General features: G+C 63.8%; 49 protein-coding genes, 1 tRNA gene and 1 riboswitch (2 of these 51 running past the window's edge). Of the genes, 31 read left to right on the top strand and 19 right to left on the bottom strand.

Annotated features, from left to right (window positions below):
* On the bottom strand, positions 1-789 hold the 5' portion of the coding sequence (gene gluQRS / locus ACYVKM_RS16475; protein ID WP_460878692.1) for a tRNA glutamyl-Q(34) synthetase GluQRS. 78 nt of this gene lie to the left of the window's left edge; 789 of the gene's 867 nt are visible here — the first part of the coding sequence; the start codon lies at positions 787-789; the stop codon falls past the left edge of the window.
* Positions 790-920: 131 nt separating this feature from the next.
* Between gluQRS and htpX the strand changes: the two genes are divergently transcribed.
* The 3 genes from htpX (at position 921) to ACYVKM_RS16490 (ending at position 5,528) form a co-directional block, all read left to right on the top strand.
* Positions 921-1,814 carry a protease HtpX gene (gene htpX, locus ACYVKM_RS16480; RefSeq protein ID WP_460878693.1) on the top strand — a complete coding sequence of 298 codons (894 nt, stop codon included), beginning with the start codon at positions 921-923 and terminating at the stop codon, positions 1,812-1,814.
* 229 nt (positions 1,815-2,043) lie between these two features.
* Positions 2,044-3,912 (top strand): molecular chaperone HtpG, encoded by a 1,869-nt coding sequence (gene htpG / locus ACYVKM_RS16485; protein ID WP_460878694.1) that lies wholly within the window; start codon positions 2,044-2,046, stop codon positions 3,910-3,912.
* A 305-nt stretch (positions 3,913-4,217) separates the two neighbouring features.
* Positions 4,218-5,528: a PQQ-dependent sugar dehydrogenase gene (locus tag ACYVKM_RS16490; protein WP_460878695.1), complete on the top strand. Its 1,311-nt coding sequence runs from the start codon at positions 4,218-4,220 to the stop codon at positions 5,526-5,528.
* A 41-nt stretch (positions 5,529-5,569) separates the two neighbouring features.
* Here the strand turns inward: ACYVKM_RS16490 and ACYVKM_RS16495 are convergent, their stop codons facing one another.
* Complete coding sequence (locus tag ACYVKM_RS16495; RefSeq protein WP_460878696.1) at positions 5,570-6,523, bottom strand: HNH endonuclease; 954 nt, start codon at positions 6,521-6,523, stop codon at positions 5,570-5,572.
* Positions 6,524-6,596: 73 nt separating this feature from the next.
* Complete coding sequence (locus ACYVKM_RS16500) at positions 6,597-7,493, bottom strand: LysR family transcriptional regulator (RefSeq protein WP_460878697.1); 897 nt, start codon at positions 7,491-7,493, stop codon at positions 6,597-6,599.
* A 107-nt stretch (positions 7,494-7,600) separates the two neighbouring features.
* On the opposite strand from ACYVKM_RS16500, the gene ACYVKM_RS16505 reads away from it, so the two are divergent.
* The 10 genes from ACYVKM_RS16505 to ACYVKM_RS16550 all read left to right on the top strand — a co-directional run bounded on the left by ACYVKM_RS16505 (position 7,601) and on the right by ACYVKM_RS16550 (position 23,217).
* The gene (locus ACYVKM_RS16505; protein ID WP_460878698.1) at positions 7,601-8,470 is read left to right on the top strand and encodes an aldo/keto reductase family oxidoreductase; all 870 of its coding nucleotides are present in this window, start codon (positions 7,601-7,603) and stop codon (positions 8,468-8,470) included.
* Positions 8,471-8,660: 190 nt separating this feature from the next.
* The gene (locus ACYVKM_RS16510; RefSeq protein ID WP_460878699.1) at positions 8,661-9,806 is read left to right on the top strand and encodes a M23 family metallopeptidase; all 1,146 of its coding nucleotides are present in this window, start codon (positions 8,661-8,663) and stop codon (positions 9,804-9,806) included.
* Positions 9,807-10,213: 407 nt separating this feature from the next.
* Positions 10,214-12,550 (top strand): TonB-dependent receptor, encoded by a 2,337-nt coding sequence (locus ACYVKM_RS16515; protein ID WP_460878700.1) that lies wholly within the window; start codon positions 10,214-10,216, stop codon positions 12,548-12,550.
* 36 nt (positions 12,551-12,586) lie between these two features.
* A complete protein-coding gene (locus ACYVKM_RS16520) occupies positions 12,587-14,611 on the top strand; it encodes a serine hydrolase domain-containing protein (protein ID WP_460878701.1) in 2,025 nt (674 codons plus the stop codon).
* Positions 14,612-14,657: 46 nt separating this feature from the next.
* A complete protein-coding gene (locus ACYVKM_RS16525; RefSeq protein WP_460878702.1) occupies positions 14,658-15,680 on the top strand; it encodes a dipeptide epimerase in 1,023 nt (340 codons plus the stop codon).
* A gap of 31 nt (positions 15,681-15,711) precedes the next feature.
* The gene (locus tag ACYVKM_RS16530) at positions 15,712-17,034 is read left to right on the top strand and encodes a peptide MFS transporter (RefSeq protein ID WP_460878703.1); all 1,323 of its coding nucleotides are present in this window, start codon (positions 15,712-15,714) and stop codon (positions 17,032-17,034) included.
* 10 nt (positions 17,035-17,044) lie between these two features.
* The gene (locus ACYVKM_RS16535; protein ID WP_460878704.1) at positions 17,045-17,986 is read left to right on the top strand and encodes a MurR/RpiR family transcriptional regulator; all 942 of its coding nucleotides are present in this window, start codon (positions 17,045-17,047) and stop codon (positions 17,984-17,986) included.
* 68 nt (positions 17,987-18,054) lie between these two features.
* Positions 18,055-19,710, top strand: coding sequence for a serine hydrolase (locus ACYVKM_RS16540; protein WP_460878705.1), 1,656 nt, complete (start codon positions 18,055-18,057; stop codon positions 19,708-19,710).
* Between the two features lie 186 nt (positions 19,711-19,896).
* Positions 19,897-21,249 (top strand): dipeptidase, encoded by a 1,353-nt coding sequence (locus ACYVKM_RS16545; RefSeq protein ID WP_460878706.1) that lies wholly within the window; start codon positions 19,897-19,899, stop codon positions 21,247-21,249.
* Positions 21,250-21,396: 147 nt separating this feature from the next.
* Positions 21,397-23,217: a DUF885 domain-containing protein gene (locus ACYVKM_RS16550; protein ID WP_460878707.1), complete on the top strand. Its 1,821-nt coding sequence runs from the start codon at positions 21,397-21,399 to the stop codon at positions 23,215-23,217.
* A 189-nt stretch (positions 23,218-23,406) separates the two neighbouring features.
* Here ACYVKM_RS16550 and ACYVKM_RS16555 read toward each other — a convergent pair whose 3' ends face one another.
* The gene (locus ACYVKM_RS16555) at positions 23,407-23,781 is read right to left on the bottom strand and encodes a GFA family protein (protein WP_460878708.1); all 375 of its coding nucleotides are present in this window, start codon (positions 23,779-23,781) and stop codon (positions 23,407-23,409) included.
* Between the two features lie 341 nt (positions 23,782-24,122).
* Between ACYVKM_RS16555 and ACYVKM_RS16560 the strand changes: the two genes are divergently transcribed.
* Positions 24,123-25,805: a hypothetical protein gene (locus ACYVKM_RS16560; RefSeq protein WP_460878709.1), complete on the top strand. Its 1,683-nt coding sequence runs from the start codon at positions 24,123-24,125 to the stop codon at positions 25,803-25,805.
* Between the two features lie 291 nt (positions 25,806-26,096).
* Complete coding sequence (locus tag ACYVKM_RS16565; protein WP_460878710.1) at positions 26,097-26,924, top strand: isocitrate lyase/PEP mutase family protein; 828 nt, start codon at positions 26,097-26,099, stop codon at positions 26,922-26,924.
* A gap of 88 nt (positions 26,925-27,012) precedes the next feature.
* Here ACYVKM_RS16565 and ACYVKM_RS16570 read toward each other — a convergent pair whose 3' ends face one another.
* Entirely contained in the window at positions 27,013-27,759 is a 747-nt protein-coding gene (locus tag ACYVKM_RS16570; protein WP_460878711.1) for a glucose 1-dehydrogenase, read from the bottom strand.
* Between the two features lie 110 nt (positions 27,760-27,869).
* On the opposite strand from ACYVKM_RS16570, the gene ACYVKM_RS16575 reads away from it, so the two are divergent.
* Complete coding sequence (locus ACYVKM_RS16575; protein WP_460878712.1) at positions 27,870-28,253, top strand: ArsR/SmtB family transcription factor; 384 nt, start codon at positions 27,870-27,872, stop codon at positions 28,251-28,253.
* A gap of 46 nt (positions 28,254-28,299) precedes the next feature.
* On the opposite strand, the gene ACYVKM_RS16580 is transcribed toward ACYVKM_RS16575, so the two are convergent.
* From ACYVKM_RS16580 to ACYVKM_RS16595, 4 genes are all read right to left on the bottom strand, one after another.
* Positions 28,300-29,568 (bottom strand): MFS transporter, encoded by a 1,269-nt coding sequence (locus tag ACYVKM_RS16580; protein WP_460878713.1) that lies wholly within the window; start codon positions 29,566-29,568, stop codon positions 28,300-28,302.
* Positions 29,565-29,906, bottom strand: coding sequence for a hypothetical protein (locus ACYVKM_RS16585; RefSeq protein ID WP_460878714.1), 342 nt, complete (start codon positions 29,904-29,906; stop codon positions 29,565-29,567). The genes ACYVKM_RS16580 and ACYVKM_RS16585 overlap by 4 nt, the downstream gene beginning before the upstream one ends.
* A gap of 87 nt (positions 29,907-29,993) precedes the next feature.
* Positions 29,994-30,557 carry an isochorismatase family protein gene (locus ACYVKM_RS16590; protein ID WP_460878715.1) on the bottom strand — a complete coding sequence of 188 codons (564 nt, stop codon included), beginning with the start codon at positions 30,555-30,557 and terminating at the stop codon, positions 29,994-29,996.
* 58 nt (positions 30,558-30,615) lie between these two features.
* The gene (locus ACYVKM_RS16595) at positions 30,616-31,068 is read right to left on the bottom strand and encodes a MarR family winged helix-turn-helix transcriptional regulator (protein ID WP_460878716.1); all 453 of its coding nucleotides are present in this window, start codon (positions 31,066-31,068) and stop codon (positions 30,616-30,618) included.
* Between the two features lie 475 nt (positions 31,069-31,543).
* Here ACYVKM_RS16595 and ACYVKM_RS16600 point away from each other — a divergent pair, with 475 nt between their 5' ends.
* Positions 31,544-32,479, top strand: coding sequence for a GGDEF domain-containing protein (locus ACYVKM_RS16600; RefSeq protein ID WP_460878717.1), 936 nt, complete (start codon positions 31,544-31,546; stop codon positions 32,477-32,479).
* A 123-nt stretch (positions 32,480-32,602) separates the two neighbouring features.
* Here the strand turns inward: ACYVKM_RS16600 and ACYVKM_RS16605 are convergent, their stop codons facing one another.
* The 4 genes from ACYVKM_RS16605 to ACYVKM_RS16620 all read right to left on the bottom strand — a co-directional run bounded on the left by ACYVKM_RS16605 (position 32,603) and on the right by ACYVKM_RS16620 (position 37,401).
* Positions 32,603-33,217, bottom strand: a complete 615-nt coding sequence (locus ACYVKM_RS16605; RefSeq protein WP_460878718.1) for a DUF4124 domain-containing protein — start codon at positions 33,215-33,217, stop codon at positions 32,603-32,605.
* Positions 33,218-33,303: 86 nt separating this feature from the next.
* Complete coding sequence (gene pnuC, locus ACYVKM_RS16610) at positions 33,304-33,876, bottom strand: nicotinamide riboside transporter PnuC (protein WP_460878719.1); 573 nt, start codon at positions 33,874-33,876, stop codon at positions 33,304-33,306.
* A 17-nt stretch (positions 33,877-33,893) separates the two neighbouring features.
* Positions 33,894-36,080: a TonB-dependent siderophore receptor gene (locus tag ACYVKM_RS16615; protein ID WP_460878720.1), complete on the bottom strand. Its 2,187-nt coding sequence runs from the start codon at positions 36,078-36,080 to the stop codon at positions 33,894-33,896.
* 57 nt (positions 36,081-36,137) lie between these two features.
* Positions 36,138-36,234, bottom strand: a riboswitch (TPP riboswitch).
* Between the two features lie 33 nt (positions 36,235-36,267).
* A complete protein-coding gene (locus tag ACYVKM_RS16620; protein ID WP_460878721.1) occupies positions 36,268-37,401 on the bottom strand; it encodes a phosphotransferase enzyme family protein in 1,134 nt (377 codons plus the stop codon).
* A gap of 139 nt (positions 37,402-37,540) precedes the next feature.
* Between ACYVKM_RS16620 and ACYVKM_RS16625 the strand changes: the two genes are divergently transcribed.
* Positions 37,541-38,431 carry an AEC family transporter gene (locus ACYVKM_RS16625; protein WP_460878931.1) on the top strand — a complete coding sequence of 297 codons (891 nt, stop codon included), beginning with the start codon at positions 37,541-37,543 and terminating at the stop codon, positions 38,429-38,431.
* Positions 38,432-38,508: 77 nt separating this feature from the next.
* Positions 38,509-39,099 carry a response regulator gene (locus ACYVKM_RS16630; protein WP_460878722.1) on the top strand — a complete coding sequence of 197 codons (591 nt, stop codon included), beginning with the start codon at positions 38,509-38,511 and terminating at the stop codon, positions 39,097-39,099.
* A 21-nt stretch (positions 39,100-39,120) separates the two neighbouring features.
* On the opposite strand, the gene ACYVKM_RS16635 is transcribed toward ACYVKM_RS16630, so the two are convergent.
* Positions 39,121-39,402, bottom strand: a complete 282-nt coding sequence (locus ACYVKM_RS16635) for a hypothetical protein (RefSeq protein ID WP_460878723.1) — start codon at positions 39,400-39,402, stop codon at positions 39,121-39,123.
* Positions 39,403-39,447: 45 nt separating this feature from the next.
* On the opposite strand from ACYVKM_RS16635, the gene ACYVKM_RS16640 reads away from it, so the two are divergent.
* Positions 39,448-39,840, top strand: a complete 393-nt coding sequence (locus ACYVKM_RS16640) for an RNA-binding S4 domain-containing protein (RefSeq protein ID WP_460878724.1) — start codon at positions 39,448-39,450, stop codon at positions 39,838-39,840.
* Positions 39,841-39,937: 97 nt separating this feature from the next.
* Positions 39,938-40,498: a response regulator gene (locus ACYVKM_RS16645; RefSeq protein ID WP_460878725.1), complete on the top strand. Its 561-nt coding sequence runs from the start codon at positions 39,938-39,940 to the stop codon at positions 40,496-40,498.
* A 63-nt stretch (positions 40,499-40,561) separates the two neighbouring features.
* Here ACYVKM_RS16645 and ACYVKM_RS16650 read toward each other — a convergent pair whose 3' ends face one another.
* The gene (locus ACYVKM_RS16650; protein WP_460878726.1) at positions 40,562-42,004 is read right to left on the bottom strand and encodes a catalase; all 1,443 of its coding nucleotides are present in this window, start codon (positions 42,002-42,004) and stop codon (positions 40,562-40,564) included.
* 406 nt (positions 42,005-42,410) lie between these two features.
* On the opposite strand from ACYVKM_RS16650, the gene ACYVKM_RS16655 reads away from it, so the two are divergent.
* On the top strand, positions 42,411-42,770 hold the full coding sequence (locus tag ACYVKM_RS16655) for a hypothetical protein (RefSeq protein ID WP_460878727.1): 360 nt from the start codon (positions 42,411-42,413) through the stop codon (positions 42,768-42,770).
* 278 nt (positions 42,771-43,048) lie between these two features.
* On the top strand, positions 43,049-43,918 hold the full coding sequence (locus ACYVKM_RS16660; protein WP_460878728.1) for an alpha/beta hydrolase: 870 nt from the start codon (positions 43,049-43,051) through the stop codon (positions 43,916-43,918).
* A 70-nt stretch (positions 43,919-43,988) separates the two neighbouring features.
* Here ACYVKM_RS16660 and mutS read toward each other — a convergent pair whose 3' ends face one another.
* Positions 43,989-46,565 carry a DNA mismatch repair protein MutS gene (mutS, locus tag ACYVKM_RS16665; RefSeq protein WP_460878729.1) on the bottom strand — a complete coding sequence of 859 codons (2,577 nt, stop codon included), beginning with the start codon at positions 46,563-46,565 and terminating at the stop codon, positions 43,989-43,991.
* 89 nt (positions 46,566-46,654) lie between these two features.
* On the opposite strand from mutS, the gene ACYVKM_RS16670 reads away from it, so the two are divergent.
* From ACYVKM_RS16670 to ACYVKM_RS16700, 7 genes are all read left to right on the top strand, one after another.
* Positions 46,655-47,164 carry a CinA family protein gene (locus ACYVKM_RS16670; protein WP_460878730.1) on the top strand — a complete coding sequence of 170 codons (510 nt, stop codon included), beginning with the start codon at positions 46,655-46,657 and terminating at the stop codon, positions 47,162-47,164.
* Between the two features lie 136 nt (positions 47,165-47,300).
* Positions 47,301-48,338: a recombinase RecA gene (recA, locus tag ACYVKM_RS16675; protein ID WP_460878731.1), complete on the top strand. Its 1,038-nt coding sequence runs from the start codon at positions 47,301-47,303 to the stop codon at positions 48,336-48,338.
* A 65-nt stretch (positions 48,339-48,403) separates the two neighbouring features.
* On the top strand, positions 48,404-48,910 hold the full coding sequence (locus tag ACYVKM_RS16680; RefSeq protein WP_460878732.1) for a regulatory protein RecX: 507 nt from the start codon (positions 48,404-48,406) through the stop codon (positions 48,908-48,910).
* A gap of 96 nt (positions 48,911-49,006) precedes the next feature.
* Positions 49,007-51,634, top strand: coding sequence for an alanine--tRNA ligase (gene alaS / locus ACYVKM_RS16685; RefSeq protein ID WP_460878733.1), 2,628 nt, complete (start codon positions 49,007-49,009; stop codon positions 51,632-51,634).
* 262 nt (positions 51,635-51,896) lie between these two features.
* Positions 51,897-52,100: a carbon storage regulator CsrA gene (gene csrA, locus ACYVKM_RS16690; protein WP_460878734.1), complete on the top strand. Its 204-nt coding sequence runs from the start codon at positions 51,897-51,899 to the stop codon at positions 52,098-52,100.
* Positions 52,101-52,176: 76 nt separating this feature from the next.
* Positions 52,177-52,269: transfer RNA gene (locus tag ACYVKM_RS16695), tRNA-Ser, on the top strand.
* Positions 52,270-52,355: 86 nt separating this feature from the next.
* Positions 52,356-53,912 (top strand): DUF6538 domain-containing protein, encoded by a 1,557-nt coding sequence (locus ACYVKM_RS16700; protein ID WP_460878735.1) that lies wholly within the window; start codon positions 52,356-52,358, stop codon positions 53,910-53,912.
* A 354-nt stretch (positions 53,913-54,266) separates the two neighbouring features.
* Here the strand turns inward: ACYVKM_RS16700 and ACYVKM_RS16705 are convergent, their stop codons facing one another.
* Positions 54,267-54,545, bottom strand: a complete 279-nt coding sequence (locus ACYVKM_RS16705) for a hypothetical protein (protein WP_460878736.1) — start codon at positions 54,543-54,545, stop codon at positions 54,267-54,269.
* A gap of 341 nt (positions 54,546-54,886) precedes the next feature.
* Between ACYVKM_RS16705 and ACYVKM_RS16710 the strand changes: the two genes are divergently transcribed.
* Positions 54,887-56,602 carry a MobA/MobL family protein gene (locus tag ACYVKM_RS16710; RefSeq protein ID WP_460878737.1) on the top strand — a complete coding sequence of 572 codons (1,716 nt, stop codon included), beginning with the start codon at positions 54,887-54,889 and terminating at the stop codon, positions 56,600-56,602.
* A gap of 27 nt (positions 56,603-56,629) precedes the next feature.
* Here ACYVKM_RS16710 and ACYVKM_RS16715 read toward each other — a convergent pair whose 3' ends face one another.
* Both ACYVKM_RS16715 and ACYVKM_RS16720 read right to left on the bottom strand, forming a co-directional pair.
* Positions 56,630-57,154, bottom strand: coding sequence for a DUF4411 family protein (locus ACYVKM_RS16715; RefSeq protein WP_460878738.1), 525 nt, complete (start codon positions 57,152-57,154; stop codon positions 56,630-56,632).
* On the bottom strand, positions 57,147-57,318 hold the 3' portion of the coding sequence (locus ACYVKM_RS16720) for an ImmA/IrrE family metallo-endopeptidase (RefSeq protein ID WP_460878739.1). Its footprint extends 950 nt past the window's final position; only the last 172 of its 1,122 coding nucleotides appear in the window; the start codon falls outside the window, past its right edge; its stop codon occupies positions 57,147-57,149. The genes ACYVKM_RS16715 and ACYVKM_RS16720 overlap by 8 nt, the downstream gene beginning before the upstream one ends.

Raw genomic sequence — 57,318 nt, forward strand, 5'->3', positions numbered from 1 at the left:
CACATTTGTCGTGCCCCCGGATGTCGGCACAGACAGGAAGGCCAAGGCCTGTCGCAAGGCTGGCAGCGGGTTGGCCGGGTCGACCGGGCACGCCTGGTCGGACTTGGACAGCTTGCGGCCCTCGGCGTCCAGCGCCAGCGGCAGGTGTCGGTATGTCGGTGTTGGCAGACCCAGGCAGCGTTGCAACCAGACCTGCCGCGCGGTGGAGTCGAGCAGGTCGCTGCCGCGTACCACGTCGGTGATGCGCTGGAACGCATCGTCCACCACGCAGGCCAGCTGATAGGCATAGAGGCCCTCGACCCGCTTGATCACGAAATCGCCGGCACTCTCGCGCAGGTTCTGTCGTTGCGGGCCTTGCAACGCATCGTCGAATGCCACCTCGATGTCCGGCACGCGCAGGCGCCATGCCGGTGGGCGATCCGGATCGGGTGCCGCGATACAAAGACCGTCACGATGCATGCCGTCCGCGCCGGCCAGCTCGCTGCGGCTGCACCAGCAGGGGAACACCTGATCCGTCGCGCGAAGCTGCTCGAATGCCGCATCGTAGGCAGCCACGCGCCGCGACTGGAATAGCGTCGGTGCATCAGCCACCAGCCCGAACGCGGGCAGCGCGGTGAGGATGCTGGCTGCCGAACCGGCGACTTCGCGCGGCGGGTCGATGTCCTCCATCCGCAGCAGCCATTGTCCGCCGGCATGCCGTGCGCACAGCCAGCTGCCCACGGCAGCCACCAGCGAGCCGAAATGCAGTTGTCCGGTGGGCGAGGGGGCGAAGCGGCCGCGGTAGGTCATGCGGTCATTTTAGGGTACGCACCGCTGTGAACAGGCGGCACGGACCCTTGAAACGGCATGTCCGCGCCCCGAATTTTCACCCACGCCCCAGGCGTGCATCCCCTTCATGACTGCCATTAAGAGAGACAGCCATGCGTCGCATCGCATTGTTCATCGGTACCAACCTCGCCGTCCTGCTCCTGCTGAGCATCGTCTGCCACCTGTTTGGCATCGACCAGATGGCTGCCGCCCGCGGCTACGGCGGCATGGGTGGCCTGCTGGCCTACGCCGCCGTGTTCGGCATGGGCGGCGCCTTCATCTCGCTGGCCATCTCCAAGTGGATGGCCAAGATGTCCACCGGCGCACGGGTGATCGAGCAGCCACAGAACGAGACCGAGCGCTGGCTGGTCGACACCGTGCGTCGCCATGCCCAGAACGCCGGCATCGGCATGCCCGAGGTAGCGATTTACGACGCGCCGGAAATGAACGCGTTCGCCACCGGCATGACGAAAAACAGCTCGCTGGTCGCGGTCAGCTCCGGCCTGCTGCAGCAGATGGATCGCGAGCAGATCACCGCCGTGCTCGGCCACGAGATCGGCCATGTGGCGAACGGCGACATGGTTACGCTGACCCTGATTCAGGGCGTACTCAACACGCTGGTGATCCTCGCTGCACGCATCGTCGGTCGTCTGGTCGACAGCTGGATGTCCGGCGGCCGCGATGACAACCGGAGCGGCAGTGGCATCGGCTATTTCGTGGTGGTGATGGTGCTGCAGGTGGTGTTCGGCCTGTTCGCCTCGATGATCGTGGCTGCATTCTCGCGCTGGCGTGAATTCCGCGCCGATGCCGCAGGCGCCAAGTTTGCCGGTCGCGGCGCGATGATCTCCGCGCTGCAACGGCTGCAGGCCAATCACGGCGAAAGCACCTTGCCCAACACCATCGCCGCGTTCGGTATTTCCGGCCCGCTGGCGGACGGCTTCAGGAAACTGTTCATGAGCCATCCGCCGCTGGAAGAGCGCATCGCCGCGTTGCAGAACGCCACCTAGGCACGGTTGCACCGTAAACTCCCCAATCCGTCATTCCGGCCCCACGTCGTCATTCCGGCGAAGGCCGGAATCGCACTTCCCATAATGAAGCCGGTCGTTGGGGACAGTGGCAAACAAAGCAAAAGCAATTCCGGCCTGCGCCGGAATGACGAAGAAAGAAGTGCGTCTCCAGCCTTCGCCGGAATGACGATCTAAAAAAACATCAACGCATCAAACGGAACATCCACCCATGACCGCACCCGCCGAAACCCGCAAATTCGAAGCCGAAGTCGCCCAGGTGCTGCACCTGGTCACGCATTCGCTGTACTCGCACAAGGAAATCTTCCTGCGCGAGCTGATCTCCAATGCCTCCGACGCCTGCGACAAGCTGCGCTTCGAGGCTATCGCCAAGCCCGAGCTGATGGCCGGCGACAGCGAGCTGCATATCGACGTGAGCTGGGATCCGGACGCGCGCACCGTCACCATCCGCGACAACGGTGTCGGCATGAACCGTGACGAGGTGGTGGCGAACATCGGCACCATCGCCAGCTCCGGCACCAAGCGCTTCCTCGAAGCGATGTCGGGCGAGCAGAAGGCCGATGCGCGGCTGATCGGCCAGTTCGGCGTGGGCTTCTATTCCGCCTTCGTGGTGGCCGACAAGGTCACCGTCATCACCCGCCGCGCCGATGCGCCGGCGAGCGATGGCGTGAAGTGGGAGAGCGACGGCAAGGGCGAGTATTCGCTGGAGCAGGTAGAACAGGCCGAGCGCGGCACGTCCGTCATCCTGCATCTGAAGGCCGACGAGGATGAGTTCCTCAAGCGCTGGCAGCTGCGCTCACTGATCACCAAGTACTCCGACCACGTCGCCTTCCCGATCCGCATGCCGGTCGAGAAGGACGGCAAGCCAACCGACGAGTTCGAAACCATCAACGCCGCTTCGGCGCTGTGGACCAAGCCGAAGTCGGAGATCAGCGACGCGGACTACCAGAGCTTCTACAAGTCGCTCGGCCACGACTTCAACGACGCGCTGGCGTGGACGCACAACCGCGTCGAGGGCAGCCAGAGCTTCACCACCTTGCTGTACATCCCCTCGCAGCCGCCGTTCGACCTGATGATGGGCGGCCGCGACGAGCGCAAGGGACTGAAGCTCTACATCAAGCGCGTCTTCATCATGGACGCTGCCGAGGAGCTGCTACCGAACTATCTGCGTTTCGTGCGTGGCGTGGTGGATGCGGACGACCTGCCGCTCAACGTCAGTCGCGAGATCCTGCAGCAGAACCGTCAGCTCGAGCGCATCAAATCCGCCTGCGTGAAGCGCGTGCTCGATCTGATCGAGAAACTGGCCAAGGACGAGCCGGAGAAATTCGCCACCTTCTACAAGGCCTTCGGCAACACGCTCAAGGAAGGCATCAGCGAAGACGCCAACAACCGCGAGCGCATCGCCAAACTGCTGCGCTTCGCTTCCACGAAAGGCGACGGCAGCGCGCAGACCGTCTCGTTCGACGACTACATCGGCCGCATGCCGGTGGGCCAGGACACCATCTGGTTCATCACCGCCGACAGCTACGCTGCCGCACTGGGCAGCCCGCAGCTGGAAGCGTTCAAGGCCAAGGGCATCGAAGTGCTGCTGATGTCCGACCGCATCGACGAGTGGATGCTCGGCTCCTTGAACGAATACGGTGGCAAGAAGCTGCAGAACGTCGCCAAGGGCGAACTGCCGCTGGACGAGGCCGACAGGAAGAAGCAGGAGGAGTCCGCGAAGGAAGCCGAACCGCTGGTCAAGAAACTCAAGGACCTGCTCGGGGACCGCGTCGGCGACGTGCGTGTCTCCGCCCGTCTCACCGATTCACCGTCCTGCCTCGCGCTGAGCGACTACGAAATGGCCCCGCACCTGGCCCGCCTGCTGCGCGAAGCCGGCCACGACATGCCGGACAACAAGCCGACGCTGGAAATCAATCCACAGCACGCGTTGTTGAAGCGCGTCGAGGCGGAAAGCGACGAGGCGAAGGCGAAGGATCTGGCCACGCTGCTGCTGGAACAGGCGGAGATTGCGGCAGGTGCGCAGTTGCCGGATCCGTCGGCGTTCGTGCAGCGGATGAATCGGGTGTTGCTGGGGTGATTGGCAACTCTCGTTGCCGAGATGAGAAGGCCGCCAGCTTGGCGGCCTTCTTTTTGGCGATACATTACCGCGCGTCATCCGGTGTTCCCCCTCTCCAATGGGGAGAGGGCTGGGGTGAGGGCGCGGGTGCTCGCGGGAATCTCTCCTATCTGTCACCCCAGCGAAGAGTCGGCAGCCGCATCTTGTCGATCAGTAGCGCCTCTGCCGATACGCAGTACTTGCCCTTCGGGTGATTACGGAAACCATCTGCGATAGGTTCGAGCGCAGCGAAGGAGTCCACATCGGTCTGGTCTTGCGAGGCATCCATGCGATCCGGATTGAAGGAACCATCACACCGGGACGGCATTCAGAGCACTAGGATGTTCCGTATCACTCGGACGCAAGGGAGCATACAAATGACGAAGCTGGTAACCGCGGGCCTCCTCGTGGCTCTGCTGACAAGCGCCGCCCATGCGCAGACCAATGCGGGCGAACAGAAATCCGATCCGAACCTTCCCTTCACCATCACGAAGGTGGCGAGCTTCGATCTGCCTTGGCGCATCGCATTCCTGCCCGATGGCCGCATGCTGGTGACCGAGAAGGTCGGCCGCGTCGATCTGGTCACCCCGCAGGGCGCCAAGACCGAACTCAAGGGTGTCCCGCCCAGCTATTTCGAAGGTCAGGACGGCATGCTGGGCGTCTTCCTCTCGCCTCATTACGCCATCGACCACAATGTGTATCTCACCTATGTCGCACCGGGTGACTATGGCGGCGGACTGGCGCTGGGCCGGGGCCGGCTCGTGCTGGACGGCAAGCAGCCCCGGCTGGACGGATTCCAGGTGTTGTGGCGCCAGATGCCCACGGGCAAGGGCGGTCAGGCAGGCGCTCAGATCGCCTTTTCACCGGATGGCAAGTACCTCTTTCTCACGGTGGGCGATCGCCAGCGCTTCACTCCCGCGCAGGATCCCAACCAACCGGTAGGCAAGATCCTGCGGCTGACGCTGGACGGCAAACCCGCGCCGGGCAATCCGTGGGCAGGAAAGGTCGGTTCGCGCACTATTCCGCTGATCGATCCGGCAGCCGACACCGAGAAAGCCAAGACTGCGCCGGTAGTCAGCACCTATACGTTCCCCGGACCCAACCTGACGCCGGCCGAAACCTGGACCACCGGCCACCGAACACCTTATGGCCTCGCTTTCGCTCCCGATGGTCGACTGTGGGAGCTCGAGCATGGCCCGCGCGGCGGCGACGAACTGAACCTGATCCAGCGTGGCAAGAATTACGGCTGGCCGCTGGTCTCCTATGGCGTTAACTATAACGGCGTGCCCATTCCCAGCCCCGATACGCGGCCCGATCTCGCCAAGCCAGTGATCTATTGGACGCCGGTGATCGCGCCGGGCAATCTCATGTTCTACAAAGGCAGCATGTTCCCGCAATGGAATGGCAGCGCCTTGCTCAGCGGCCTTGTCAGCGAGGCAATCGTTCGCGTCACCTTTGACGGCAAGGGCGGCGCCACCGCGGTCCAGCGCTGGAGCATCGGCAAACGCATCCGCGATATCGAAGAAGCACCGGACGGCTCGCTCTGGATGCTGGAAGACGCCGAACCCGGCGGCCTGTTCCACCTCACGCCGAAATAATTCTGGGAGTCGGGGTCAGAGTGCACTTTTTTTTCGAGCTGCTAAACGGATGTCGCTTTTCGGGCGAAGAGTTCTCGGTGGTGTGTGAGGAACGACGTCTGTTCTGGCCGAAATCGCTCAACCCGCTTCTCTGGATCAATCGACCACCGTTCAAGCACGTCGCGCGACAGCGACGGATGCACTCGCATCCGGCCGTCATCTTCAAAAGTAATGAATTGCTCGTCGAATAGCGCGTCAACATGTGGCGAGAGCAGCAGGCCGTTGTAACCACTGAGGCGCTCCGCGTTGGAGGCTTCTCGCCACGGTTTGATATGGCTGGCGATCAGTAGCCGGATATCGGTGACGCCAGTGACGCGACACACTGGATCGAGCAGGATCACCTGCTTGCGGAAGAAGCCTTGACCGACGCGGGCCTTGGTGAGCTGAAGGCGTTGGGTTTCCGGGATTGACGCGTCGGTCTCGATGCGGTGGATATCGTCCAGCATCCGGGCGTTGGGCTCGTGGTCGATCACATAGTGAAGCGGCTGATCGAGCTCACGCACTTGATGCATATCAAGCATTGCTATCAGCACATGGCCGAGGGCATCCGAGATTCCTGCCAGGTAGCAGCCCTGATTGCCGTTGCCGTTTTTCTGCAATGGCGAGTGGCGCTCGGGGAGCATTGGGCCGATGGAGGCGATGTGCTCCTTGGGGAGCAATGGGCGATGTGCCTCTTTGAAGTCCACCTCGACCAGCCAGCCCTCGTGCGCCCAGTAGTCGCCGACGTTACCGAATTCGATCGGCTTGGGACTCGGCGACGCGGCTTCGGTAACACGACCCACGGCGCCGATGCGACCGTGGGCATACGAGAACACGATATCCCCCGGACGAACGAGCTTCATGTTCTCGTAGGTCTGGTTGAAGGCGCCGTTGGTGTTCCGATAGGGCGACCACAGATAGCCACCACGAACTTCGTGGTCGCGCGTCTGTTTGTGGTTGACCCACCAATAAGCCATGCCGTGCCCCCTCGCACCAGGTTAGCCGAAAAAGAGTGGGTGAGCGGAGGGTGGCCCAGCGGGCCTGCGGAAATCAGCTTTCGCGAATAAAGTCGACAAACGCCCGCAACGGCGAGGGTAAATGCCGGCGTCCTGAGTAATACAGGAACGGCCCGCTGAAGCTTTGCCACCAGGGTTCGAGGACGGGTACCAGGCTGCCGTTGTCGAAATGCGGGCGTAGCCAATCCTCGAACAGATGGATGATGCCGAGTCCGTCGATGGCGGCCTGCACGACGAGGTCGAAGGCGGCGCCCGGGCGTAGTTGCAGGGGGCCTTGCGGATCGATGCGCACGATCTCGCCATCGCGTTCGAATTCCCATGCGGGTATCGCGCCACCGAAAAACTGGCCGCGCATGCAGGCGTGTTGCAGCAGGTCGCGTGGGTGTTCTGGGCGTCCGTGCGCTTCCAGATAGGCGGGTGCGGCGGCGGTCACCAGTCGTTGCGTGCGCGGACCGATCGGCACGGCGATCATGTCCTGTGCGAGGCGCTCGTCGTAGCGGATGCCGGCGTCGCAACCGGCGGCCAGCAGGTCGACGAAGCTGTCTTCGACGGTCACTTCCAGCCGGATCTCGGGGTAGCGCTTGAGGAACGGCGTGATGATCGGCGGCAGCACGGTGCGCGCGACGTTGGCCGGCACGTTGAGTCGCAGCGTGCCGGCGGGGCGGTCGCGGAAATGGTTGACCACGTCGAGTGATGCCTGCACTTCGGCCAGCGCCGGGGTCAGTCGTTCGGCCAGGCGTTCGCCCGCTTCGGTGAGCGACACGCTGCGAGTGGTGCGATGTAGCAGGCGCACGCCCAGTCGTGTCTCCAGGCGTTTCACCGCATCGCTCAGTTGGGAGGCCGAGCCGTTGCCGGCGCGGGCGGCTTCGCGAAAACCGCCCGCCTGCATCACCGCCAGAAAGGCGAGAAGGTCCTGCATGTCGGTTGCCATTGTCCGGATCTCCGTACAGACCGTGCGGAGTGTGCCGGATTATCGTGCAGAAAGGGCGAGCCTATAGTCGGTTCATCCCCATGATCGACCGTCCCCAGGAGAAACACATGAGCCATCTCAAGCAAGCCGGTACGTTTTCGCTCGGCGACCGCAGCGTCAACCGCATGGGCTACGGCGCCATGCAGCTCGCCGGCCCCGGCGTGTTCGGGCCGCCGAAGGATCACGCCGCCGCGCTGGCGGTGTTGCGCGCGGCGCTGGAAGCCGGCGTCAACCACATCGACACCAGCGACTTCTACGGCCCGCATGTCACCAACCGGATCATCCGCGAGGCGTTGCACCCGTATGCGGACGACCTGGTGATCGTCACCAAGGTCGGCGCGTTGCGCGGCGATGATGCCTCGTGGAACCCGGCACAGAGTCCGGCCGAACTGGAGCGGGCGGTTCACGACAACCTGCGCAACCTCGGACTCGATGTGCTGGACGTGGTCAACCTGCGCATCATGGGCGACGTGCACGCGCCATCCGAAGGGCCGATCGAGCCGCAGTTCAGCGCTCTGGCCACGCTGCAGCAGAGGGGCTTGATCCGCCATCTCGGACTGAGCAATGCCACCGCCACCCAGGTGGCCGAAGCCCGGCGCATCGCCCCCGTGGTCTGCGTGCAGAACCAGTTCAACCTGGCCCATCGCGAAGACGACGCCTTCGTCGATGCACTCGCCACGCAAGGCATCGCCTACGTGCCGTTCTTCCCGCTCGGTGGGTTCACCCCGCTGCAATCGCAGACGCTCTCCGACGTGGCTGCGCGTCTTAGTGTCACGCCGATGCAGGTTGCGCTCGCGTGGCTGCTTGCCCGTGCGCCCAACATCCTGCTGATTCCCGGCACGTCGTCGCTGGGTCATCTGCGCGAGAACCTGGCGGCAGCGGGATTGCAGCTGGGCGAGGACGTGATGGCCGAGTTGGACAGCATCGGCAAGGGCTGATGCTTGGGGTTCCATCGAACGGAGGGCTGACTGGTTGAAGCCTTCGGGGTGCACGGGTGCGCAACGAAGGCAGTGCGGGGTGAGGTGACTACTGGCAGGTATGTCCAGCGATGTTCCCGCGCGATAGTGGAGCACCCCATCGCCGCTGCCGGACACCGCATCGGCGCGTCTCCCCAAGAGAGTGGCAACGATGATCCGGTCTTTTCTGCTGATGCTGTTCGTGTGCTTGTCGGTGCCTGCCCGTGCATCGACATTGCATCAGTCGTTCGACCTGCAGGTGCCTCAGGCGCCGGCGGTGGTGACGGTCGATGGACAGCGGCAACTGGTCTACGAACTGCACGTGACGAACTATGCCGGCGTCGGCATGCTGCCGTCGAAGCTGGATGTGCTCGACGCGGATGCGAAGGGGAAGCCACTGGCGTCGTGGGCCGGCTCCGCGCTGCTGGCACGCATGGCGATCGCCGGTACCGACAAGTCGCCGGACGCCCAGGGCCTGGCGGCCGGCGTGCAGGCGGTGATCTATGTGGAGGTGGTGCTGCCTGCCGGTGCCCGCGTACCGCGCCAGCTGATGCACCGGCTGGCGTATGAGACCACCACGACAAACGCGAGCGAACCGGGCGAGGTGGCGGGCGGCGCGGTGACGGTCGATCGGCGTGCACCGGTGAGCCTTGCGCCGCCGCTGCGCGGCGGACCGTGGGTCGCGATCTATGACGCGTCCGTGCCACGCGGACATCGCCGGGTGATGTTCGCGCTGGATGGACGGGCACGGATTCCCGCGCGTTTCGCGATCGACTGGTTCAAGCTGGACGCGAGCGGGCATCACGCGCGTGGCGACACGCAAGAGGTGACTCACTGGCTTGGTTACGGCGAAGACGTGCTGGCGGTGGCCGATGGCACCGTGGTCGCCACACGGAACGATTATCCGGAGAGCCCCACGTTGAAAAACCCCAGGCATCCGTTGGGGGAGGGCAGCGGCAACTTCGTCTCGCTCGACCTGGGCGATGGCCGTTACGCGCATTACGAACATCTGCGTCCCGGCAGCATCCGGGCACATCCCGGTGAACATGTGCACCGCGGCCAGGTCATCGCTGCGCTCGGTTTCAGCGGCGACTCCACCGGCCCGCACCTGCATTTCCATGTCAGCGATGCTGCCGCTCCGCTGGCGGGCGAAGGACTGCCGTTTGTCATCGCCCGCTATGACGTGCTCGGCGATTATCCTGACCTGGACGATTTCGACGCGGGCAAGCCGTGGCGCGCATTGCCCGCGCAAACCGCGCGTGGCCGACGAGGGGAAATGCCTGCGCCCTCCGCCGTTGTGGCTTTCCCCGAAAATTAAGCATCGGCTCGTTTCCAGCGAAGTGGGTCAGCGCCACATGCAGCGGTATGTGGCCCTGAAGTTGAATGGCTCTGACCCGCGGCAGCGCCATTCCGTCACCGCGCCTTTATTTCATGCCGACTTTCGCAAATGGACGTCCAATCCGGACCGTGTCGGCAGAGGGGTAAAGTCGGCCTGGTCCGTCGCGATGACCATGACGGGCGCCATGAAGGATTTCCGTGCGGTGTCGACAGCATCCGGACGGCCAGGTGCACTTTCCAGGCGGAGCTGAAAGAGGCGGGGTGCCGAGACCGTCTTCGAAGATGCGTGCGGCCACGTTGATATAAAAATATCATTGACACTTCAATGTTAACTAGATAACACTGCGTCGGTGGGCTGTCCACGCGACCATCTCGGGGGAGAACGTCATGGAGCTTCGCTATCTGCAGCACAGTCGACGCAGCATCAGCTTGGCCATTGCCGTGGCTTTGCTGGGGCCGCTGGGTGTCGCGGCGCAACCGTCGACTGCGAATAGGACGGATACCGCAGCGGAGGTCGCTGCCAGTAATGGGACAGCTGCTCCTGCCACCGGCCAGGGACAGGCCGTGTCGCCACCTGCCGCCGGCAGCACGGCGCCGATCAAGCCGACCAATCTGGGTGCGGTCGTGGTCACTGCCAACAAGCGCACCGAGCGGCTGCAGGCCGTGCCGATGGCGGTGGCGGCGCTGTCGGGCGAGCAGCTCGAGCGTCAGAGCGCCTTCAGCTTTGCCGATTACGCCACGCAGGTGCCGGGGCTCAATGTCATTTCAACCGGCGCGGGTCAGACCCAGCTGGTGCTGCGCGGTGTCACCTCGGGTTACGGCCAGGCCAATTCCTCGGTGGGAACCTATATCGACGACACCCCGTATGGCTCGAGCACGGTTTACTCGGCCGGCTCCCTGCTGACGCCGGATATCGACCCCGACGATCTGCAGCGCATCGAGGTGCTGCGCGGACCGCAGGGCACGCTGTACGGTTCGAACACGTTGGGTGGACTGGTCAAGTTCGTCAGCACGCCGCCTGACAGCACGCAGTTTTCCGGCCGTGTCGAGGCCGGCGGCAGCAGCGTTGCAGGAGGTGGCAGCGGTTACGACACGCATGTCACGGTCAACCTGCCGCTCGTTCAGGACAAGCTCGCCCTGCGCATCAATGCTTATGACCGCAAGGACCCGGGTTACGTCGACAACGTGTTCACCGGGCAGAAGGATCTCGACGGCGACAAGGTGCACGGTGCACGTGCGCAATTGCTGTGGACACCGACGCAACAGCTCTCCATCAAGTTGTCGGCGCTTGCGCAGAATCTGAGCAGCAACAGCCTGGCGAATGCCGGCGTCGACGTGGATCCGGTGACGCTGAAGCCGATTTATGGCGACCTGCAGCAGAGTCGTGCGGCCAGTACCGGCGAGTTCGATCTGCGCTATCGGTTGTACAGCGCCGACGTGAACGATGACTTCGGCTGGGCCACGCTCATCTCCACGAGCAGCTACAGCACGCTGGCCAAGGGCGCCAACACGGACTACACCGCCGCCTATGCGTCGGTATTGAACCCTGCGTTCGGCCTGACCGGCGTCGGCTACTCGTTGCTCAATCCGATCACGTTGGGCAAGTTCACCCAGGAGCTGCGGCTGCAATCGCCGCAGGACCAGACGCTGGAGTGGCGGGTCGGCGCTTTCTACACGCGCGAGCACAGCAGCAATGTGCAGGACATACTGAGCTTCGATGCAAACACCGGTGTGCCGGTCGTGCTGCCGACGCTTGGCCATATTTCCGTCGGGCCCGCGATCTTCAAGGAATGGGCCGGCTTCGGCGACGTGACCTGGCATGTCACGTCACAATTGAGTTTGCTGGTCGGTGTGCGTTACAGCAACGACAAGACCTCCTACACGCAGACCGGCGATGGCATCCTGGTCGGACCCACCGACTTCACCATTCGCCAGTCGGACAGCCCGACCACCTACCTGTTCAACCCGAGTTTCAAATTCAGCGATGACCTGATGGCCTACGCACGTATCGCCTCGGGCTTCCGGCCCGGCGGCCCCAACGTCGGCGTGCCACCCGGCCTGGGCGCACCGGTGACCTTCGGTCCCGACAAGCTGGTGAGTTACGAGCTTGGTCTCAAATCGACGGTGCTCGACAAGCGCATGACCATCGATGTCGACGCGTTCTATATCAACTGGAGCCAGATCCAGCTGACTTCTTATGCCGATGGTTTCGGCTTCCTGGGCAATGGCGGCAAAGCCACCAGCCAGGGTCTGGAAGCGAACTGGCAGTACGCGCCGGTGCGCGGCCTGCTGCTGTCGGCCAATGCCAGCTGGACGGATGCGAAGCTGGCGGCGGATACCCCGCCGGGCCTGTACGGCTACAAGGGCGACCGCCTGCCGTTCGTGCCGACATGGAATGTGAACCTGGGGGCGGACTACGACTTCCCGCTGGCCGATGGCTGGTCGGGTTTCGTGGGCGGAAGCTATCGCTTCATCGGTGCGCGCAAGGACGATTTCGCGGTCGTTCCGGGGCCGCGCAGCACGGTTCCCAGTTACGACGAAGTCGATCTGCGCGCAGGCGTCAACTACGCCAACTGGACGTTCAAGGCCTACGTCAAGAACGTGACCAACGGGCGCGGTATCACCTCGGTCAGCCCGGAAACCACCGATCCGCTGGGCAGCCCGTTTGCTGCGACTTATGTGATGCCGCGCACCGTCGGTGTGTCGGCCACCGTGAATTTCTGAGCAAGCCTCTCGCCAATCCGTATCCGGAGTTCGACCATGCACAACTATGCGAAACGTGGTGCAGCGTTCGTCATCAGCTGCATCGCAAGCATCGCGATGGCCCAGGTGGCGCAGCCGATCCAGCCGGCGCCGGCCAGCTCGGCCGTCATGCCGATGTCTTCCAGTCCCATGGTTGCGGCATCCGCTGCGAGCAGCCCGGCCGGCGTGACACATGCCTTGACCGCAGACGATCTCTCGACCTTCCTCGATGGCTTGGTGCCGTTTGCACTGGAGCGCGGTGACGTCGCCGGCGGCGTGATCTCGGTGGTCAAGGACGGCAAGGTGCTGTTCGCCAAAGGTTACGGCTATGCCGACCTGAAGACCCGGACGCCGCCTTCGCCCGAGACCACATTGTTCCGCCCCGGCTCGACCTCCAAGCTGTTCACCTGGACGGCGGTGATGCAGCTGGTGGAGCAGGGCAAGCTGGATCTGGACGCGGATATCAATCAGTACCTCGACTTCAAGATCCCGCCGCGCGACGGCAAGCCGATCACCCTGCGCAACATCATGACGCATACGCCGGGTTTCGAGGAAACCGCCCGCGGCTTGTTGCCGGCATCGACGGATGGAATCGATCTCGGGAAGTATCTGAAATCGCACATCCCGGCGCGGATCTTTGCGCCGGGGAAAATCGTGGCCTATTCCAATTACGGCTGCGGCCTCGCCGGTTACATCGTCCAGCGCGTGTCGGGCGAGCGCTTCGAGGATTACATCCAGCACCATATCTTCGAGCCGCTGGACATGCATCACTCCAGCTTCGCCCAGCCGTTGCCGGCTGCGCTGGCCCCGTTGATGGCCAAGGGTTACGAGAGCGCTTCGAAGGGCGAGCCGCGGCCGTTCGAGGCAGTCGATCCGGCGCCGGCCGGCGCGTTGAGCAGCTCGGCCATGGACATGGCGAACTTCATGATTGCCCAGTTGCAGGGTGGCCGCTTCGACGACACCCGGATTCTCAAGCAGGCCACGGCCGACCTGATGCACAGCCGCCAGTACACCGCGGCGCCGGGCTTGAACGGTTTCGATCTGGGCTTCTACCAGGAGGACAGTCACGGCCAGCGCATCATCGGCCATGCCGGCGACACCATGGTGTTCCACAGCGACCTGCATCTCCTGCTGGATGCGAACGTCGGCATCTTCATGTCGTTCAACAGCGCCGGCAACGAGGGCGGCGCGCATGTGATCCGCGAAGCGATCTTCGCCAAGTTCCTGGATCGCTACTTCCCGTGGAAAGCGCCGGCGGAGCCGACCGTGAGCACCGCGAAGGCCGATGCCGCACGCGTCGCCGGCTGGTACGAGTCGAGCCGGCGCAATGAAAGCGCCATGCGCGCGCTCTACATGCTGAGCCAGGTCAGCGTCGCGGCGCAGCCGGACGACACCATCGTCGTTTCGGCCTGGAACAACTACGCCGGCAAGCCGCTCTACTGGCGCGAGACCGGTCCGCTGACGTATCGCGAAGTGAATGGTGACGCGCACCTGAAATTCGTCACCGATGCGCAGGGCAAGATCAGTTACTGGGCCACCGATGTGGAAGCGCCCGTGTTTGTGTTCCAGCGGGTGTCGGGTGCCCGAGCAATGGGCACGGTCGGTTTGTGGGCAAGCCTGTCATTCGCCGTCGTCATCGTGGCCTTGCTGACCTGGTTCATTGGCGGCTGGGTGCGCCGGCACTATCGCCGTCCGCTGGCGCTCGAGGTTTCCCAGCGCCGCTCGCGCCTGCTGTCGCGGCTGGGTGCGCTGGCCTTGTTCGTGGACATGGCTGGCTGGCTGGGCCTGCTCGCTGCGCTGTCGGTGAGCGAGGACATCGTGCTGCAGGGCCGGGCAACGCCGTGGCTTTATCTGCTCTACGTGCTCGGTCTGTTCGGCCTGCTGGGTGCCGTCGCCGTGGTCGTGCATGCAGTGCGCAGCTGGCTGGCGCCACGTCGCAGCCGTTGGGTGCGTGCGGGTGAAACCGTGCTGGCATTCGCGGCGATCTACCTGGCGTGGTTCATCGTGGCGTTCGGCCTGGTCAGCTTCAGCGCACGTTATTGACGGCAAGCCGTCGAGCGCACGCATTTCCGGATCAACAGGAGTTTTCATGAACAACAACGGACAAGTGCGACTGCAGATGCAGACACGCATCGAGCGGCGACCGACCGTGGCGCCTTTCCACATCACGGGCTATACCTTCACCGCGTTCGAAGCGGTGGAGGTCACCCTGGAAGCGGACGGTCTGATCGGTCAGGGCGAAGGTCTCGGGGTCTATTACAAGGACGACACACCGGAAAAGATGCTGGCGCAGATCGAGGCCCTGCGTGACCGGATCGAGGCTGGCCTCACCCGTGAGCAGTTGCAGCGGATGCTGCCCGCCGGCGGCGCGCGCAATGCGCTCGACTGTGCGTTGTGGGATCTGGAGGCCAAGCGCAGCGGCAAGCCCGTATGGATGCTGGCCGGTCTGGACAAGCCGAAGGCGCTGATGACTACGTACACGGTCGGCGCCGACGAACCGCAGGTGATGGCCGGGCGCGCCCGCGCCTTCGCCAGCGCCCGCGCGATCAAGCTCAAGCTCACCGACGACGATATCAACGCACAACGTGTGCTGGCCGTGCGCGCGGCACGCCCCGACGTGTGGCTGATGGTAGACGCCAATCAGGGTTTCACGCGCGAGTCGTTTGCGCGCCTGTTGCCGACCCTGGTGGAGGCACGGGTCGATGTGGTCGAGCAACCTTTCCCGATCGGCAAGGAGGCGTGGCTCGACGGGCTGGAGCGGCCGATCCGCATCGCCGCGGACGAAAGCGTGCAGGATCGCAGCGACCTGCAGAAGATGATCGGTCGTGTCGACATCATCAACATCAAGCTGGACAAGTGCGGCGGCCTGACCGAGGCGCTGGCGATCGTCACGGAGGCGCGCAAGCTCGGTTTCGAGCTGATGGTCGGCAACATGTCCGGCTCGTCCCTGGCCATGGCGCCGGCCTTTGTGGTGGGCCAGTGCTGCGGCGTGGTGGATCTGGACGGCCCGACCTTTCTGACCACGGACCGGTCGCCGGCTGCCAGCTACGAGGATGGATACATCTGGTGTGCGGACGAGCTGTGGGGCGGGCCGGCGGTAGTTGCGGCATAGTGGGCGCCTACGTACAACGCAGGGCAGGCGCATGATCGAGGTCCCAAGTACCGCAGGCAGCAAGAACTGGTTTGGCCATCCGCGTGGCCTGAGCGTGCTGTTCCTGACCGAGATGTGGGAGACGTTCTCCTTCTTCGGCATGCGTGCGCTGCTGGTCTATTACATGACCAAGCATCTGGACCTGGGCCAGGAATACGCCTCGCTGGTCTACGGTGCCTACGCGGCCTTCGTGTATTTCACGCCGGTATTCGGCGGCATGGTGGCCGACCGCTGGCTGGGCAAGCGCAACGCGGTGGTGATCGGCGGCGCGGCGATGGCGCTGGGCCATTTCATGATGTCCTCCGAGGCGTTGTTCTATCCGGCGCTGGCCACGATCGCGCTGGGCAATGGCCTGTTCCTGCCCAGCCTGGCCAGCCAGATCGAGGGCCTCTATCGCGATGGCGACGTGCGCAGCAAGAGCGCCTACAACATCTATTACATGGGCATCAACCTGGGTGGCTTCCTGGCCCCGCTGGTGTGCGGCACGCTGGGCGAATCGTTTGGCTGGCACTGGGGGTTCGCCGCGGCGGGCTTCGGCATGCTGCTGTCGCTGGTGATCTATCTGGCAGGGCGCCGCTACCTGCCGCCGGAACCGGCGCCCGGTGCCGCCATGCGTGCGGCTACACCGCCGTGGGATCGTGCCGCGCGGGATCGCTTTGCTTTTCTGATCGGCATTGCCGCGATCGTGGTGATCTTCCGTGGCGCCTACGAGCAGAACGGCAACACGATTGCCTTGTGGGCCGACACCGGCATCGACCGGCAGCTGGCATCGGGCTGGGTGATACCGATGACCTGGTTCCAGTCGATCAACTCGCTGGTGGTGTTCGTGTTCACTCCCTTCCTGGTCGCGCGCTGGGCGCGTCTGGCGCGGCGTGGCGTGGAAACCCCCTTGCTGGGCAAGATGGCGTTCGGCGCCGTCATCGTCGGTGTTTCCTATATCGCGCTGGGGATCGTCGCTGCATGGAACGACGCTCACGGTACGCGAGCGAGCTGGCTCTGGCTGTTCGGCTGGTTCGTGCTCTTCACCATCGGCGAGCTCTACATCCTGCCGGTCGGACTGGCCTTGTTCGGCCGGCTGGCGCCGGAGGGGTTTCGCGCCACCAGCATCGCCACGTGGTTCTTCGCCGGTTTCTTCGGCAACCTGCTCGCCGGTGCCCTGGGTACGTTGTGGAGCGTACTTTCCCATGGCTGGTTCTTCGCCCTGATCGGGGCGGTATCCGGCGTGGCAGCGGTGCTGCTGTATGCGCTCAGCCTTCGCATGGGTAAGGTGGAACATCAGCAGGCCGCGACCGGGCCCGCGCTGCCCGCCCATTGAGCCGACCACCATGACCCGAGACCTGCAGAAGAAATTGAAGAGCCGGTGGGACTCGTTCACTACCGCCGAGCAGAAGATCGCCACCCATCTGCTGCACAACGTCAGCGGCATCCCGTTCGAGACGGCGGCATCGCTGGGCAAGCGCGTTGGTGTCAGCCCGATGACGGTGGGGCGGTTCCTGCGCAATCTCGGCTACGCCGGCCTCAACGAGTTGAAAGAAGAGCTGCGCGGCGACGCGCCATGGCTGCAGTTGTATGCGACCCCCGAGCCGGCCACTCATTCCGATGTTGTTTCCGAGACCCTCAAGGCAGAAATACGCGGCCTGACCCAGGTGCATGCGCTGACCCGCACGGCGGAGTGGAAAGCCATCGTCAAGCTGCTGGTGGCCGCCGACCGCGTGTCCGTCGCCAGCTTTCACCAGGCCCGCTTCCTCGGGATCGGTTTTGCCGGCCTGCTGCAGAGTGTCAAGCCGCGTACGGTATTCGTCGAAGGACACGATGGCGCGTATGCCGACATGCTGCTCGATTCGACCGAAAACAGTTGCGTGGTGCTGATCGACTTCCGGCGCTACTCGCGGCACTTCCGCATCGTGGCCGAGGAAACCGCGGCACGCGGTATTCCGTTGGTCATCATCACCGACAGCCAGTGCTACTGGGCGCGTCAGTTTACCGACAACGTCGTAATGCAGCCTGTGGACCTCAATCGCCCCTGGCACGACTTCACCGCGACGACCAGCCTGCTCAGCCTGCTGATCGCTGCCGTGAGTCGCGAGCAGGGCGACATGTTCGAGCGCATCGGCGACATCACGCAGCTGCGGCAGAAGCTGGTGGGTTACGTGGAGGCGCCGCCCGAGGCAAGGCCCGCATCGGGTGCCGGCACGAAGAGCAAGACCCGTGGCAAGGGTAAGGGCGGCGTGACCGCACGCAAGGGCCGCGGCAGGCCCAGGGTTTGACATGCATCCACCGTGCTGAAGGCATGACCGTCAGCAGCGGGCAACACCATCGGGCGGGGGAGTGACTGATGTTCCATCGAGCTCATGCGAAGACCCTGTGCCAGCGTGCGACGGGCCATTGGCTGGCCGGTGCCGTGGTCGCGCTGGCCACGCTGTTGCCATCGATCTCGTCCGTCGCAACGCCGTCCCGCTCCGCCGCGCCGCAGTCACTGGATGCGTTCGCCGCCAGGGTCACGCAGGCGTTTGATCCTCCCGGCATGTCGGTGGTGATCGTCGACGGCGACACGATCACGACGCACGGCTATGGCGTGCGCAAGCTGGGTTCCGCCGCGCGGGTGGACGCACACACCATCTTTCCGATCGGCTCCAACACCAAGGCATTCACCGCCGCCGCGCTGGCGATCCTGGTCGACCAGGGCAAGTTGCGCTGGGACGACCGCGTGGTCGACAAGCTGCCCGGATTTCGCATGTACGACGCCTACGCGTCGAGCGAGATGACGGTGACCGACTTGCTGGTTCACCGCAGCGGGCTGGGGCTGGGCGAGGGCGATCTGATGATCTTCCCCACCACCGACCGCAGCCGGGCCGAGCTGGTGCATGACATCCGCTATCTGAAGCCGGCCCACTCGTTCCGCGCCGACTACGACTACGACAACGTGCTGTACATCGTCGCCGGGCAACTGGTCGAGGCGGTGTCCGGCCGGCGCTGGGAGGATTTCGTCCAGCAGCACATCCTCGATCCGCTGGGCATGCACGATACCCGGGTGAGCATCGACGCACGCGTCGCCGACCAGGCGTCGCTGCACGCCAGGAATTCCACCCCGGTACGCGGTGTCGGCAAGCAGCAGGTGCTTGCCACGGTGATGACCGGCAGCGTGTTCGCCCCGGCTGGCGCGTTGCAGGTCAGCGCCGCCGACATGGGCCGCTGGCTGCGCTTGCAGTTGCGGCACGGTGCCCTGGATGACGGCAAACGCATTTTCAGTGATGCGGCTTCGCAGGCCTTGTGGACACCGCAGACGCTGATTCCGATCGATCCTGCGCCTGCTGTACTCGCGCTGGCGCAGCCCCAGTTCGAAGCCTATGCGCTTGGCTTCGAAGTGCAGGATTACCGCGGGCACAAGATCGTCACCCATCTCGGTGGCGTATTGGGCGGCATATCGGCGGTGGTGATCATTCCGGAGAAACATGCTGCCTTTGCCATCATGCTCAACTCCGAAGACGTCGGCGCACTGTTCGCGATGCGCGAACACCTGCTCGACAGCTTGCTGGGGTTGCCTTCGCCGGACTGGATCGCCAGCTACAAGCAGGTGTTCGACGGGATCAATGCCAGCGCCGTGGCCGCACTCCGCGCGCATGGCGCCGCCACGCATCCGGAACGCGGCCCGTCGTTGCCGCTGTCCGGCTATGCCGGTGTCTATCGCGACCCGTGGTACGGAACCGCCACGATCAGCCAAGGCAAGAACGGCATGGGCAAAAACGGCAAGGGTGCGTTGAACATCAGCTTCGATCGCACGCCGGGATTGCACGGAACGCTGGAGCACGTGCAGTACGACACATTCCGCACGCACTGGGCGATGCCCGATGTCGAGGATGCCTACGTCACCTTTGCGCTCAAGCCGGACGGCGGCATCGAGCGGATGACGATGAAGGCCATCTCGCCGACCGCCGATTTCAGCTGGGACTACCAGGATCTGCGCTTCACGCCGGTAGCCACGGGGAAATAGGGATTCCATTCCGACGCATCTGCTGCGCGAGTGTCAGCCTGGACGCGGGGCGCCTCGACGCCGACGCGCTCCAGGAGCTATTTTCGCGTGCGAGCCAGCGGCCGGGATTGAATGTGTGGCGGTGTTTGATCTGCGTGCCGTGGAGCAGCTCCTTGGCGCATCCGGAACCAAGAGGGGAGAAAGGGCATGACGATCAGCAGACGTTCGACCCAGGCCATGGTCGGCGTGGCCACGATCCTGGCCACGCTGTGCACGTCGCTGGCGCAGGCGGCCCGACCAGACGATGCGGCACTGACTGCGCGCGTCGATCGCGTACTCGCGAAGACGCCGTTGATCGACGGCCACAACGATCTGGCGTGGGAGATCCGCGAGCGTTTCGGCAATGCCGCCGGCGTGGATCTCGGCGCCAGTACCGCGAACCTTCCGCTGAAGCCGGAAGACGGCGAAATGCCGTCGCCGCTGATGACCGACATCCCGCGTCTGCACAAGGGCCATGTCGGCGCGCAGTTCTGGTCGGTGTGGATTCCGCCGACGGTCACCGGCCCGGCGGCGGTGAAGATGACGCTCGAGCAGATCGATATCGTGCGCACCATGGTGGCGCGCTATCCGAAGGATCTGCAGATGGCCTGGTCGGCGGACGACATCATGCAGGCGTTCAAGGCCGGCCACGTGGCATCGCTGATCGGTATCGAGGGCGGTCACCAGATCGACGACTCGCTGCCGGTGCTGCGCCAGATGTATGCGCTCGGTGCGCGCTACATGACGCTGACCCACACGCTGGACAACGACTGGGCCGATTCGGCGACGGACACACCGAAACATCATGGGCTGACGCCGTTCGGACGCGCGGTGGTGCACGAGATGAACCGCCTCGGCATGCTGGTCGATCTCAGCCACGTGTCCCCGGATACGATGCGTACGGCACTGGCGATCTCGGTCGCGCCGGTGATCTTTTCGCACTCCGGTGCGCGCGCACTGGACGATCATCCGCGCGACGTGCCGGACGACGTGCTGAAGATGGTGGCGCGCAACCACGGCATCGTCATGGTGACCTTTGCGCCGTCCTACGTGTCGGCCGCGCGCAACCGCTGGGAAGCCGATCGTGCCGCCGAGCAGACCCGCTTCAACGCACCGCCTTACGCCGGCCTGTACATCGGTCAGCCCGAGCGGGCGAAGGCGGCGCTGGCCGAATGGGATCGCCATCATCCGATGCCTGTCGTTACGATCGCGATGGTCGCCGATCACATCGAGCACATCCGCCGGATGGCAGGGATCGATTGCGTCGGTATCGGTTCGGATTTCGACGGCATTTCCGACACGCCGCAGGGCCTCGACGGCGTCGACAAGTTTCCGGCGTTGCTGGAGGAGCTTGCGCGACGTGGCTGGACCGACGAAGAGCTCGGCAAGGTGGTCGGCGGGAACATGCTGCGGGTGATGCGCGAAGCCGCTGCCGTGGCCCGGCAGCTGCAGGCAACCGAGCCGCCATCGTCGGCAACGATCGAACAGCTGGATGCCGCCGTCGCGAAGAAACCTTCGTGAAGCGATCACCCTGAAGCGGCAGGCAGATCCATGTGATCGAGGAACCTTGCCGGCCGGTGGATGGTGATGGCATCCGGCATGACCTTCGGCATATCCGGTGTCGCGCTGCAGGGTCTACGCTCGGGTATCTTCCGGGGAGATACATCCATGTTCAAGCCACTGATCGCAGGTATCGCGTTGGCACTGAGCGGCGCTGTCGCCGCGCAGGCTGCGCCCGCCAGTCCGTCCGCTTCCGCTCCCATGGCCGCGCCGGCGTGGGTGGCCAAGAGCAATGCCGACGCCCAGCCGTTGCTGAAGGTGCTGGCCGACTTCAATCCCGAGTTTGCCTCGCAGTTCGGCTTTCCGGGCTACGACGACAAGGCGATCGACCTGAAGCCGGGTGTGGAGGCGCGTTCGCGTGCCGCGATGACGGCGGCGCGCGATACCTTGCAGAAGAAGCTGGCCGCGGAAACCGACCCGAATGTGCGCCAGGATCTGCAGATCATGATCAAGGCGGCCGATCGCAATATCGAGGGCAGCCAGGTCGACGAACAGTACCTGCTGCCGTACACGGACATCGGCCAGATCGTGTTCCAGGGCGAATTCACGCTGCTGCAGGACCAGGTCGCCGCCGCTCGCCGCCCCTCTGCGCTCAAGCGCCTGCAGTGTTACGTCGGCATGACTGCCGGCTGCACGCCGGTGACGAAGGAAGCGCAGGCGCTGTTCCAGGCGAAGCTGGACAACCCGAAGCTGATCGGGCCGTACAAGGTCGAGGTCGAGCAGAACCTGGCCAACACCGCACGCTACGTCGACGGTATCCGCAAGCTGTACACCAAGTACAAGATCGACGGCGCCGCTCCTGCGCTGGACGCCCTGCAGAAGCAGCTGGATGAGTACGACGCCTGGGTCAAGTCCATGGTGTTGCCGCATGCGCGCACCGACTTCCGCCTGCCGCCGGCGGTGTATGCCAACAATCTCAAGCGGGTTGGCCTCGACATCAGCCCGGAGGAACTGATCAAGAAGGCCGAGCTCGAGTTCATGGAAACCCAGGCACAGATGCAGATGATGGCGCCGGATGTGGCGAAGGCCGAGGGCACGGCCCAAGGCCGCCCGGTCAACGCCACCGACTACCGCGATGTGATCAAGGGCCTGAAGAAACAGCAGCTCGACCGTCAGTCGATCGAGCCGTACTACCACCAGGTCATCGGCAAGATCGAGGACATCATCCGCCAGCAGGGCATCGTCTCGTTGCCGAACCGTCAGATGATCATGCGCGTGGCCTCGGAAGCCGAGAGCGCGGCCGAGCCGGCGCCGCACATGGATCCGCCGCCGCTGATCAACAACCACGGCGAGCGCGGCAGCTTCGTGCTGCCGCTGGGCAATCCGCCGAACGGCAAGGGTGCCAACCAGGCCTACGACGATTTCACCTGCAAGGCTTGCGCGTGGACGCTGACAGCGCATGAAGGCCGGCCGGGCCATGAGCTGCAGTTCTCGGCGATGGTCGAGCATGGCGTGTCGCTGGCGCGCTCGCTGTTCGCCTTCAACAGCGTCAACGTGGAAGGCTGGGCGCTGTATTCCGAATACATGATGATGCCGTATGAACCGAAGGGTGGCCAGATGATCGCCCTGCAGCTGCGCCTGCTGCGCGCGGCACGTGCGTTCCTCGATCCGATGCTGAATCTCGGACTGATCACGCATGATCGTGCGCATGACATCCTGGTCAACGATGTGGGCCTGTCCGAAGCGTTCGCACGCGAGGAACTCGACCGCTTCACCTTCCGCTCGCCGGGTCAGGCGACGGCCTATTTCTACGGCTACTCGCGCCTGCTGGAGCTGCGTGCGCACACGCAGATCGAACTGGGTAGCAACTTCAACCTGAAGCAGTTCAACGACTTCCTCATCGCCCAGGGCCTGCTGCCGCCGGATCAACTGGCCGAGGCGGTGGATACGCAATTCATTCCCGCCCATGGCGGCAAGCGATCGCAGTAAGCCCATCGGCATGGCCGCCCACTGTACCCTCGGTGGGTCGGCCATGGATGGCCGTTGGGGAAGGCAAGCTCAGGGCTGCTTCCGGTAACAACTCGATCTGGCCTTGCGTGCCAGTGCTCAGCCGATCTCCTCGGCGATTGCCGATAAGGCACACCGCTTGATCCATCCGGCAATCTCTCGGCGGGAGCTTCAGCGCTCTTGCGCCGGCGCCTCGTCTCGATACGTCCAGGTATCGGCCCCGTCGAGCCATCGCACCCTTGCCTGCGCCAGCACCTCGGGCGGCAACAGGCGGGCATTGATGCCGGTTCGGTCGCGCGCAGGGTCCGTGCTCGACCAGTGGGTGATGCAGCCGCAGACATGGCAGTGGTGAAACGTGATGCCCTTGTTGCCCCATTGGTAGGTGTCGGTGGGCACGTCGGCATGCACCTGCACCTGTGCCAGCGGGTAGTAGGCCCAGCGCGTGCCGTAGCGCCGGCACAGGCTGCAATTGCAATCGGTCACCTCGCTCGGCGCCTGCGCGATGGCCAGACGGACGGCGCCGCAATGGCAGCTGGCTTCGACCATGTGCATTCTCCCGTTCGCCGTGTGGCCGGATGATACGCGCGCCCGATGCTGGCTGCGTCGCCATCCCGTCATCTACCAGTCCGCGAGCATAGCGGCATGCGGACGGCGCGGTTCGATTCCCGCAAGAGGTCCTGACCTGTTTGCTGGTGCTTGCTCGCGCGGGTGATTCTTGCTGCCGTCGTTGGTTTCCGGCGCACTCGCTGCATGGACGCGGTGCACTCATTCCTGACGCAGTTTCTTGCGTGGCGTTTTGTCAAGAATCGTTCATTGCCCGCGCGTAGCGTTGACGCGCCCCGACCCCTGTCCGGTGCGTGTTCGACCCCTACCCAAGGAGATTCCCTATGACGAAGCTTCTGCTCGGTCATTCCATCCGCCGGCGCGTTGTGGCTGCGCTGGTGATCGGTGCACTCACGGCCTGCGGCATGGCCAATGCCGACGATTATTCACACGGTCATGGTTTCCAGTTTCTGCCCGGCAATCTGGTGGTCAGTCGCAGCGTTTACGACAACAAGAGCAGCAACGTTGTCGTCGGTACGATCCTGCCGCCGAACTGTGCGAGCACCACCGGCGGTTGTGGCGATGCCACCGGTGCACCCTATGACGGCACGTATCCCTATGTCTGGAACAATGACCTCTATGACGGCAGCTTCGGCATCACCGCGCGCATCTTCCTGGATCAGATGACGCCGAACGGATGGCTGGTCAATTCACTGGAGGTGCCCAACAGCTCCCAGCCCACTGCGATGGCGGGCGAGCTGGTGACCAGCTTCAGTTCGAAGTCCGAGCTGGCCCTGCATCTGTCGCTGGATCGCAAGTACCTGACGTTCATGGGCTATGTGGCGCCGGTCAACATGATCGACGTGTCCAACTCGAACACTCCCGGCGCGATCGATACCACCAACCCGGATGGCCAGAATTTCTATCGAGCGGTGGCGACGGTGGATCGCCACGGTCGTTTCGGCTTTGTCGAAACCAATGCCTACAGTGGCAACAATGGCCGCGCCGCGATCCTCGATGATCGTGGCAATGCCGATTATTTCTACACGGCCGGCAATGCAGGCAACGGCAGCAACCCGCAGCCGGCCGGCATCGTGCTGGGCGCCGGTGCGCAGTTCATCACGTCCGTACCGCTGCCGGAGGTGGCGCAGACTCCAGGTGTGAGCACGCCGGTGAGCAGCTTCTCGCTGACCGCACTGGGGCAGAAGGCCGACAAGATCGGCAAGGACGACAACTTCCGCGGCATGACCGTGTTCAACAACGTGCTCTATTACACCAAGGGCAGCGGCAGCAACGGCATCAACACCGTCTACTTCGTGGACACCACGGGCAAGGCGTGCCCCAATGGCGTGGGCCTGCCTGCGCCCGGCGCCACGCTGCCTTCCGCACCACTGTCCTACAACGCGAGCACGCTGGCCACGACGGGGCTGCCGACCAACATGTGCGTGTTGGCTGGGTTCCCCTCGACGCCCAACAAGTCGGCGACGACGCTCGCCTATCCGTTTGATATCTGGTTTGCCGACGCCGACACCGTTTATGTGGCAGACGAAGGCGATGGTTATACCGGCGGCAACGACCTGTATACGCACGCCGCGGCGCAGACCACGGCGGGACTGCAGAAGTGGGTATTCGATGCGACGACGCAGCGCTGGACGCTGGCCTACACACTGCAGGCTGGGCTTGCCATGGGTCAGCCCTACTCGGTGCGCGATTATCCGGTTGGCGCCAATCCGGCCACCAACCTGCCGTGGTCGCCGGCCACCGATGGTCTGCGCAACTTCACCGGCCGCGTCGATCGCGATGGCAAGGTCACGCTCTGGGCGGTGACCTCCACGGTGAGCGGCAATGGCGACATCGGTGCCGACCCGAATCGGCTCGTGGTGATCCGCGACGACTTGAAGAACACCACGGCAGCCGGCGCCGCGAAGGAGTCGTTCGTGACCCTGCGTACGGCGAAATTCGGTGAAGTGCTGCGTGGCGTGTCGTTCACGCCCGACGAAGGCGGTGATCGCGGTCACTGGCACTGAGGGAGGATGGGTGGCGTGGTCGAGCTGATCGGTTCGGCCACGCTATAGCCAGCCTGGTCGAGGGTGCCGGCGTCGAATGCGCCGGTGCCTCTCTCATGATGCGTATCCTCAAGTGTCCTGCGTTGGCGCATTGTCGGGATACGTCCAGTACCGATGCCATTGCGCAGTAAGCTTCATCTCCGTCTCGCAGCTTCAAAGCAAACCTGACGCCAGTCTTCCGGCGCGTTAACGAAAAGTCGGCCATGATTCGAAACCCAGTTCCTTCGTGCACATCAATCAGATGAGGCTCCGATGACTCGTACAGTTTCAGTTGCCGACAAACGCGCCGCCTTTCGTGCCTTGCACCAGGAAGGTTGTTTCGTCCTGCCCAATCCATGGGATGTGGGGAGTGCGCGGATGTTGCAGCACCTTGGCTTTGCCGCGCTGGCTTCGACCAGTTCCGGTCATGCCTGGTCGACCGGTCGCCCTGATTACGCGGTGACGCTCGCGGATGTGCTGCAGCACCTGACTTCTCTCTGCGCAGCGGTGGATCTGCCGGTGAACGCCGATTTCGAGTCTGGCTTTGCTTCCGATCCTGAAGGGGTGGCAGCCAATGTCAGCCTCGCCGTGCAGGCGGGTGTGGCCGGTCTTTCCATCGAGGATCGCGATATAGACGCACCGTTCGGCCTCTACGACATGGCCTTTGCCGTGGAGCGCATCCGGGCCGCCCGCGCGGCGATCGATCGATCGGGCGAGGACGTCATCCTGGTGGCTCGTACCGAGGGTCTTCTGCATGATGCCGACGCCATCACGCCGGCCATCGACAAGCTGGTCGCCTTCGCCGCTGCAGGTGCCGATTGTCTGTATGCACCGGGCGTGCGCGACAAGTCACACATCGCCACGATGGTCCGCGCGGTGGCACCCAAGCCGCTCAATGTGCTGGTCATGGATACCGGGTGGAGCGTTGCCGAACTGGCCGATCTCGGCGTGCGACGCATCAGCATCGGTGGTGCGCTGGCGCGGGCTGCCTGGGCCGGCGTGCTGACAGCCGCCGGACAGATCAAGGCCGGCTCGTTCGAGGGCCTGGCCGGCGGAACGCCCGGAAGGCAACTGAATGATGTCTTTGCCGGCTTCGCCTGATTTGGGTTTCGATACCCGACACGCTTGAGTCAGTGGATCGTGTGACGGGAGGCGCTTTTCGCGCGCCTCCCGTCCGGCATGGCACGTGTCAGCGCATGCCGCCACCCGCGAACAGATGCTCGCCGGTCAGCCAGTACGAATCGTCCGAAGCGAGGAAGGTAACGATCGAGGCGATGTCGTCCGGCTGGCCGATGCGGCCCAGCGGCGTGTGTGCCACGGCCTCGGCCTGGAAATCCGAGCCGATGAAGCCGGCGGCATGGGCGCCTTCGGTTTCCACCATGCCCGGATTGACGGCATTGACACGGATCTTGCGCGGACCGAGCTCGCGCGCGAGCACGCCGGTGATGGCATCCAGCGCACCCTTGGTTGCCGTATAGACCGCGCTGGCGGGTGGCACGATGCGGGACACCAGTGAACCGATATTGATGATGCTCGCGCCTTCGCCCAGATGCTTTGCCGCGGCCTGCGTGGTCAGCAGCAGGCCGAGGACGTTCACGTTGAACTGCCGATGGAAGTGCTCCTCGGTGATGGCTTCGAGCGGTGCGAACTCGTAGACGCCCGAATTGTTCACCAGTACATCCAGCCGGCCGAAGTGCTTCACGGAAGCCTCGACGATGGCCTGTGCATCGGCCGTCTTCGACACGTCGCCCTGGATGGCGACGGCCTTGCCGCCTGCGGTGGCAATCGCGGCGACGACTGCGTCGGCGCCGGACTTGCTGGATGCGTAGTTCACCACGACCGATGCACCTTGTGCGGCCAGTGACTTTGCGATGGCCGCACCGATGCCCTTGGATGCTCCGGTGACGAGGGCGACTTTACCTGTGAGCTTGCTCATGACGATGTCCTTTGTGCTTTGGGAGTGGTGGATGAATTGGTTCTTAAATTCCGTAGTTCGTAAAATATGAACTATGGAACTAATAGTCAAGAGCTGTTACCATCATTCCCATGAAACCGCTGATCCATCCGGACATCGACAACATCACCGTGGAGGGCATCCTGCATGCGCTGTCCGATCCGGTGCGTGTCGCCATCTATGCCGACATGGCCGGCGCGGGTTGTGCCCAGACCTGTTCCACCTTCCTGCAGGTGGTCGATCGTTCGATTCCGAAGTCCACGCTTTCGCAGCACTTCCGGACCTTGCGCGAGGCGGGGCTGATCCGCAGCGAACGCCAGGGCGTGGAAATGCTCAACACCACGCGGTGCAGCGAGATCGAGCAGCGCTTTCCGGGCCTGCTCGCAGCCATCATGAATGCGCACCGTGTCCAGCTGATGCAAAAGGCGCGCATGGCCAGGCGCAAGCCGGCCGGGAGCCGGGCCGGCGTGGGCTGAGGCATTCTTCAGGCGCCGAGCAGGTGCTGCGGCTTGCTGTGTACTGTCACCCTGATACCGGTGCCACGCTGTCGATGCTGAGGCGCAGGCGCCCGGCGTCGAAGCGCACACGCAGATGGTGGTGCCTGACCAGGTAATGCGTCGCGACGATGGCCGCCGCGATGCCCGAGGCGGCGGCGATGCCGAGCGCCCAGCGCGGACCGAACCGGTCGGAAACCCAGCCCACGATCGGTGCACCGATGGGTGTGCCGCCCATGGCGATGGCAAGCACGATGGCCATGACGCGCCCGCGCATGGCCGGCGTGGTGGTGAGCTGCGCCAGGCTGAGGGTGGACGTGGTAAAGGTCTGTGCGGACACGCCGATGATGACCAGGGCGATGCCGAACAGCGCTTCGTTGGGCATCACTGCCGCGAGCGCGCAGGCAGCACCGAACACGCCGGCACCGATCAGCAGGATCGCGATGTGCGGTCTTGCCCGTTGGGCGGCAAGCAACGCGCCGGCGATCGATCCGATGGCCATGGTGGACGTCAGCAGCCCGTACGTGTCGGCACCGGCGTGGAAGACGCTGACCACCATGGTCGAGATGTAGATCGCGAAGTTGAGCCCGAACGTGCCGACCAGGAAAAGCATCAGCAGTACGGCTTTCAGGTCGGGTCGCTGCCATACATAGCGAAAGCCGTCGGCGAGGCTGCTACGGGTGCGCACGGCGCGGTCTCCCCGATGCAGCTCATCGACGCGCAGCAGGCTGAGCGAACCGAGTACGGCAACGAAGGTGGCCGCGTTGATCAGGAATACCCAGCCGGCACCCACGCCTGCGATCAGCACGCCCGCGACCGCGGGGCCGATCATCCGCGCGGCGTTGAACGAGGTGGAATTCAGTGCCACGGCATTGGACAGGTCGGCCTCGCCGACCAGTTCGGAGACGAACGTCTGGCGTGCCGGCGAATCGAAGGCGGTGACGCAGCCGAGCAGGAACGCAAACCCGTATACCTGCCACAACTGCACGAGTCCGCTGACGGTGAGGATGCCCAGGCCAAGCGCCAGCAGGCCCATGGCCGCCTGGGTGGCGAGCAGCAGCTTGCGGCGGTCGAGGTGATCGGCCGCAAAGCCGGTCAGCGGCAGCAGCAGCACCTGTGGCGCGAACTGCAGTGCGGTGACCGTACCCACCGCCGTGGCGTTGTGACGGGTCAGCTGGGTCAGCACGATCCAGTCCTGGGCGATGCGCTGCATCCAGGTACCCACGTTGGAGACCAGCGCACCAGCGGCCCACATCCGGTAGTTGAAGCCTTTCAGCGAACGGAAGATGCCTTTCATGGAATCGTTCGCGTGTCCGTCGGCGAGTTGCCGCCGTTGAAACGTCCGAACATGCGGGCCGACATCAAGCCAGTCAGCAGAACGCCGGCGCCCGCCGCGAGTACTTGATCGGTGGCGCGCAGGTCGAAGTTTCCAACGCGGCACAACAGCACATAACCGATGACGAGATTGAAGAATCCCCACAGCACATTCAGCGTCGACGACGAAAACCCCTGACCAGGCGGCTTGGCGAACGGACTCTGGAACGGTCGCCCCATCACCCCGCTGACGAAATGCGGAATGGCATTGGTCAGCAGGGCACCTGCGAAGAAGTAAGAAACATAGTGAGTCCAATTCATTGCAAGGTACCCCGTGGCTGGTGAATCGTTGTGCCTGCCCTGTTTCGGACGCCCTTGGTCCGGTCACGGCAGGAGGATTACCCCGCGTCACGCGTGGCTGGCATCGAGCAGGTCGATGATTTCCCGGGTGGTGCCGGTTTCACCCAGCCGCGGGAAGATCCGCGTGACGCTGTTGTCGTGGGCTTCGGCATTCATGTCGGTCATTGCATCGACCGCGAGGGTGACGTTGAAGCCCAGCTCATGCGCGAAGCGGGCGGTCGATTCGACGCCGATGCTGGTGGCGACGCCGGCGAGCACGATCTGGGTGACGCCCAGCTTTTTCAGATGCGCGTCGAGATCGGTGTTGGTGAACGCGCCCCATGTGCGCTTGGTGACGATGTGGTCCTGCGGCTGCCGGTCCAGTTCGGGCACGAAGTCCGCCCATCCGGCAGGCAGCTCGCCCATGTTGCGGGACTGTTCGGCCCGGCCCGGCGCGCCACCGGTGACGTTGACCAGGACGACCGGCAAACCGCGTTGGCGAAACGCATCAAGCAGGGCACGCGCGTGAGCCACCACCTCGCCGGTCGGATGCGCCGCGGGATAGGTGACGATGCCATTTTGCAGGTCGATGACGACGAGGGCAGTTTGCGGGTCGAGTGTGGTGACGGTCATGGGGATTTACCTGGTGGTAGTTATGGCGGTCCTTGCGCGCAGGGCGGCAAGGGAGTGTTTACGAGTCGAGGAGGCGCTTGAGCAGTTCGACGGCACTGGCAAGCTGCGCCTGTTCCTGTGACGTCAGCTGCGTCTGGATGGCATGGAACAGCCAGTCTTCCCGCGCCGCGCGATTGGCCTTGATCAGTTCATGGCAGGCGGGAGTGAGTGACAGCAGGGTTTGTCGCCCATCGTCGGGATCCGGGGAACCACGCAGCAGGCCCGCCGCCAGCAGCGCGGAGACATTTGCGCCCATCGACTGCGGACGCATGCCCTCGGCGTGTGCGAGCGCCGTCACGGTAGCGGGCCCATCGCGTTCCAGATGCCCGAGAACCGACACCTGCGACCATGCCAGGCCACCCAGATTGGTCTGCTCGCGCAGACGGCGTTTGAACTTGCCGACCAGGACGCGCAGCTCCACTGCCGTCGCCATGGTGCGTGTCGTCGCCGGATCGGCCTTGGGCTTCTTCATGCGGTGAAGTCTGGCATATATGAAGTCAAACTGCAAAGGTAAACTTCATAAATAGTATGCGACTGCCTGCTTTCTGCTGCAGGGCGCATTACTGTGGTCGCGTAGTGATGTACGCATGGAACGGCGGTATTTCCGGAAGGGTAGTGGCGAATCCGGTCCTGGGATGCAACACTGCGGGAGGCATGGCGGCACCGTAAAACCTTGATGAAGCTGGCTGATTCCAATCTGTGTTGTCCTTGACATGTCCGTGACCCACATCACTTCCGGCGAGGCCCTTCCATCCGGTCATCACGCCCCGGCGGACAGTTCCCCGACGGTCGAGAAGGGTGGCCGCCGGACCAGTGCCCACTCCGCCTTCTGGATCATGACGCGACGCGTCACCGTACTGGCGGCGTGTGTGGACATGGCCTTCCTGGTCTTTTTCCTTGCCGTCGGTTCGCCACTGCTTGCGTGGCTCAATCTGATCAGCATCAGCATGTACGGCGCCGCCTACGTGTTGTTGACCCGGCGCAGGAATCTTCCAGCCATCATCCTGATCTGGACTGAGGTAACCGTACATGCGGTCATCGGAACCCTGCTGGTCGGTTGGGACAGCGGCTTTCATTACTACCTGCTGATGTTCATCCCGGCCATCGTCGTCAGTGGGGGCTGGCGCAATGTGATCGCGCCGCTGCTGTTCCTGTTTCTGGCCTACCTCGGGCTACATGTGGCCGCGCACTTCGTAGGTGCACTGGCGCCATTGAATGGCACGGCTCTGCTGCTTCTGAACCTATTCAACGTATCGATTTTCTTCGCGATGGCCAGTTACACGGCGCGCTTCTATTACGACCTGGTCAGAAAGACCGAACGAAAATTGCGCGAGCTGGCGACGAAGGATGCCCTGACCGGTCTGTCCAACCGGCGCCATCTGCTGGATCTGGCGCAGCAGGAAATCGCCCGTGCCCGACGAAGCATCGAGGAAGTCTCGCTCATCCTGGTCGATATCGACGATTTCAAGCTGATCAATGACGGACATGGCCACGATGCCGGTGATCAGGTGCTGGTGCACGCGAGCCAGTTGTTCCGGGGTATCTGCCGAGCCCAGGACACGGTGGCCCGCTGGGGTGGCGAGGAATTTCTTTTCCTGCTGCCGGCAACAGGCCAGGACGCCGTGCGGGAATTCGCCGAACGCGTTCGCGTGACCATTGCCGAGACGAGGCTCGAACATGCTGGCGAATCGATCAGATTCTCCCTGTCCCTGGGAGTTGCCACGCTGGCTGGATCTGAAAGCCTGGATGACGCGATCAGCCGCGCGGACAGCGCGCTCTACCGGAGCAAGACGGAAGGTCGTAACCGTGTGACCGCGGCACTTCATCCGGCGTACGAAGAGCCGGCATCCTGGCAGGGCGATGTGGAGGTTTCCCCTGCGTGACGCAACGGGAAACGGGTCCGTACTGATATTTCCACGCCAGATCCGCTGAGCAGGCCTGTCGCATCAGGACTGGGTTCCAGGCACGGCACGCACCACACGAGTCAGTCCACGCACGACCCACTTTCAGCATTGCACCCGGCCACCGGCAAGTGAGGTGCAGGGATGGAACACGGGCTTTGGCGGTGGTCCGGGCGGTTTGTGGTCATGGTCGTGATCGTGATCGCGGTATGGCGGCGCCACGGCGCCCCAGTAGGCCGGCGGAGCGTAGTAGGCCGGTTGGGACAACTGATCGGCGTATGCGTCGTTCTGCTGGCGCAGCGCATCGTTCTGGGCCTGCAACAACCGATTGGTGTTGGCGGTCTGGTCGGCAATTGCCTGCTGCCGTGCGTCTTCCGCCTGCTGTTGCGCGTCGGCTGCTTCGTCTGCCTGTTGCTGGGCCTTGTCGTCCATCTTCTGCTGGTAGGCGGCGAGGTGTTCCTTGTAGAGCGCGTCGATATGATGGGCATCGGCATAGCGCCTGGCGACGTCGACCTGGCCCAGGTTGAGATAGTGGTCGATGACTTCGCTGTCGTCGGCCTGGTGGATCAGCTCGCCCTTGCCGCCGGGGCAGGGGTGGTCGGTGTATTCCAGTTGCCCGCCCTGCGTGCATTTGTAGATGTTCTGGGCCATGGCAGCGTGCGCCGCGGCCAGTAGCAGGGCGGCAACACACAGCTTGATGGTGGGCGTGGCCTTCATCATGAAGGTCATTCTGCGCCGACGCCGTGCAATAAAAAAGCGGCTGGGATCTGTATGGATCGGATCCGTTCAAACTCTCTGCTACCCGGCTAGGTTCCCGTCGTCTGTAGGCGCTGCGCCCGCTGCCAGCTGCGCAGGCCAATCACTGCCAGCACGATGAAGCCGGCATACAGCACCGATGTGATCAGCAGCGATTTGTAGACGTATTCACCCACGTAGATCACGTCGACCACGATCCACAGCCACCACGCGGCGATATGCCGGCGCGCCTGCCACCACTGGGCGACCAGGCTGAAGGCAGTGAGTGCCGCATCCAGCCAGGGCAGGGCGGCGTCGGTCCAGCGGTGCATGGCGAAACCCAGCGCGAGCGCGCCGATCGTGCCGAGCACGATATGCAGTACAGCTTGCTGGTGCGGCAGGGGCGCCACCTGCACGCGGCCGTCGCCGCCCATGTGCTGCAACCAGCGCACCCAGCCGTAGACGATCAGGATGGCGAAGGCCAGTTGCAGCAGCGCATCGGAATACAGCTTGGCGTCGACGAATACCCAGGTGTAGACCAGCACCGACACCAGTCCCACCGGCCAGCACCACGGCCGGCGCTTGGCGGTGAGCCAGACGCCCCAGGCGCTGAGCAGCGCGGCGATGAGTTCTATCAGGCTCATGTCAGGATCGGCTCATGTCAGAACGCGTAGGTCAGCGAGAGCCGCGCCAGTCGCGGCGCACCTGGGAACAGATAGCTGTCCCCGCCGGAGGTGCCGGTGTCGCGCCAGTAGAAATGGTTGAACACGTTGTCGATGTTGAGGCGCCAGGTCAACGCGTGGCCGTTCCACGAGGTGACGTAGCGCAGGCCGGTATCGAACACGTTATAGGCCGGCACGCTCACCAGCCCGTTCGGCGTGGCGGGGTTGGAGCTGCTGTAGCGCCAGCCACCCAGCAGGCTGAGGTTGGCCGCGAACGGCAGGCGGTAATCCACGTACACCGACGTGCGCAGGCGCGGCACGTTGACGATCTGGTGGCCTTCGTAGCTGGGTATGCCGGTGTCCTCGGCGCGGGCCTGGATCAGGTTGGCGCTGGCGGTGAGGCGCAGATTGTCGCTCAACTGGCCGGCCGCGTTGAGTTCCAGCCCGGTATGCACTTCGTTGCCCTGCTGCACGAAGGTGAAGCCTTCCGGGGTGTTGTCCGGTTGCGCGAACTGGTACGGCTGATGGATACGGTACAGCGCGGCCTGCAGGCTCAGTGCGTCGCTCCACTCGTACTTGACACCGGCTTCGACCTGGCGCGCCAGCAGTGGCGCCAGCACGTCGTTGCCGTTGGACGCCCAGTACGGCGCTTCGCCGCCCAGCGACAGGCTTTCGCTGTAGCTGACATATGCCGTCAGCGCGGCAGTCGGCTGCCACAGCACCGCGGCCTGCGGCAGCAGCTTGTTCTCCACGGTGTGGCGCTGGAGTATGCCGCTGTCGTCGAAGGCGCTCTCATTGAGTTCTACATAACGGCCGCCAGCGAGCACTTGCCACTGCGAGCCAAGATGCACGCGATCGAGCGCGAACAGCGAGCGCTGCCAGCTGTCCAGCCGGCGTGCCGACGGACCGGGCTGGTTCGGCGACGGCGCGAAGTACGGTGGATCGACCTCATCGATATTGGCGGTGCCTACGTAGTCGTAGACATACGGGCGCTGGTTGAGCGTGCGACGGAACGTGCTGGCGCCGACGCTGAGCTCATGCGTGAGTGCACCGGTGTCGAAGGTGCCCTTGAGTACCGCGCGCAGTTCGTCGTTCTGTCGGTTGTCGTCGGGGCTGCGGTAGTCGTAGACGTCGTAGTCGCCGTTCGGCGCGAAGAACCAGCCCGGCGTGGCGCCGCTGGCGCAGTCGGGCGAATAGAAGCAGCCGTAGGCAAAGGCGACGTTGTCATCGATCACCACGTGACTGTGGCCGGCCGATACCTGCGCCTGCCAGTTGTCATCGAACTGGTAGTTGAAGCGCAACGTGCTGTTGCTGGCGTGGATACCGACCGGCTGCTGCCACGGCTCGAAGCCGAGCATGCGGGTGCGGCTGGGGTCGGGTGGAATCACCGTGCCGCCGAGCAACTGGTAACCGGAGACCGAGCGTTGTCCGCTGGTCTGGTAATCGGTATCCAGCTGCAGCGTGGCGTTGGAGCTGATCTTCCAGTCGGTTGCCAGTGACACGAAATTGCGTCGGCCATCGGCGTGCTGCACGTAGGAGTTCATGTCTTCGTGCGCCGCGTTCACGCGCACACCGAAGTCAGGTGTCAGCCACGCGCCAACATCGAGTGCCTCGTAGCGTGAACCTTCCGAATCGGTGCCGACGGTGATCGTGTGCACATCGGCCGGGCGCTTGCTGACGTAATTGACGAGGCCGCCGGGAGCGACCACACCGGCTTCCAGGCCGGCCAAACCCTTGAGGATTTCCACCTGCTGCTTGTCTTCCAGCGTCATGTACTGCTCGCCGGCCATGCTGAGATCGTTGAAGCGGAAGCCGCTGGCCAGATCCAGCGCGAAGCCGCGGATCGCGATGTCCTGGTAGTAGCCGACCGGCGCGTAGTTGTCGCCGAGTGCGGCGTCGGCATGCGCCAGTTCGCTCAGCGTGCGCGGCTGGCGATCGTCGAGCTGGTCGTGGGTGATCACCGTGATCGCGGCTGGCGTGTCGTGTAGTGACGTGTTGCCCAGGCCGCCGAGGTCCGTGCTGTCGGTGTGATAGCCCTTGCTGCTGTCCGCATGCACGTGCACCGGCGCCAGTGGTGTAGCCTGCTGCCGGGATGCGGCATCGTCCTGCGCATGGGCGAGCGTCATCACCGACAGCAGGGCAAGGATCGGGGGAGTGCGGGCGAGGGGAGTGCGGAGTGAAGCCATCGTCATCGTCTTCTGTAGTGCGGACGAAGCGACGGCGACCCGGACGTCCGGACGGACGTGCTGGATCAGCAAGCTCCCTACGCCGGTACTGACCGGATCAGGTTCCAAGGGACTCTCTCAGCCCGGCAAATACCGGGCACCCCCGCTTCAAGAACGCTTATTTAACCACGAATGGCCATTGACCGGATCAGGCGACATCGCGGACGACCTGCAGCAAGGCCTGTCCCGGTGGCATGGTGAACCATGCCGAATGGCCGAGCAGGAAGATGTCGTAAGCCACGTCGGCGTTCGCGCGCGAGCGGGTGATGCTGTGGAAATACTCGACTTCGGACAGCGCGAAATCCAGGTGCACCAATGGCAGAAGATCGGCAAGGAGATGGATATCTGCGGCATCCAGCGGGCGCTGCTGTCGATAGCCTTCGATCAGCGCATGGGCGATATCGAGGTGCACGGCGGCATCGCCGGTTTGCAGGGCGAGCCAGGCGATCGCATTGCGCTCGATAGCGGTGGCGAGATCGAACAGGGCGAAGTTGGCGGCGGCCAGGCCGAAGTCGAGTACGGCGGTGATGCGCGCGTCCGCATGGCCGTCGCTCCAACACAGGTTGGAGACATGCCAGTCGCCGTGTGTCCACAATCGTGGCTGTTTCGCCAGGCGTGGCTGCGCGGCATGCCAGGGCGCGAACAGTTCGGCGAGCTCGGTTTGCCAGTCGCGATCGCGCAGGTAATCGGCAAGGCCCGGTCGTTGCGGCAGTTGCGCCTGCAGCATGGCGATCGGATCGGATGAGGTGATCAGCTCGCTGCGGGCGACCAGGATATGGGTATCGCGCTGGGCAGCGTGGTAGTCCTCGGCGGCGTCATGCAGTGTGGCCAGCATGCGCCCTGCGCTGAGCGCGTGTTCACGGTTCGGCAGCGGCGACCATGAGATCGCCTCGCGGTACAGGTCGATGCCGGCGGCACGCTCGTGTACCTCGTAGCTCCAGTCGCCGATCGCCACCGCGGTTTGCCCTTGCGCATCCCGCAACACCATCGGTACCGGCAGGCCGTGGGCGCGCAGGTGCGCGATAAGGCGATGCTCCTCGGCAAGTGTGGCGACCGAACGCACGCTGTGGTGATGGCGCTTGATGAAGACGGTCTCGTGCGTAGTTTCGACCAGACAGGCAGCCGACAGCGGGCGCGGGCTGTGCCAGTCGATCCGGATCGGCGGGCCGAGTTGCGGATAGCGGCGCAGCAGCGTGTCGACCTCGGCAGCCGTCAGTGCGGGCCAGTCCGGCGGGGTCTCGTCGCCGGCCAATCCGTGCGCGAGATGGGGAATGTCGTTCATGGGCAGGCAGAGCGCCTTGGCTGACAGCAAGCCTTCGATTATCGCTGAAAGGGTCATGCCGCCGCTTTCGGACAGCAGCGGCATCGCGTCTAATGGTTGGCGTCTCCCCCTGCAGATGTGCCGGCGCCTGATGAGTGCGATGTTGCTGCTGTTCGTCTGCCTGATCCTGGGCATGCTGGTGACGCGCTTTGCGAAGCCGCCGGCCGGCATCGTGCCGGGCATCAACTGGTGGGTGATCAACGTGGCGCTGCCGGCGCTGGTGCTGGAATTGATCCCCCGGGTGAAGTTCGACCCGCAGCTATGGTTTCCGGTGGCGGCGATATGGCTCACCTTCGGTGGCGCGTGGCTGCTGTTCGGCCTGCTTGGGCCGCGGCTGGGCTGGTCCCGGCAGCGTACGGGCGCGCTGATCCTGGTCTGCGGCCTCGGCAATACCTCGTTCATGGGCTATCCGCTGATGCAGGCATTGCATGGCCAGCCGGGGCTGGCGCTGGCGGTGGTGGCGGATCAGCTCGGCTGCTTTCCGATCCTTGCCTCGGCAGGCATCGTGGTCGCCTCGCTGTACGCGGGGCGCACGCCGGAGCCGGTACGGATCCTGCGACGCATCGTGACGTTTCCGGCCTTTCTCGCGTTGATCGTCGGTATCGTGGCCGGTGCATGGGGCGGTTGGCCAGCATCGCTGGATGGCGTGTTTGCGCCGATCGGCGTCACCCTGACGCCGCTGGCGCTGTTCTCGGTCGGACTGCAGTTCAAGTTCCATCCCGGCAACCGCCAGCTGGGCGCGGTCGGTTGGGGGCTGGGCTGGAAACTGCTGCTGGCGCCACTGCTGTGCTGGGTGCTGGGCATGGTGGCCGGTGTGCATGGCCTGGTGCTTACCGTCGGCGTGCTGCAGGCGGCGATGGCGCCGATGGTCTCGGCGGCGATCCTTGCCGACGAGTACGAGCTGGAGCCGACTCTGGCCAATACCGTGCTGGGTGGCGGCATCGTGCTGTCGCTGTTGACGATACCGTTGGGCAACCTGTGGCTGGGATAGGGACCCTGCCAGCTTGCGCCGGGGCGTCACTGCGCCGAGACTAAACGGCATCTCATGAACGGGTAGGGGAGCCTGTCATGGCAGGTTTTGAACTGATCAGGCGAATCTTCGGAGGCGATCCTGCCGAACGCCGCGCCACGCTGCGCAGCGGAGTACCCAGGGAGGCACGGGTGCTGGTGGTGGATGACTCGGCCACGATCCGCGCCGTGCTCGGCAAGATGCTGAACCAGGACAGCCATGTGGTGTTCAAGGCGCCGGATGGCGAGACCGCGATCGAAATGGCCCGCAAGGAGCTGCCTGACCTGATCTTTCTGGATATCGTGTTGCCGGGCATGAATGGCTTTGCCGTGTTGCGCGCACTGCGCCACGACCCGCTGACCCGCGACATTCCGATCGTGATGATCAGCGGCAACCTGCAGGCGACCGAGCAGTTCTATGTGCAGCGCTTCGGTGCCGACGATTTCATGAAGAAGCCGTTCGGCCGCGGCGAGGTGTTCGCTCGAATCCGGCACCTGACGGAAAGCGGCCGGCTGGTGGTGCGCGAGCGAGCCGCGGAAGAGATGCTGCCGGCCGAGCCCGAGCATACCGAGGCCGAACACGCAGCGATTCCGGATATCGCGATGCCGGACCCGCATGACCTGATCATGCCGTCCGGCGAGCCTTCCTGAGTCATCGATTGCGCCGGGTTCTCAGGTGCGCATGGTTCCGATGCCGGCGCTCATGACATCGACAGCCTGCCCGGCTTCCTTCGGTCCGCTGCCATCACGCTGGCGATAGAGCTTGATGGCCTCGATCTTCCGTCCGGCACGTATCCCGGCTTCGATGTCGGCATCGCTGATGGCGGGATTCGGTTTCCATGCGGCGCGGGCATGGCGGACCGAAGCCTGCGTTGCGCCGGCACGGCCAAGCAGACAACCCGCCATGAACACGCAAAGGATGCTGGCGAACGAGCCGATGGTGTTCCAGTGCATCGCCCGGTTTCCGTTTGGGAATGCGACAACGCGATAATGCCATCCATGCATGATCCTCATGAACCGGCTGAACTGCGTGTCGACGTGTGGCTGTGGGCCGCGCGTTTCTTCAAGACGCGCAGCCTCGCCAAGCAGGCGATCGACGGTGGCAGGATCGACGTCAACGATGCCGGCTGCAAACCGGCGAAGCTGTTGCGTGTGGGCGATCGGCTGAAAATCGGCCGTGGCGAGGAACGGCTGGAAGTCGATGTGCTGGCCTTGTCCGGCAAACGGGGGCCGGCCAGTGCCGCGCAGGCACTTTACGGCGAAACCGAAGCCAGCCGGGCAGCCAGGAAGGCGGCACGAGAGCAGCGCCAGCTGGTCGGTACCAGCGGTCCGGCCAGGCGCCCGGACAAGCACGCACGCAATCAATTGCGCCGGATGAAAGACGCACGCTGAGCAGTGCATCCCAGAAAGCCAGCCGGATCTGCAGGAACATCTGCGCCAATCCACGAGGTCGCGCAACCGCACGACCTCCCACCGCGCGGAGGCTGGCATGGACGGACTCGCACTGAGAAACGGCATCGGCTTCTTCAAGCGCCTGCTTGGTGGTGGCGACGGGCAGCGTGCGGATTCGCGGCTGCAGACGGCATCGGGATCCCGCATGCTGGTGGTCGATGATTCGCCCACCATCTGCGCGGTGCTCGGCAAGATGCTGGGCCAGGATGGCTATGCGGTGAGCAAGGCGCTGGACGGCGAGAGCGCGATCGAGCTGGCGCGCAGGGAGCTGCCGTCGCTGATCTTCCTGGACATCGTGCTGCCCGGCATCAACGGTTTCGCGGTGTTGCGCGCACTGCGCCACGACGAACTGACCCGGCACATCCCGATCGTGATGATCAGCGGCAACCCGCAGGCGACCGAGCAGTTCTACGCCCAGCGCTTCGGTGCCGATGATTTCATCAGGAAGCCGTTCGGCCGCTCCGATGTGGCTGCCAGCATCGACCAACTGGTCCGCTCGGGCCGCCTGGCCGCCCGCGATGTCGCGTTCGAACGGATGCTTGCACAGGCCATGTCGCACGATACCGAGCCGGGCAACATGGCGAGCCTGGCCACCTGAACGATGGACGTTTAGCCGACGATCCGCCCGGGACCGTCGGCGTATTCCACACAAGCGCGTGGTTCAGGCCTTGATGCCCAGTGCTTTCGCCACACCGGCCGCGTAGGCCGGATCGGCCTTGCCGAAGTGGCCAAGCTGGCGCCGCACGATCTCCTCCGGCACGCCCTGCATGGCTGCAGCGATGTTGTCGAACAGCTGCTGTTTCTGGCTGTCGCTCATCAAGCGGAACAGATCGCCCGGTTGGGTGTAGTCATCGTTGCCGATGCGATGGTCATAGCGGTCGGCGTCGCCGGAGATTCTCAGCGGCGGCTCTTTCACGGACGGATCCTCGACCGGACCGCCGAACGAATTCGGCTCGTAGTTCACCTGGCCGCCGCCGTTGTCGCCGAAGCGCATCGATCCGTCACGCGCGTAGTTGTGCACCGGGCAGCGCGGCTGGTTCACCGGCAGCTGATCGTGATTCGCACCGAGCCGGTAACGTGCTGCATCGGCGTAGGAGAAGATGCGGAACTGCAGCACCTTGTCCGGCGAGAAGCCGATGCCGGGCACCACGTTTGCCGGCGAGAAGCTGGACTGTTCGACCTGGGCGAAGTAATTGTCCGGATTCTGGTTCAGTTCCATCACGCCGACCTCAATCAACGGGTAGTCCTTGTGCGGCCACACCTTGGTCAAGTCAAACGGGTTGTATGAGGTTTTCTCCGCGTCGGCTTCCGGCATGATCTGTACGTACAGCGTCCACTTCGGGAAGTCCTTGCGCTCGATCGCCTCGTACAGGTCGCGCTGGTGTGATTCGCGATCCTCGCCGATCAGCTTGGCCGACTCGGCGTTGGTGATGTTCCTGATGCCTTGCTGGGTCTTGAAGTGGAACTTCACCCAGTAGCGCTCGCCCTTGTCATTCCAGAAGCTGTACGTATGGCTGCCGAAGCCGTGCATGTGACGCAGGCTCGCGGGAATCCCGCGGTCGCTCATCAAGGTGGTGACCTGGTGCAGCGACTCGGGCGACAGTGACCAGTAGTCCCACATCGCGGTGGCGTTGCGCATGTTGGTGCGTGGATCGCGCTTCTGCGTGTGGATGAAATCGGGAAACTTGTACGGGTCGCGGATGAAGAATACCGGCGTGTTGTTGCCGACCAGATCCCAGTTGCCTTCCGCGGTATAGAACTTCAGCGCGAAGCCGCGCACGTCGCGTTCGGCATCCGCCGCGCCACGTTCACCAGCCACGGTGGAGAAGCGCGCCAGCATCGGCGTCTGCGTGCCCAGCTTGAATACCTTGGCGCGGGTGTACTTCGTGATGTCGTGGGTGATCGTCAAGGTGCCGAACGCTGCCGAGGCCTTGGCATGCACGACGCGCTCGGGGATGCGCTCGCGATTGAAATGCGCGTGCTTCTCGAACAGCTGATGATCCTGCACCAGCAGCGGGCCGCGCGGGCCCGCGGTGAGGCTGTTCTGGTTGTCGGCCAGTGGCGCACCGGCGTCGGTGGTCAGGGTCTTGCGATCGTGGCTCATGGCGGGTTCCTGCTCGGTGGGGACTCGTGCAGGCTACGCCCAGGGCTGCATCGAGGGAATTCGATTGTGTGGATGCTTTCGATAGCCATGGGCTATTGGCAGTTCGGCGCCTGCATGGCGATCGCCCGCTCAACGGCGACGACTGCACCAACCGTGGCTGAACAAAGACCCGGGCCGCACAAGGGTTGGTCAACGCGATTCACGGCCGTGCCGTTCCCTGTTCCGTGCTGGCCGGACGGTTCGATGGTCTGACCTGCGCGGGGGAAGGGGTTCTCGCTGTTCGATCGCGAACGATTCAGCATGCGAGTGTCAGTCAAGGTGGCGGATGCCGTATTTCTCCTGTGCCGGCACGGTTCTCTCCATGCATGTCCAATCCTGCCAATTCACATGAACGAGGGTGTTACTCATGAATGCAAAGACGACGTTCCGCTTCAGCTTGATGGGTTTGCTGGTCTCCGCCGTGTTCGCTTCCGGCGCCGCCATGGCGCAGGCAGCCACCGACACCACGGTTCCCGGGCATCCCCGGGTCAATGAGGTCAATCAGCGGCTCGACAACCAGCAGAACCGTATCCAGAAGGGCGTGGCGGATGGCCAGGTCAACGCCAAGCAGGAAGCACGCGACGAGAAGCATGACTCCCATATCGCGCAGCGCGAAAGCGCCGACGAGGCCAGGCACAACGGCCATCTGACCAAGCAGGAGCAGCGCAACCTCAACAAGTCCGAGAACAAGAACAGCAAGCGGATCCATCGTCAGCGGACAAATTGATCGGCGTGTTGCACCTGGTGCGCGGCATCATGTGCTGATCGAAAGCCTCTCCGTACTTGCACGGGGAGGCTTCTTCGTTATGGTGGCCGAATGCTTTCCATCAGCTCGACGCATGGATGTGGCGGCAGCCGTGTCATCCATGCCCGGGTCTGATGCGTTCGAATGAGTCGGTGTGCCGTCCCGCATGCAGGCCCTCCGGATGTTCACCACGCGACCCCGGCAAGGCGGAGTTTTGTTTGCGCATACCTCGGACAAACGGTTCCTTGCTCGTGCTTTGCATGGCGTTATTGCTGGGCAGTTGCCATGGCGCACTCTTTGCCGGGCTCAACACGACGGACGAGCATCGCGGCATCACGGCCGAACGCAATATCGTGTTCGATGCCCCGCATCATCTGGCGCTGGATATCTATCGCCCCGCCAACGCCGAAGAGGCGCCCATCGTGGTCTTCTTCTATGGTGGGGACTGGACCCACGGCAAGCGCCAGTGGTACCGGTTCGTGGGTGCCGCGCTGGCTGCGCACGGCGTGATCGCGGTGATCCCGGATTACCGCAAGTACCCCAGGGTGAAGCTGGATGGGTTCATGCATGACGCCGCGCACGCGGTGGCATGGACGCACGATCACGCCAGGCAGATCGGTGGCGATGCACGCGACATCTTTGTCATGGGCCATTCGTCGGGCGGTCAGATCGCCGCGCTGCTTGCGACCGATCCCGCATGGCTCAAGGCCGATGGCGTGAAGTCAGGCGATCTGGCCGGCTTCATCGGGCTGGCGGGCGTCTACGACTTCGTGCCGATCGCCAGGAAGGAAAAGGACATGATCGGCATGTTCGGCAGGACTCCGGCCGAGCAGCGACGGGCGCAGCCCGTGTCGTACGTCCATGGTGCCGAGCCGTCGATGCTGCTGTTGCACGGAACGGCGGATCACGAAGTCGCACCGTCGAACAGCAAGTCGCTGGCGCTGGCGATGAAGGCCCGGCACGAGGATGTAAGCCTGAAGCTTTATCCCGACATCGGCCACATGGGGTTGCTGTTTTCGATGTCGCGACCGCTGCGCGAGCACGCGCCGACGCTGGACGACGTGCTGGCGTTCATCCATGCGCACGAGAAAGGCGCGCCGAGCGATGCAGGGCACGCCACATCGTCGTAGGGGGCTTCCAGGAGCCTGTCCTTGTCGTTACCCAGCCGAAGGCAGCAGCACTCCAAAACAGCAGGTGAACTCAGGGCAGCGACTTCAGCCGGTACAGCGCTTCCAGTGCTTCGCGCGGAGTCAGCGCATCCGGATCGATCGCGTCCAGTGCGTGCTCCACTGCCGAGGGTTGCGCCGGTGCGAACAGACCAAGCTGCGGAGAGGTTTCGGCTGCAGTCTTGGCAGTCGATGCATGGTTGTGCATGCCACGCTCCAGCTCCGCCAGCGTGCGTCGCGCGTCGGCGATCACCGACTTCGGCAGGCCGGCCAGTGCCGCCACCTGCAGGCCGAAGCTACGGTTGGCTGGGCCATCCTTCACCGCATGCATGAACACCAGTTGTTCGCCATATTCCACAGCGTCCAGGTGCACGTTTTCGATGGTCGGATACTCGCCAGCCAGCTCGGTCAGTTCGAAGTAGTGCGTCGCGAACAACGTATAGGCACGGCTGTTGCGCGCCAGATGCACGGCGGCGGCGCGTGCCAGCGACAGGCCATCGTAGGTGCTGGTGCCGCGGCCGACCTCGTCCATCAGCACCAGGCTGTGCTCGGTCGCGTTGTGCAGGATGTTCGCCGTCTCGCTCATCTCCACCATGAAGGTGGACTGGCCGCGTGAAAGATCGTCGCCGGCGCCGATGCGGGTGAAGATGCGGTCGATCGGGCCGATCACCGCACGGCTCGCCGGCACATAACTGCCGACATGCGCAAGCAGCACGATCAGCGCGTTCTGCCGCATGTAGGTGGACTTGCCGCCCATGTTCGGGCCGGTGATGACCAGCATGCGGCGTGAGTCATCAAGAGCGAGGTCGTTCGGCTCGAACGGTTCGTCGCGCACTTTCTCCACCACCGGATGCCTGCCGCGCTCTATCGCGATGCCGGGTTCGTCGGTGAGTTCCGGGGCGGTCCAGTCCAGCGCCTCGGCGCGCTCGGCCAGGGTGGCGAGCACATCGAGCTCCGCCATCGCGGCGGCGGCTGTCTTCAGTGGTTCGAGTTTTTCGGTGAGCGTGTCGAGCAGCGCCTCGTACAGCGCGCGCTCGCGCATCAGGGAGCGCTCCTTCGCCGACAACACCTTGTCCTCGAAGGTCTTCAATTCCTCGGTGATGTAGCGCTCGGCGTTCTTGGTGGTTTGTCGGCGCGTGTAGTGCGTGGGTGCCTTGTCCGACTGCGCCTTGGTGATCTCGATGTAGTAACCGTGCACGCGGTTGTAACCCACCTTGAGCGTGCTGATACCGCTGGCAGCCTTCTCGCGCTCCTCCAGCTCGACCAGGTACTGGTCGGCGTGAGTGGACAGGCGGCGCAGCTCGTCGAGTTCGGCGTCGTAGCCGTCGGCGACCACGCCGCCGTCGCGCTGCAGCACCGGTGGCTGCACCACGATGGCACCGGCGAGCAGGGCGGCGCTGTCGGCGTGATCGCCGATGCGCTCGACCAGGGTGTGCAGCAACGGGCTGTCCAGCGCGGAGATCTGTTCGCGCAACATCGGCGCCGCGGCGAGGCCGTCGCGCAGAGTGGACAGATCACGCGGTCGTGCCGAGCGCAGCGCCACGCGGGCGAGGATGCGCTCCAGGTCGCCGATGCCGCGCAGCTGTTCGCGCAACGAGTCGTAGCGGCGACTGTCGATCAGCGTGCCGATCGCCTGATGACGCTGGCGCAGCAGCTCGCGTGAACGCAGCGGGCGATTCAGCCAGCGGCGCAGCAGGCGTGCGCCCATCGGTGTCACCGTCTCGTCGAGCACGCCGAGCAGGGTGTGTTCGGTGCGGCCGCTGGGATGCGTGTCCAGCTCCAGGTTGCGCCGCGTCGCGGCGTCCAGCGCAATCGTCTCGCTGGCGCTTTCCACCGCCATGCCGGTGAGGTGTGGCAGCGCACTTTTCTGGGTTTCCTCGACATAGCCAAGCAGGCAGCCGGCCGCGGCGGTGGCGAGCGGCAGGTTGTCCACGCCGAAGCCGCCGAGGTCGCGGGTGCCGAAGAAGCGGTTGAGCTCACGCTTCGCCGCGTCGCTGTCGAAGTGCCACGGTGGCCGCTTGCGCAGGCCCGGCAGGCTGCTGACGAGTTTCGGCCAGACGACACTTTCGTCGACCAGGGTCTCGGCGGGCTGCAACCGGGCCAGTTCGGCCGCCAGCGCTTCAGCATGCGGCACTTCGCTGAGCAGAAAGCGGCCGCTGGACAGGTCGACCCAGGCGAGACCGTAAGCACCGTTCGTAGCGGCAGCAATCGCCAGCAGCAGGTTGTCGCGACGCTCCTCCAGCAGCGCCGCATCGGTCACCGTGCCGGGCGTGACGATGCGCACCACCTTGCGTTCGACGATGCCCTTGGCCAGTGCCGGATCGCCGATCTGTTCGCAGATCGCCACCGATTCACCCAAGCGCACCAGTCGCGCAAGGTAGTTTTCCGCCGCGTGATACGGCACGCCGGCCATCGGGATCGGCGCGCCGGCCGACTGCCCGCGCTGGGTCAGGGTGATGTCGAGCAGCCGCGCCGCCTTGCGTGCATCGTCATAGAACAACTCGTAGAAGTCGCCCATGCGGAAGAACAGCAACACCTCTGGATGCTCGGCTTTGGCCGAAAGGTATTGGCGCATGAACGGCGTGTGCTGTGCGAGATCGTCTTGGCTCATGCAATGCAGGTCTTGGCGTGGTTGTCCGGAACAGGTAGAACGGTGCCCTTGCGCGGGGCGCAAGGTGCATTCAAGTCCGGGAGTCTCGCATGGAGTTGTCGTCCGTTCCTACCGATGCCGAGTTGCTGGCACTTGCTGCCGAGGTCGCGACCGAGGTGCAACGGTGCCGGTTGATGCTGGTCACGGCCGAATCCTGCACAGGGGGCTGGCTGGCCAAGACGCTGACCGATCTGCCGGGCAGCTCGGCCTGGTTCGACGCCGGTGTGGTGACCTACAGCTACGAAGCCAAGGAGGCGTTGCTCGGGGTCAATCCACGCACGCTGGAACACACCGGTGCGGTCAGCGAAGAAACCGTGCTGGAAATGGTTTCCGGTGCGCTGGCACGTTTTGGCGCCGGCGTGGCGGTGGCGGTAACCGGCATTGCCGGGCCGTCGGGAGGTACGCCGGACAAGCCGGTCGGTACGGTGTGGGTCGGCTGGAAGCGTCGCGGCGGTTACGGGCACGCGCGGATGTTCCATTTTCCGGGCGATCGGGAAGCCGTGCGGCGGCAGACGGTGGCGGCGGCGCTCATCGGGTTGCGGAAAACCCTGACCGAGTGAGGCGCCACCGTCTGCCAGACCGGCTTGACCGGTATGGGATACTGGCCGCATGGCAGCCGATCCCCTTTGATCGCAGCCCGTGAGACCCGATCCGGGCATCATGCAACCCATTCACAGCCCAACCGGATACAAGACGATGGATGACAACAAGCGCAAGGCACTTACTTCCGCCCTCGGCCAGATCGAAAAGCAGTTCGGCAAGGGCGCGATCATGCGCATGGGCGATCGCGTCAACGAGGCGATCGAAACGGTCTCCACCGGCTCGCTCGGGCTGGATATCGCGCTCGGAGTCGGTGGCCTGCCGCGTGGCCGCGTGGTCGAGATCTACGGTCCGGAATCGTCCGGCAAGACCACCATGACCCTGCAGGCGATCGCCAGTTGCCAGCGCGCCGGCGGCACCGCCGCGTTCATCGACGCCGAGCATGCGCTCGACCCGACCTATGCGGAAAAACTGGGCGTCAAGGTCGATGACCTGCTGGTGTCGCAGCCGGATACGGGCGAGCAGGCGCTGGAAATCGCCGACATGCTGGTGCGTTCGGGCGCGGTCGACATGGTCGTGGTCGACTCGGTCGCCGCGCTGACCCCGAAGGCGGAAATCGAAGGCGAGATGGGCGACTCCCACGTCGGTCTGCATGCCCGTCTGATGAGCCAGGCGCTGCGCAAGCTCACCGCCAACATCAAGAAGTCCGGCACCCTGGTGATCTTCATCAACCAGATCCGCATGAAGATCGGCGTGATGTTCGGCAGCCCGGAAACCACCACCGGCGGCAACGCGCTGAAGTTCTATGCCTCGGTGCGCCTGGACATCCGCCGCATCGGCGCGGTCAAGAAGGGTGAGGAGATCATCGGCTCGGAAACCCGTGTCAAGGTGGTCAAGAACAAGGTGGCGCCGCCGTTCCGCCAGTGCGAGTTCGAGATCCTGTACGGCGAAGGCACCTCGCGCGAAGGCGAGATCATCGAGCTGGGCGTGGCGCAGAACCTGATCGACAAGTCCGGTGCCTGGTACAGCTACAACGGCGACCGCATCGGCCAGGGCAAGGAGAACGTGCGCCAGTTCCTGCGTGACAACCCGGCGATCGCCAACGAGATCGACAAGCAGTTGCGCGAACGCCTGCTGGTGCAGGTCGGCAAGCCTGCTGCGGCAGCACCGGAAGAGGCGCTCGAGGAAGCGTGATTCGTGACCGTTAGCGCTCTGTTGCAGGAAACATGGCCCGGCTCGCCCGGGCCATGTCCGTTTGCATGACCATGAAACGCCCACCCGGCAAAAATGACCCGGCCAAGCCGAAGCGCAGCGCTTACGACAAGGCGTTGGGCCTGCTTGCCCGCCGCGAACATTCACGGCGCGAACTGAAGACCAAGCTTCGCCAGGGCGGTTATGAGACTGAGGAAGCCGGCGCCGCGGTGGATCGCCTGGGCGAGCAGCACTACCAGGACGACGACCGGTTTGCCGAAGTACTGCTGCGCAGCCGGGTTGCGCAGGGCTACGGCCCCATGCGTGTGCGCGTCGAGCTGAAAAGCCACGGGCTGGCCGATGCCCGCGTCCGCGAATTGCTCGATGCCGCCGGGGTCGACTGGGACGCCGCCGCCGCTGCCCAGTTGCGTCGCCGCTACGGTAGCGCGGCTACCGCGGATCACGCCGAACGCAACCGCCGGGCGCAATTCCTCTTGCGCCGCGGCTTTCCGGCCGCCACAGTACGGAGTGTTACCCACGCCGAAGTGGACGACGCTGCCGACGATGGCTCCTGAAATCCATCATCCCGGGATGATGGATGGAATGATCGCGGGGCGCCCATGGCGTGGCCTCTGTCGCCCTTTGCCACGATTCGCATGACACCTATCCGTATGAAAACGGCCGAAATTCGCTCGACCTTCCTCGATTATTTCCGCTCCAAGGGCCACACCATCGTGCCGTCCAGTTCGCTGGTGCCGGCGAGCGACCCGACCCTGTTGTTCACCAACTCGGGCATGGTGCAGTTCAAGAACGTGTTCCTCGGCAGCGAGAAGCCGGGCTATGTGCGGGCGGCCGACGTGCAGCGCTGCCTGCGTGCCGGCGGCAAGCACAATGACCTGGATGCGGTGGGCTATACCGCACGCCATCACACGTTCTTCGAGATGCTCGGCAACTGGTCGTTCGGTGATTACTTCAAGCGCGACGCGATCATCTACGCATGGGAACTGCTGACTGGCGTATTCAAATTGCCGGCCGACAAGCTGTGGGTCACCGTCTATCACACCGACGACGAGGCGTTCGACATCTGGAACAAGGAAGTCGGGGTGCCGGCCGAGCGCATCGTGCGCATCGGCGACAACAAGGGCGCGCCGTTCGCCTCCGACAATTTCTGGCAGATGGCGGATACCGGCCCTTGCGGTCCGTGCACCGAGATCTTCTTCGACCACGGGGCCGAGATCGCCGGTGGTCCACCCGGCTCCCCGGACGAGGACGGCGACCGCTATATCGAGATCTGGAACCTGGTATTCATGCAGTTCGACCGTGCGCCGGATGGCACGCTGTCGCCGCTGCCTGCACCGTGCGTGGACACTGGCATGGGCCTGGAGCGTCTCGCGGCGGTGTTGCAGCACGTGCACTCCAACTACGAGATCGACCTGTTTGCACACCTGATCCGCGTGGCCGGCGAGCTCACCCACACGAAGGATCTGGCGAACAAGTCGCTGCGCGTGATCGCCGATCACATCCGTGCCTGCGCGTTCCTGATCGTCGATGGCGTGCTGCCGTCCAACGAGGGGCGCGGCTACGTGCTGCGCCGAATCATCCGTCGTGCCCTGCGGCATGGCTGGATGCTTGGGGTGCGCGGCGACTTCTTCTGGAAAATGGTGCAGCCGCTGGTCGAGGAAATGGGCGAAGCCTATCCCGAACTGCCGGCCAAGCAGGCGTTCGTGGAAGATGCGCTGCGCACCGAGGAGCAGCGCTTCGGCGAGACGCTGGAGCACGGCATGCGGCTGTTCGACGAGGTGGCAGCGAAGTCGGGCAAGACCATTCCGGGCATCGATGCGTTTCGTCTGTACGACACCTACGGCTTTCCGGTGGACCTTACCGCCGACATCGCGCGCGAGCGCGGTCTCGAGGTGGATATGGCCGGCTTCGAGCAGGCGATGAGTGGGCAGCGCGAACGCGCCCGCGCCGCCGGCCGTTTCGAAGCGAAGGGCCAGATGCCGGCCGAACTGGCCAGCCAGCTCAAGCCCACGGCCTTCCTCGGATACGAGGCATTGCAGGCCCAGGGCAGCAAGGTGCTTGGCATCGTGCGTGGCGGCAAGCAGATCGATCAGCTTGGGGAAGGCGAGGAAGGGCTGGTGATCCTCGACAGGACGCCGTTCTATGCCGAGTCCGGCGGCCAGGTCGGTGATACCGGCGAATTGTGCAACGGTGCCGGTCATTTCGAGGTAGCCGATACGCTGAAAATGGGCGGCGTGTTCTTCGGTCATGCCGGCCGCTGGCAGGGCACGCAGCCGTTGCGTACAGGCGATGTCGTCGAGGCCCGCGTGGATGCTTCACGGCGCCAGGCGATCGTGCTCAATCATTCGGCGACGCATCTGTTGCACGCGGCATTGCGCGAGGTGCTGGGCGATCACGTCACGCAGAAAGGTTCGTTGGTTGCGCCGGAGCGTCTGCGCTTCGATTTCTCGCATCACAAGCCGATGAGTCACGACGAGTTGAGCCGGGTCGAGGCGAGGGTCAATGCCGAGGTGCGCCGCAATGCGGCCGCCGAAGTGCACAACATGGGTTACGACCAGGCGATTGAATTCGGCGCGATGGCGTTGTTCGGCGAGAAATACGGCGACGAAGTGCGTGTGCTGAAAATGGGTGATTTTTCCACGGAATTGTGTGGCGGTACCCACGTCGACCGTACCGGCGACATCGGCCTGTTCAAGATCGCCAGCGAAGCCGGCGTGGCATCCGGCGTGCGTCGCATCGAGGCGGTCACCGGCGCAGGCGCGCTTGCGTACGTGGCCGATGAAGAACGTCGTCTGGGCGAGCTCTCCCAGCTGCTTTCCAGCAGCGGGGACGATGCGGTGGAAAAATTGCGCCAGCTGTTCGATCGTCAGAAAAAGCTCGAGCGCGAACTGGACTCGTTGCGCAGCAAGGCGGCCGGTTCCGCTACCGCCGATCTGGCCGGCAGCGCGAAGGATGTCGGCGGTATCAAGGTGGTTGCCGCGCGCCTGGAAGGACTCGACGCCAAGTCGCTGCGCGACAGCGTGGACCAGCTCAAGCAGCAGCTTGGCAACTGCGTGATCCTGCTGGCCGGTGCGGCGGATGGCCGCGTCTCGCTGATCGCCGGCGTGCACGGCAATGCGCTGGGCCGGGTCAAGGCGGGCAGCGTGGTGGCGCATGTCGCCGCACAGATCGACGGCAAGGGCGGTGGCCGGCCCGACATGGCCCAGGGCGGTGGTTCAGATGCACCCAACCTGCCAGCTGTACTGGCGGCATTGCCGGACTGGATTTCCACTCAGTGAACGCAGCCTGCATAGGCTATTTGTCCCGGCCCAGGCGCATTGCGCGGGGTAATCAGGCTCAGTTAGTATCGACGGAGTGTCGACGCCGCCGGTACGCGGTGGCATCGCCAGTCAGGACGCTCAGGAGGTGTTTTGGCTGTGAGCCGGGAAGGCGGTAGGGCCTTCGGCGGATCAATCGTCGAACTGCGGATGGATGGGCTCAGGGGTGAGGCGCCGTCAATCTGCAGGCCTGTGACCAACAGCATTAATGGAGTAGGAAATCATGTTGATTCTGACCCGCAGGGTCGGTGAGACCCTGATGATCGGCGACGAGGTGACCGTTACCGTTCTGGGCGTGAAGGGCAATCAGGTGCGTATCGGTATCAATGCGCCCAAGACGGTTGCCGTCCATCGCGAAGAAATCTACCAGCGAATCAAGGGCGAAAACGAAGGCGATAGCTCGCCGGAAGGTTCGGCCGAGCACTGATCACGCATCGAGGACTTTACCTTGACCTCGCCGGTCAGTATCCTTGCCGGCTCCGCAGCAATGCGGGAAAGTACCCGGAGAGATGCCCGAGTGGCCGAAGGGGCTCCCCTGCTAAGGGAGTATAGGGTCAAAAGCCTTATCGAGGGTTCGAATCCCTCTCTCTCCGCCAGATACACACGAAAGCCCTTTTTTAAGGGCTTTTTTGTGGTCTGAGAAAAAGTGGCGCTTGGCCAAGTCTGTTGGGGCAATACCAACATGCGACTTGCGCACCACTTGCAGCGCCACCCTTCAGGGATGTGGCATTTCCGCGTGACAGTACCGCGGGATCTGAGGCCCATTCTGGGCCTGCGATACATCAAAAAGTCCCTTCGCACCCGAGATCCCACGCTGGCACGTTGGTGGGCTTACATCCTGGGTGCCCGCTATGCTGAAATCTTCGCTCAGGCACGGGATGGGGGAATCTCGATGGTCAGGGAACGACGCGCCAAGGATCCGCCGGAACAACCGGTCCGGAAACGTCCAGTGGTCCTGCGAACGGGCGCTGGTAACGAGCTTGTTGATTACGGCTGTGAGATCCACCCGGATGGCTCCATGCGGTTTGAGGCCACTGACCAGGCTGATCACGAGCGGCTGATCGAAGCGATCCGCGAAGCCAAGAAGCCACCGGCCTGGCTCACTCAGGCGCCCCTCCCTCCGCTGGTCGTCCCTGCGCCGGCCCCGGACATGCAGTCGTTGGCCGGTGTGATGGAAACGCTGGGCGCCTCGCTGGCTCAGTCGCTGTCCGCGTCGGCTGCGTCGGCTGGCCCAGCTGCGCCGGCTCGCCCGCGCGCGATCGGCAAGGCGGCGGATCAGTGGCTCAAAAGCATCGAAACGGACACGTTGAAAAAGACGCTGATCATCAAGGCCGCGGCGATCAACGGATTTGTCCGGCACGTGGGCATCAAGAAGATGCTGCACGAGGTGCAGCGGGACGATGTGCACGCGTGGATCGAGGCTCTGCGCAGCAGTGGCTTGGCGACGCCCACGCTCGTCAACAAATGCTCTTACCTTCGTGGCTTTTTCGCCTGGGCGATGCAGGCGGGCGCTTACCCGCGATTTGCGAGAGATGAAAATCCCGCCATGGGGCACGTCGTTTTTCGCAAGCAAGAAAAGAAGCGGCGCAAGGCGTTTGGGTTCAAAGCGTTCACCGTGGAAGAAATCCAGGCGCTCTATGCGCCTGAAGCCCTCGCCCAGCTCAGTGAGGGGGCACGCTGGGGCGCTGTCATTGGCCTCTACACTGGCGCGCGCGTTTCAGAAGTGGGGCAGTTGGCGTTGGCAGACTTCACTGTGGTGGAGGGCGTGCCCTGCCTGACGATCACGGATGAGGGGGAAGGGCAGAGCGTCAAGAATGAGCCCAGTCTGCGAACCATTCCGATCCATCCCGATCTGATCGCCTTGGGCTTGTTAGAGCGGGTAGAGCGACTCAGGCAGCAGGGCGAAAAAAGACTGTTCCCCAAGATCAAGTTGGGGTCGGTGAATGGTCAGGGGGACTGGCTTTCAAAGGCCTATGGACGGCACATCAAAGCGGTGGGCATCACGAAGCCCGCGAAGGGCAAGCACGGGTTTCACAGCCTGCGAAAAACCGCGATCCAGACGATGAAGACGGCCAGGGTGCCCTTGGAGTGGCGGTGCGCTTACGTGGGACATGACCTCGACGAAGAGCACGTGGAGACGTATTCAGGACTGTATGGGCCGAGGGACATGCGCGAAATGGTGGCACCAGGTTTGGGTTGGGGTCTCAATCTAAGTGGGATCAAACATCAACTGAGGTGATTTCGGGGGTTTCGGCCCTTATTGAGTTCAAGGAGCGGCAAGTGACGATCCAACAAGTTGAAAGTCTTGTAAGGAAGGCCAAAGCATCGTTGTCGGCAGGGAGCGGTCAGCCCAATCAGCAAAAGTCACCCTCACTCCTTGTTATGAGGCTTGCACTAAGTTCTACAACAACTGCCGATATCCCAAGACTTACAGGCGTGCTGGGCGAACTGGGAGATATGTGGCCGGATGGGGCGACGTTGATCTCGCAACAAATATCGCTTCTTGAGCAACTACTGGCGCAACGCCTGAGTGTTGTGCAAGGTGCTGGATCAAACGTGAGGCGCCCCCGAAGAAAGCCATAACTGTTTTCAGTTATGGTGGCAAAAGGCCATCGTGCACCTGCCCGCCGTCTTCTTTCTGGCCATGAGTGGCTTGTCCAAAGCCATGCCCCACGGGGTAGTTGTGTGCATATTGCCAGCATTGAACCCAGTGAGGCTCTTCCCAGCGTGTATCGCAAAGGTTGAGGGCAATGTCCGCCTCTCTCACCGCATCTTCCGGTTTCATGTGGCAAAGCAAAGAGGTGAACGCAGCCAGCCATAGCTGCTTCTTGGTCGGCTCGTGTGGGGTGATCAGGTAAGGGTAGGTGTTCATAGGGGTCTCCGGTTGGGCGCACCCTAGTCGAAGTCCCGGACCTGTCAAGCCGAAGCAAATAGACGTCCAAATCGAAGGCACAGAGCGCGTCTATGTATTGTGCCAATACGCCGCTGAGAGCAAAGGCAACGCCTATGCGTTGCCTCCCAAGCTAAGAGCAACACCAAGATCGTCAAGCTATCGCAATTTGACGCGCATCTCAGAACGCACCGATAGGTGTTCTCGGCAGCCTTGACAGTATTTGGCCGTCTGCTTGGATGTTCGCGTGGGGGCGAGCAGACAGGGTCGGCGGCCACTGCGTGTTTCCGGTCATGGATGACCACAGGCCACAAGGATGAGGAATGGTTCCACATGCTCGCCCCCACCTCGAAGTTCACAGCCGCCGCAAACAACATTCCGCGATCGCGGGTGTGGCGTATCGGTTGGGCCTCCGGCTCTACGATCGCCGCACCGGGATCTGGCATGACTACCGAAAGCGGAAGGTGGGCGAAGAGATCGTCCGCGCCCTGACCCTTGCGCCACCGGGTGCGCCTGCGTGGGCCTCGGACCCGCACGAACTCTGGACCAGGGCAGAGGCCGCCGAGAAGCGAAAAGACGCGGCGGTGGCCAGGGACTACCGCATCCCCGTCCCTCTGGGGCTTTCCGACACGGCAGCGGGCGACATGGCCGAAGCCATGGCCCGCTACCTGGTCGAACAGCTCAGCGTGCCGGTTTCGATCGGCGTGCATAGGGACAATGCTGTGGATGCGGTCGGTGAGGTGAAGCCCGAGGAGAAGATCGGGTTTCATGCACATTTGTATTTTCCGACGCGGTCACTGGAACAGATGGTCGGCGAGGACGGCACCTCTGAATGGGCCTTTGGGCCGAAGCTGGTTTTGCTGGCGAGCAAACGAGAGGGGAGCGCCTTCGTGGACCAGCTCAATGCTCATTGGGCCTTGTTGGCCAACCGGTTCACCCGTGAGGCTGGCTTGGCCGCTGCCTACGACCACCGCAGCTATAAACGGATGGAGTTGGATATCTCCCCGCAACCCACGTTGGGAGCAGCCGCCGTGGCCATGGAGCGCAGAGGCTTTTTCACCCGCCGCGGTGATGCCCTGCGCGGTGACATCATCTTGCCGTCTCGCCTATACGAGGCCACCCACGCGGTGGTGCTGGCGGAGCAGCAGGCGCGTGCTCAGGCCGACGTGGCCCGAGAGGCGGGAAGCCACCAAGCCCTAGACGCTGCGGTCGCGCTCGGCGAGGTGCCGCCGACAGCGACGCCGGCCCCCTTGTCCGTCAACGATGGGGCATCGGAGGCTTCGGCTGTTGCCATGGAACATGCTCCGGTGTCCTCGGAGCCCGAGAGGCCCTGGCCGCCACTCCCAGAAGACGCACCCGGTTCGCTGCTCATGCGGTTCCGGGCGGTGGCCCCGGTTCCGGAAACCTTGGAGGCCCACCAGGCGTTGAGCAGGGTGGCCAGGTTGGTACAAGTCATTGGGCGGATCCTCCGGGCCTTGTCTGAGCTCGGGGACCGGTTCCGGGACCACGAAGAAAACCGGGGCCGCAGGATGGCGGCCAAACTCGACACGGATTGGCAACTCGATGAAATCCGCGCCCGGCGTTCCATCGCTCGCCAGAGGCTTGAACAGTGGGAGGCCGCGCATCCCCTGCGGATGTGGGCCGCCAAGGCTGCCGGCAGCGAGGATGGCAAACCAACGGAATGGCGTGCACTACACCATGACGCCGCGGTGCTAGATCGTCGTGTGCAGGAGATCAAACGGGCAGGTCGGCGGCACCAGGCGGACCTGGGCGTTTTCGATCAGGAAGCCGTGGTGTTGAAGCAGCAAAGGGCAGAGCGGGAGGAGCGTTTGGCCCAGACCGTGGAACGTGTCCGGGCGGAAAGCCTAGTGCTGGCTGACAAGCTGATGTCGGCGGTCAACGATGAGGAAAAGGCGCAGATCGAGCTGGTCAGTGCACAGCCGGTTCCGTCCCCCATAGTTGATCCGGAAGCGCTGTCACCCCCGCAACTGCGGCTTGCGGTAGGGGTTGCCCGGCATCACCGCCTTAGGGGTTCATAAACTGAAAAGAGAGGGACCGCCTTACGGTCATGGCTTGAAAACAAATGTTGGCTTGGCATGAGTGGTCAGCAACTCATAGATCGTAACGGTCTTGATGTTGCCAAGCTTGATCGCAGCGTCAGGGATGGGGATTTCCTTTCGCTTATCCGGGTTGGATTTTTCCTGGGTGACAATCTCATGCCCGTGCGCTTTCGCGTATGCCAAGAGGAAGGCATCGGCACGGTCGGCTTCGGCAAACCGATTTTTGGCACCGGCCAAATAGTGGGTGTCTTTGTTCGCCCAGTTCATGGCGTTTGCATATTCCTTCATGACGTCCGTGTCACCGACATCATCAAGGAAAAAAGTGGCCGGCATTTTCATGGCCCAGGCTCGCCCAAGGTCTCCCTTGTTGCCCTTCAAAAGTTCTTCCCGAACTTTCTTGATGCTGTAAATCACACCCGCCTGGTGGCCAGCTGCGATCCAATCCCAGAAGCCCTCGCAAAAAGCGAAGTCATAGTGGAAGTTCTTCCCCTGGATGAACACGTTGGCATCCACGATGTATTTCTTAGCCATTCTTGACGCGTCCCTTTGCCAAAGCGACTACGGTGTTCGGTCGCACGTTCAATAGGCTGGCCGCATCGCGCAACATGGTGTGGCCGCTCATCGCCTCCGAAACCACGGTCTTGGTGAACCGCTTGCTGTTCCGCAGCGGGATCATGATCGAGGGTGGAATGGGG

The sequence above is a fragment of the Rhodanobacter koreensis genome (assembly GCF_054782855.1).

Coding starts and splice junctions, on each gene's coding strand:
- ACYVKM_RS16595 (WP_460878716.1), bottom strand. CDS start 31,068: ATGAAGAAGCCCAAGGCCGATCCGGCGACGACACGCACCATGGCGACG.
- ACYVKM_RS16515 (WP_460878700.1), top strand. CDS start 10,214: ATGGAGCTTCGCTATCTGCAGCACAGTCGACGCAGCATCAGCTTGGCC.
- pnuC (WP_460878719.1), bottom strand. CDS start 33,876: ATGAGCCTGATAGAACTCATCGCCGCGCTGCTCAGCGCCTGGGGCGTC.
- ACYVKM_RS16640 (WP_460878724.1), top strand. CDS start 39,448: ATGCATGATCCTCATGAACCGGCTGAACTGCGTGTCGACGTGTGGCTG.
- htpX (WP_460878693.1), top strand. CDS start 921: ATGCGTCGCATCGCATTGTTCATCGGTACCAACCTCGCCGTCCTGCTC.
- ACYVKM_RS16590 (WP_460878715.1), bottom strand. CDS start 30,557: ATGACCGTCACCACACTCGACCCGCAAACTGCCCTCGTCGTCATCGAC.
- ACYVKM_RS16710 (WP_460878737.1), top strand. CDS start 54,887: ATGGTTCCACATGCTCGCCCCCACCTCGAAGTTCACAGCCGCCGCAAA.
- ACYVKM_RS16650 (WP_460878726.1), bottom strand. CDS start 42,004: ATGAGCCACGATCGCAAGACCCTGACCACCGACGCCGGTGCGCCACTG.
- mutS (WP_460878729.1), bottom strand. CDS start 46,565: ATGAGCCAAGACGATCTCGCACAGCACACGCCGTTCATGCGCCAATAC.
- ACYVKM_RS16620 (WP_460878721.1), bottom strand. CDS start 37,401: ATGAACGACATTCCCCATCTCGCGCACGGATTGGCCGGCGACGAGACC.
- ACYVKM_RS16555 (WP_460878708.1), bottom strand. CDS start 23,781: ATGGTCGAAGCCAGCTGCCATTGCGGCGCCGTCCGTCTGGCCATCGCG.
- ACYVKM_RS16655 (WP_460878727.1), top strand. CDS start 42,411: ATGAATGCAAAGACGACGTTCCGCTTCAGCTTGATGGGTTTGCTGGTC.
- ACYVKM_RS16490 (WP_460878695.1), top strand. CDS start 4,218: ATGCGATCCGGATTGAAGGAACCATCACACCGGGACGGCATTCAGAGC.
- ACYVKM_RS16505 (WP_460878698.1), top strand. CDS start 7,601: ATGAGCCATCTCAAGCAAGCCGGTACGTTTTCGCTCGGCGACCGCAGC.
- ACYVKM_RS16705 (WP_460878736.1), bottom strand. CDS start 54,545: ATGAACACCTACCCTTACCTGATCACCCCACACGAGCCGACCAAGAAG.
- ACYVKM_RS16625 (WP_460878931.1), top strand. CDS start 37,541: ATGTTGCTGCTGTTCGTCTGCCTGATCCTGGGCATGCTGGTGACGCGC.
- ACYVKM_RS16560 (WP_460878709.1), top strand. CDS start 24,123: ATGACGAAGCTTCTGCTCGGTCATTCCATCCGCCGGCGCGTTGTGGCT.
- ACYVKM_RS16510 (WP_460878699.1), top strand. CDS start 8,661: ATGATCCGGTCTTTTCTGCTGATGCTGTTCGTGTGCTTGTCGGTGCCT.
- ACYVKM_RS16630 (WP_460878722.1), top strand. CDS start 38,509: ATGGCAGGTTTTGAACTGATCAGGCGAATCTTCGGAGGCGATCCTGCC.
- ACYVKM_RS16580 (WP_460878713.1), bottom strand. CDS start 29,568: ATGAAAGGCATCTTCCGTTCGCTGAAAGGCTTCAACTACCGGATGTGG.
- ACYVKM_RS16525 (WP_460878702.1), top strand. CDS start 14,658: ATGAACAACAACGGACAAGTGCGACTGCAGATGCAGACACGCATCGAG.
- ACYVKM_RS16680 (WP_460878732.1), top strand. CDS start 48,404: ATGACCATGAAACGCCCACCCGGCAAAAATGACCCGGCCAAGCCGAAG.
- ACYVKM_RS16715 (WP_460878738.1), bottom strand. CDS start 57,154: ATGGCTAAGAAATACATCGTGGATGCCAACGTGTTCATCCAGGGGAAG.
- ACYVKM_RS16700 (WP_460878735.1), top strand. CDS start 52,356: ATGCGACTTGCGCACCACTTGCAGCGCCACCCTTCAGGGATGTGGCAT.
- ACYVKM_RS16615 (WP_460878720.1), bottom strand. CDS start 36,080: ATGGCTTCACTCCGCACTCCCCTCGCCCGCACTCCCCCGATCCTTGCC.
- ACYVKM_RS16540 (WP_460878705.1), top strand. CDS start 18,055: ATGTTCCATCGAGCTCATGCGAAGACCCTGTGCCAGCGTGCGACGGGC.
- alaS (WP_460878733.1), top strand. CDS start 49,007: ATGAAAACGGCCGAAATTCGCTCGACCTTCCTCGATTATTTCCGCTCC.
- ACYVKM_RS16535 (WP_460878704.1), top strand. CDS start 17,045: ATGACCCGAGACCTGCAGAAGAAATTGAAGAGCCGGTGGGACTCGTTC.
- ACYVKM_RS16495 (WP_460878696.1), bottom strand. CDS start 6,523: ATGGCTTATTGGTGGGTCAACCACAAACAGACGCGCGACCACGAAGTT.
- ACYVKM_RS16520 (WP_460878701.1), top strand. CDS start 12,587: ATGCACAACTATGCGAAACGTGGTGCAGCGTTCGTCATCAGCTGCATC.
- ACYVKM_RS16660 (WP_460878728.1), top strand. CDS start 43,049: ATGGCGTTATTGCTGGGCAGTTGCCATGGCGCACTCTTTGCCGGGCTC.
- ACYVKM_RS16670 (WP_460878730.1), top strand. CDS start 46,655: ATGGAGTTGTCGTCCGTTCCTACCGATGCCGAGTTGCTGGCACTTGCT.
- ACYVKM_RS16530 (WP_460878703.1), top strand. CDS start 15,712: ATGATCGAGGTCCCAAGTACCGCAGGCAGCAAGAACTGGTTTGGCCAT.
- ACYVKM_RS16570 (WP_460878711.1), bottom strand. CDS start 27,759: ATGAGCAAGCTCACAGGTAAAGTCGCCCTCGTCACCGGAGCATCCAAG.
- ACYVKM_RS16565 (WP_460878710.1), top strand. CDS start 26,097: ATGACTCGTACAGTTTCAGTTGCCGACAAACGCGCCGCCTTTCGTGCC.
- htpG (WP_460878694.1), top strand. CDS start 2,044: ATGACCGCACCCGCCGAAACCCGCAAATTCGAAGCCGAAGTCGCCCAG.
- ACYVKM_RS16600 (WP_460878717.1), top strand. CDS start 31,544: ATGTACGGCGCCGCCTACGTGTTGTTGACCCGGCGCAGGAATCTTCCA.
- ACYVKM_RS16585 (WP_460878714.1), bottom strand. CDS start 29,906: ATGAATTGGACTCACTATGTTTCTTACTTCTTCGCAGGTGCCCTGCTG.
- ACYVKM_RS16500 (WP_460878697.1), bottom strand. CDS start 7,493: ATGGCAACCGACATGCAGGACCTTCTCGCCTTTCTGGCGGTGATGCAG.
- ACYVKM_RS16605 (WP_460878718.1), bottom strand. CDS start 33,217: ATGATGAAGGCCACGCCCACCATCAAGCTGTGTGTTGCCGCCCTGCTA.
- recA (WP_460878731.1), top strand. CDS start 47,301: ATGGATGACAACAAGCGCAAGGCACTTACTTCCGCCCTCGGCCAGATC.
- csrA (WP_460878734.1), top strand. CDS start 51,897: ATGTTGATTCTGACCCGCAGGGTCGGTGAGACCCTGATGATCGGCGAC.
- ACYVKM_RS16635 (WP_460878723.1), bottom strand. CDS start 39,402: ATGCACTGGAACACCATCGGCTCGTTCGCCAGCATCCTTTGCGTGTTC.
- ACYVKM_RS16550 (WP_460878707.1), top strand. CDS start 21,397: ATGTTCAAGCCACTGATCGCAGGTATCGCGTTGGCACTGAGCGGCGCT.
- ACYVKM_RS16575 (WP_460878712.1), top strand. CDS start 27,870: ATGAAACCGCTGATCCATCCGGACATCGACAACATCACCGTGGAGGGC.
- ACYVKM_RS16545 (WP_460878706.1), top strand. CDS start 19,897: ATGACGATCAGCAGACGTTCGACCCAGGCCATGGTCGGCGTGGCCACG.
- ACYVKM_RS16645 (WP_460878725.1), top strand. CDS start 39,938: ATGGACGGACTCGCACTGAGAAACGGCATCGGCTTCTTCAAGCGCCTG.